We start from the raw sequence: 43,374 nt of genomic DNA, 5'->3' as shown, positions 1-43,374 counted from the left end.
CCGCGCCGACGACTTCAGCCGCGCCTTCCGCACCGCCTACGGCCTCTCCCCCCGCGACCACCGCCGACAGGCCCTCACCACCGCCACGGAAACGGAGGCGCCGGGGTGAAGCACCGCCCCGGGAACGGAGCGTGACGTTCCGCCGACGGACGGTCAGCGGGCGGGATAGGCTCCGAAGCGGCCGGACGGACTCACGATCACGCGTGGAGGCGGGCATGACGTCGTTCGGGCGGACCCTGCGGCTGCTGCGCCGCCGTGCGGGAGTCTCCCAACCGGCTTTGGCCGCGCGGGTGTTCGTGTCCCAGTCGACGATCAGCCGGTTCGAGTCGGGCGGCCGGACGCCCGATCCCACGCTGGCCCGCCTGCTCGACGAGGCGCTCGCGGCGGGCGGGGCGTTGGCCGCCCTGCTGCCGGCGGACCCGGAGCGGGCCGCCTTCGAGGCCCGCCGACCGGGCCTGGTGGACCGGACGACGATCGCCGAGGCGGAGTCGGGCCTCGTCGAGCTGCGCAAGCGCGAGGACGCCTCCTCCTCCGCGGACGTCACGCCGATGGTGGCCGCGCGGGCCGAACTGGCGGTCCGGATGGCGAAGGACGCGCCGTACGCCCTGCGCGGTGCGGCGATCGCCGCGGCCGCGATGGGGGCCGCGTACCTGGGCTGGTGCCACTTCGTCGCGGGACGCTACGAGGCCGCGGAGCAGACCCTGGACCGCGCGGTGGCCTACGCCTACGAGTCGCAGGCCCCCGACCGCCTGGAGCGCACCATGAGCTACCGGGGCGTGCTGGAACTGGTGTGGGGCAGCCCGACCGCCGCGGCGTCCATGCTCGGCGCCGCCCGCCGCGACAGCCGGGCCCACCCGGCGCTGCGGGCCTACGACGCCGGGCAGCAGGCCCGGGCGCTCGCACACGCCGGGGAGACCCGCGAGGCTGACCGGCTGCTGCTGGACGCCGACCGGCTGGCCGACCGGATCGACTACTCCGATCTGCCGGTCGGCGCCTACTGGTACACCCCGGGGTGGCTGGCCCTGCGCCGGGGCGTGGCGATGCTGGCCCAGGGCCGCCTGTCCTCCGCGCAGCACGAGATCGAACAGGGCTACTCCGCCATGCCGCCGGAGCACCAGCAGGCCCACTGGGCGCGGCAGTGGGTGGACGCCCTGGCCGTCGAGCGGGCGCCCGCCGATCTGATCCTCCCGGCGCACCAGCGCGGCCGGAGCGACGCGCCCCCCTCCCGCGCGGCGCGTTCGCGCCGGCCCTGACCGGCCCGGGGGATCAGCCCAGGTCGATCACGGCGGCCCGGCCGTCGTGGTCGCCGGTGGTGACGGAACCCCGGTCGTACGCGTTCCCCAGGTCGACGGCTGCGCCGCACCGGCCGGCCCCGGTGACCACCACGGCCGTGCACAGCTTGTCCCGCGCGGAGTCGAACGACACGTAGTCGTGGGTGAACGACCAGGAGCCGTCGGGTTCGTGGTACAGGCCGGGCCGTTCGGCGCTGAGCGCGGCGGTCCAGACGAAGCCGCCGGCGAACCGGGCCGGGCCGAAGACCCGGCCGTGGTCGATGAGCGGCGCGAAGAACGGGGCGTCGGCGAAGGCGTGGTCCGAGGCGTGGGGCTGCTGGCGGTGCGGCGTGGGGGTGCCGTGGGCATCGGGGAGCAGCGCGTGGTAGCCGCTGGAATGTCCGGCACGCGACGGGAATCCGGCGCGTTCCATGGCGGCGGTGAGCTTTTCGACGGCCTGATGCGGGGTGGGGGAGGACCTGTCGACGAGAATGACATTGATCGGTTCGTCGAGCGTCTTCCCGTCGTACGGGTGGCCGAGCCAGTCGGAGATCGGGCAGTCGTCGGGGAATGCGCAGTGCTCCTTCAGCATCCACTTTCCGAGCGGGCCGAATTCCGAGGTCGGTGCGGTGTCCGTGGGCCGGGGCGGCGTGCTGGTCGGGCCGGCCGCCGACGCCGGTGCCGCGGTGAGCAGTGCCGCACAGAAGGCGGCGGCCAGTGCCATTGACCGGGTGCGTGTTCCCATGCCCTCTCCCTGGAGAAGTCGTCGGAGATCGCGGCGCGGAGGGTGTTCCGGTCGCGGATCCCCACCGTAGGGGCGGCGCCGGCCGGGCGGTGGACCGCGGAGCGGATCGGCATACTATTCCGCTTCGGCACAGTGGCCCGGCGGCGATTGACGGCGGCTCGACAAACGGCTGGGATGAGGGAAGTCCGCCGCAGCCGTGGAATTGCCGGAGTGCGCGGACGATCCACCCATCGATCACCTGGAAGGGGAGTTCCATGCGTTCCACGGGTTCCGTCCCGACCACCCGCCGGACGTCCGTGCGGGTCGGCGCGGCACTGCTCGGACTGGCCGCCGCGACGGCGCAGTTCGCGATCGCCGCGCCCTCCGCGTCCGCCGCCCCGGCCACCTCCGCCGCAGCCCCCGCGGCCGCCGGCGCGCCGTTCCGGGCCGGCGGCGTCGTCGAGGCGAGCGGGCAACTGGACGTCTTCAGCCGGGCCGCCAACGGCGACCTGGTGCGCAGCTACCTCTCGCCGTCCGGAACCTGGGCGGAGTACGACCTGACCGTCAACGGCGCGGCCCCCGCGCTCGGCGGCAACCCGGTGGCGGACGTCCGCCCCGACGGCACCCTCGACGTCTTCTACCGCGACGTCAACGGCCATCTGTCCCAGTCCTGGCTGTCCCCGGGCACCACCGCCTGGCAGACCGTCGACTTCTCGGCCACCGGTCGTGCCCCGCAGTCGATCACCGGCGATCCGGCCGTCCTGGTGCACCCCGACACCGTCAGCGTCTACACCGCGGACTCCGCCGGCGACCTGAACGAGTCCTACCTGAAGACCGGACAGCCGTGGGTCACCTGGGACATGACCAAGGCCGGGGTGGCCGGGAGCGTCACCGGTCAGGTGGCGACCGCCGTCCGCCCGGACGGCACGCTCGACCTGTTCTACCGCGGTGGCGGCGGCAACCTGGAGGAGACGTACGGCCCTTCGAACGGGAGCAGCTGGCAGCACTGGACGTTCCTCTCCCGCAACACCGGCAGCTGGCAGCCCAGTGCCGTCACGGGCACCCCGTCGATCGTCATCGACCCGGCCACCGGGAGCGAGCACCTCTTCGTCGCGGCGGCCGGCAGCGGCGACCTGTTGCACGCGGAGCTGCCCACGAGCGGGGGATGGCTCCTGAGCGACCTGACGGCGGCGGGTGCCGCGACCACCCTGGCGGGCAGTCCGTCCGCCGACATCCGGCCGACCGGCACCATCGACGTGTTCTACCGGGCGGCCCCGACCGACCACCTCTACCAGACGTACTACGGGTGGAACGGCGGCTCCAGCTGGGCGGGTTACGACCTGAGCGCCGGCTACGGACCGGCCGCGATCGCCGGGGACCCGTCGGCGGTGCTGGAGCCGCGGAGCAAGGCGCTCCACGTGTTCGCCCGGGCGGCCGCCGTGCCGCACCTGATCGGGGACGCCCTGCCGGCCAACAGCGTGTGGCGCAGCACCGACCTGACCGCGGGCGGCTTCGCGCCGGTGCTCGGCGGGAACTGACCCCGGCCCGGGACGCCCGGCCCCGGCGGGGGTGACGCGCGGACCGGCGATCCCGTACCCGGGGTCGCCGGTCCGTCTCCGTCGGGTCGCCGAGGGCCCGACCGTCAGGTCGGCCGGCTGGCGGTGAGCAGGTCGTGCAGCAGCGGCAGCAACTCCTCGGGGTCGGCCGCCGCGAGCTCGGCGAACGCCCCGCTGGAGCGGGCCAGGATCACCCCGGCGAAGGCGGCGGCCGCCAACTCGGCCCGCAGCTGGGGCCGGTCGACCTGCTCGGCGGTGAAGCGGTCGCGCAGCGGGTGCACCATCCGCTCGTAGAGGTAGCTGCGGGAGGCCTGCTGGACCTCGGTGTTGTCACCGGGCAGCACGGCGGCCTGGAAGGAGGGGCCGGGGCCGCGCTGGGTGAGCCGGACCAGCAGGGTGCGCAGCCGCTCCTCCTCCAGCAGGTCGGCCGGCGGCTCGGCGCCCAGTTCGAGCCGGACGGTGGCCAGGTAGAGCTGGGTCTTGCCGCCGAAGTAGCGGGCGATCAACGCCGGGTCCACGCCGGCCCGTTCACCGATCTCCCGGGTGGTGGTGCGGTCGAAGCCGCGCTCGGCGAAGAGTTCCAGGGCCGCCTGGATCAGCAGCTCGCGGCTGCGGGCGGCGTCCCGTCGCCGGGGCGGCGCGGGCTCGGTCCGGCCCTCGGTCCCGCCGGAGGAGCCGTCGGACGGGTCTTCGGAGGGCCCGGTGGCGGCCCCGGCGGCGGTCACCGGTCGGCCCCGGCCCGGAGCACGGGCACCTCGGCCTCGCCGGTCACGGCATCGGCGATGCTCTCTTCCACCATCAGCTCCTCGTCCACTCGCGCACCGCCGCGGGCGGTGGCCGCCGCGCTGAGCCGCGGCAGGACGATGGTAATCAGCCCGATCACCACCCACACCACGCAGCCGATCAGCGCCGCGTCGCGGTAGCCGCCGTCGGTGGGCAGCAGCTGCCCGGGCGCGGTGTGGGCCTGGAGCACGGCGCCGCACAGCGCGCTGCCGGTGGAGTAGCCGATGGTGCGCAGCAGTTGGTTGAAGCTGACCGCACTGCCGACCTCGCCGGCGGGCACCGCGGCGACGATCAGCCCCGGCATCACGGCGAAGGTGCAGCCGACCCCGAGCCCGGCGAGCGCCATCACCAGCAGGTGGCCCCAGAGCTGGTCGCGGGCGACCAGGAAGACCAGGACCGAGACCAGCGAGACGGCGCAGCCGATCGGCAGGACCAGGGCGGAGGAGGTGCGCCGGGTGAGGGCCGGCACCATCTTGCTGGACGCCAGGCTGGCGCCGGAGAAGGGCAGCAGCACCAGCCCGGCGACCACCACCGAGGCGCCCAGCCCGTAGCCCGTGGCGGTCGGGGTCTGGACGTAGCGGATCACCAGGGAGATCAGCAGGTACATCCCGACGCCGCCGACCAGCCCGGCCACGTCGGCGGTGAGCACGATCGGGTTGGTGAGGCTGCGCAGGTCGACCAGCGGGTGGGCGGTGCGCAGCTCGTGCCGGATCCAGGCGGCGAGCAGCAGCACCGAGACCGCCGCGACCGTCCAGAGCCGACCGCTGCCCCAGCCCCAGCTCTCGCCCTCGCTGAGCACCAGCAGGAGCCCGACCAGGGCCAGGCCGAGCAGCACCGTACCGGGCACGTCCAGTGGCCGCCGCTCGCGCGGCGCGGGCCGGGGCAGCACCAGGGCGGCGAGCACCAGGGCCAGGCCGCTGATCACGGCGCCGAACCAGAACCCGGCGTGGATGCCGAAGGACTGGGCGATCAGGCCGGTGATCGGGTAGCCGAGGCCGACGCCGGCGACGGTGGTGATGGACAGCAGCGCGACCGCCGAGCGGGACTTCTCGCCCGGCAGGGCGTCGCGTGCGGTGGCAATGGCGAGCGGGGTCAGGCCGACGCCGACGCCCTGCAGGGCCCGTCCGGCGATCAGCCACCAGAACCCGAGCGGCAGCGCGGCCAGCACGCTGCCGAGCACCACCACGGCGGCGGCCACCAGGGTGACCGTACGGCGGTCCGGCCCGTCGCCGAGCCGGCCCAGCACCGGGGTGGCGACCGCCCCGACCAGCATGGTGATGGTCAGCGACCACTGGGCCTCGGCGAGCGAGACGTGGTCGACGGCGGCGATGGTCGGGATCATCGGGGCGCCGAGGCTGCTGATCACCGCCACCACGGCGCTGAGGAACACCAGGACGGGCACCAGGGCCCGCTCGCGTCGCGTCGACAGGCCCGTTCGGGTCTCCATGGACGCGCCCTCCCTTGTCACAGATCGAGAATCCGAACCGGGGAGCGGGACGCCGTCCCCGGCCACCCCGGGGGCGCAGGTGGCCGAGGGATGTCATCAACCGATGTCATCGGATGATGTCTTCAGATGATGACATGCTGCGGAGGGCAGGTAGAAGCCGGGGCGGCCGTGGCATGCCTCACAGGCCGCCGGGGCCGCGGGGCCGGCTGTGCGACTGCGAGCCGGCCGGCCGAGCCGGCCCCGGATGGCGGAACACCCCGCCCGTCCGGCAGATTGGTCCAGACCAGATGCGGCCGCCTCGTACCGGCCTCCCGTACCGCCCGCCCGCTGTACCGCCCGCTGTACCGCCCGCCCTCCGTACCGCCCGCCGAGAACGAAGAGTTGACGAGTGATGGACGAACTCCCGGTCGACCTCCCCGTCGGGGCCCCGCCGCTCCCGCCCGTCCCACCGCTCCCGCCGGGTCCCCGGCCGGGCCGGGCCGGGGAACCGGCGATCTGGTCCCGCAACTTCCGGTACTACTTCACCGCCCGCAGCGCCGGCCTGCTCAGCTGGGCGATGCTGCCGGTCGCGGTCACGGCCGGGCTGCTCCGTGACGGGTACGGCCTGGACACCGCGGGCTACGCGATGGCCTTCCTGGTCGGCCCGTTCGCCGGGCTGGTGCTGTTCGGCGGGGTGCTCGCCGACCGCTTCACCGCCCGCCGGATGATGATCGCCGCCGACCTGGCCAACCTGGCCGCCCACGTGCTGCTCGCGCTCCTGTTCCTGCACGGCATCGACCACCTCTGGCAGCTGTACGCGCTGCTGGCGGTGACCGGCACCGCGAACGCCATGTTCCAGCCGGGTGCCGCCTCGACCGTCCCGCTGGTGTCCCGGGACGTGCAGGGCGCCAACGGGGTGCTGCGCACCTCCGAGGCGCTCACCGGGCTGGGCGGCCCGGCGCTGGCCGGTGTCCTGGTCGGGTTCGGCGACACCGGCTGGGTGATGGTGCTCTCCGGCGTCGCCTACGGCACCAGTGCGGCGTGCCTGGGGGCCCTGCGGCTCGGCGCGGTGCCCGCGCCGCCCGCCGCCCGGGGGCTGTGGCGCAACCTGGCGGTCGGCTGGCGGGAGTTCCGGTCCCGCAGCTGGCTCTGGGGCGTGATCGTGATCTGGATGGTCTTCGCGGTGCTCTCCTGGGGGCCGCAGCTGTCGGTGGCCGCCGGCGTGATCGTGCCCGCGCACGGGCCGGCCGCCTTCGGGCTGCTCAACTGCGCCCTCGGCGCGGGCACGGTGGCCGGGGGCCTGCTGGCGATCCGTTACAAGCCCGAACGGCCGTTGGCGGCCGGGGCGGTGGCGATGCTGACCTACCCGCTCTACCCGCTGGGCATCGTGCTCGGCTGGCCGGTCTGGCTGCTCGCTGCGGCCCAGGTCGCGGTCGGGGCCGGGGTCGGGGTGTGGGGCGTCATGTGGGCCACCAGCGTGCAGACCCAGGTGCCGGGCGAGGTGCTCAACCGGGTCCACGCGTACGAGGTCGCGGGTTCGGTCGGGATGTACCCGATCGGCAGCGCGGCGGCGGGCCCGGCCGTCCGGGCGTTCGGCACCGACCGGGTCCTGCTGGTGGGCGTGGCGGTCGCCGTGCTCACCGCCGTCGCCCTGCTGGCCGTCCGCCCGATCCGGACCCTGCGCCGGGTGCCGGACCGGGTCTGACCGCGGCGGTGCGCCGGGCTCACCCGCGGGGCAGCAGGGACTCCCACACGTCGCGCTCGGCGGTGGCCGACCAGACCACGTCGCCGTGGCCGTAGCCCGGCACCACCCGGTAGTCGACCCGGGCGCCGCCGGCCCGGACCAGCCGGGCGCCGAGGTCGTGGTCCCCGCGCCCCGACTCGGCGTTCACCCACACCACATCGGCCCGGATCGCCGCCCAGTCGATCCGGTAGGCATCGGTCCGGCCGGCCCAGAGCGCCGCCAGGTCGCGCAGCAGCGCCGTCGGTTGCAGGCCGCTGCCGAGCCGGGCGATCGCCTGCTGCCAGACCGGCAGCGGGGTGTGGGTGAGCGCGAAGCGGTCCTCGGCCGGGGTGGCGCCGAAGGTGTAGTGGCCGCCGCTGTGGCCGAGGTGGTGGATCCAGTTGGCGGGCCCGGGGAGCTCCCGGGTGCGGACCAGGGCGTAGTGCAGCAGCCCGAGGTTGCTGAACTGCCCTGCCCCGTCCGTGGGTCGGGGTAGGCCGCTGGGGCCGTCCGGGTCGGCGGCGGCGCGGGCGAACAGGCCCTTCAGGCCGGGGTCGACGGTGTGCCCGCCCGCCGCCAGCTGCTGCTGGAGCAGGTCGGTCAGGGCCTCGGCCCGGGCGGCCGGTTCCGGTTCCGTCCGCGGGTCGTAGGGGCCGGTGGTGTCGAGCACGAGGACCCGGCGCGGGGCGTCGTCACCGCCGCGGGCGGCGGCGGTGGCCAGCGCGAGGGCGGCCCCGGCGGAGTGGCCGAGCAGTTCGTACGGCAGCCCGGTGACGGACCCGACCGCGGTGACCACCCGGTCGAGGTCCGCCCGGTGGCCGTCCAGACCCCAGTCGGCGCACCGCGGGCCGATCCGGTCGGCGGTCAGCGCGTCCTCGCGTGGGGTGGTGCCGACGACCAGGTAGCCGTGGTCGGCGAGGAAGCGGGCGAGGCTGCGGCCCTGGGCGGTGCAGTAGTTGGCGGCGACGTTGAGTCCACCGCCCGGGAGCAGGTGGACCACCCGGTGCGCCGGACCGTCGTCGCCGAGGACGTCGACGGTGAGGGCGTCCCCCGCGCCGACCGGGACGACCAGTCGGCGGTGGCCGGGGCCGACCCGCAGCACCGTCGGGTCGCCGCACCCGAGTGCCGTGCCCAACGCCTCGACGACGTCCGTGCCCACCGCTGTTCCTCCCCTGCCCCGGTCGTTCGCGCCGCCGGACGGCGCTGAGCGGCGTCGACCGGCGTCGAACAGTGTGGCGCATGACCGCGGTCGGCGGCGAGGTAGCGTTGAGTAGAGATGGCATGTACGCTGCGTGTCGCTGGTTGAACAGTATGCGGGCCTGGCCGCTGCTCCGTGGGGGGAGTCACGCCCAGGCCCGGTCGCCGGCCTGGGCCCGGTCGCACTCGTGGGGGAGTTGCGGCCGGGCCCGTCGCCGGTTGAGTTCCGTATGCCCGCTCAAGAGCCCGCCCAGACATGACAATTGTCCAGCGGGACGGCGATTCCGGGCGCGTCCGTCCAGAACCGCAGGTGGCGGTCCGGTGCTCCGCCCCGCTCAGGCCGACCGCGCCGTGGTCGGGGTGTCGGCGCCCCGGAGCCGGGCGTCGCGCCGGGCGCGCCCGGGGGTGGGGCCGGTGCCGAGGACCCGGCCGTCCGCTCCGAGGGCGAGCCAACTGCCCGTCGGCGTCCCCTCGGGGGCCGGGGCGGCGAGGGCGGCGTCGAGTCCGGCGCCGGAGGGCGCCGGCAGCGGGAGCGGCAGGCCCTCGCGCCACTGGGCGGTGCTGCGTTCGCCGCCGGACCGGCGCCGCCAGTGGAGGTGCTGGACGACGATCAGCGGCCCCAGCGCGGTGAGCAGCGGGAAGCCGGTGGAGAGCAGGCCGAGGGCGAAGCAGGCGCTCACCGCGCTGGTCACCAGCAGCCCGGTGAGCGCGGCGCACCAGGCGGCCGTCCGGCCGTACGCCTTCGCGGCGACCAGCGGGAAGAGCACCAGCAGCAGCAGGTCGCCGAGGCCGACGGCGACCGGGTGCGGCCCGCCGGTGAGCGCCAGCATCGGGGCGAACGGCCGGTCGTGGACCTGCTCGAAGAAGCGCGTGGTGGTGTCGGTCAGCGTGCTGGCGACCAGGTCGTACCCGGTGAGCACGCCCGCCAGGGCGGCGGCGTGGGCGGCCCGCAGACCGCTCTGGGTCCAGAGGTTGGCGACACCGACCACGGCGACGGCGATCAGCAGGTCGCTGCCGGCCCGGGCGCCGCCGGGGTGGCCGGTGAGCGCGGCGAGCGCGGTGGCGGCGGTGCCGGCCAGCGCGGCCGCCCAGGACCAGCGCGCGGCCCGCGGCCCGGTGGCGGCGAGCAGCGGGGCGAGGGTGAACTGCACGGCCAGGCAGAGGACCAGGCCGAACACGGCGGAGACGGCCGCGCCGGGCAGCGCGGTGTACAGCAGCGGGGCGGCCACCACGCCGACGCACAGCACGGCGATGTCGCCGCCGGTGTACACCCCGACCGGCGGCCGGGGCATCCGGACCCGGGCGAGGTACCGGGCCGCGACGGCGGTCTCGACGGCGACGGCGGCGCTCAGCGCGGTGAGCGCGAGGGGGCTGACGTCCATTCAGTGCCTCCTGGGGCCGGGGTCGCCCACGCTCTCGAAGCTGTGTTCGCGCAGGTCGGCGCGGACGGGGGTGGTCGGCGGCAGGGCGGCCCGGTCCTCGTGCAGCACGATGTCGGACAGCCGCAGGCCGGCCGCCGCGGCCCGCTCCTCCAGCCGGCCGAGCAGGCCGGTCGCGGGCAGTCGGGGCACCAGCAGGTGCAGCCGGGCGGGGCCGTCCGGGCCCTCCGGCCCCTCGGTGAGGGCGTACCGGGCGGGCAGCGGGACCTCCGGCTCGGCCTCCACCAGGTCGAGCACCTCCCGGGCGGTGACGACGGTGCTCAGCGGGCCGGTCCAGCGCCCGAGGATCTCGGAGGTGGCCGGGAGGTGGGCGAGTTCGCAGTCCGGCGGCCCGGCCGGGAGGCGGACCAGGTCGCCGGTGGCGTAGCGCAGCAGCAGGGTGCACTCCCGGTAGGGCACGTACGGGGTGTGCACCACCGTGCCGGTCCCGCCGGGCGCGGTCGGCTCCAGGGTGACCGGGTCGAGCACCTCCAGGTGCCCGAACTCGGTGGTGTGGTGCAGATGGCCACGGGTGCACGGGGTGGCGCCCGAGGGCAGGATCTCGGTCATCAGGTACCCGGAGGAGACGTCGGCGCCGAACGCCTCGGTGGCCCGGCGGCGCAGCGGCGCGGACAGCACCTCGCCGCCGACGCTGATCGACTCCAGGCCGAAGTCGCCGCCGTGCCACTTCCGTTGCTCGGCCTCCTGGACGAGTGCGGCCAGGTAGGAGGCCGAGGTGGTGAGGTGGGTGACCTGCGGGGACCGGCCGGGCAGGCCGAGCGGGGCGGCGAGCCGGTCGAGCGCCAACGCCGGTTCGATGGTGCCCAGTTGGACGAAGGCGGCACCGGCGCGGGTGGTCGACTCCTCGGCGTAGAGCAGCGGCAGGGTGGCGCGGGAGCAGCCCGCGTAGGCCACGGTGTGGCGGGGGCGCAGGCCGAGGCCGAGCACGGCGGAGATGGTGCTGAACGCGATCGCGCCCTCCATCTCGGCGCGGGAGAACCAGACCGCGGTGGGGGTGCCGCTGGTGCCGGTGGTGAGGGCCATCAGCGCGGGCGCCGACGCGTCCGAGACGAAGGCGGCGGGCAGGGCCCGCAGCGCCTGTTTGGGGGTGACCGGGACGCGCGCCCAGTCCTCGGGCTCCAGCGTCGCCGGGTCGAGGTCCAGGGCGGCGAACAGGCGGCGGTAGTAGGCGGTGTGCCGGGCGGCGGTGCGGGTGGTGGCGCGCAGGCTGCGCCGGGTCACCTCGCGGCGCAGCTGGGGGTCGACCTGCCCGGCCCGGCCGGGCAGCAGTGCGGAGTCCTCGCCGGGTTCGCCGAACTCGGCGATGGTGGCGACCAGGTCGCGGGCGAGCCGCTCCAGGTCTCGCGGGCGGATCCGGCGGTTCGTCAGGATGGCTGCGCCGTAGCGTAGTTGGCTCAGTGCGGTCGCGAACACGGGCTGCTCCCCGGGCCAGGGTCGGACGGTCTGTCACCCGGCCCTGGCCGGGGTCGGCCGGGTCAGGCCATGTGCAGGAACATCGCGGCGGTGAGGGTGCTGACGGCGTACTTGAGGTAGTGCTTGACCATGCTCGGTTCCTCCTTCGGGCGGGCGTACGGCCGGGGCGGCCGGGCGCGCGGCGGTGTCGTCCGCGGCCGTGGAGCGGCCGGCGGGCAGCGGCAGTCTAGGGGCGGTTCGGGCCCGTCGAACAGCCCATGTGCATGAGTAATTCTCCGATGATTCATCTCAGTTGTCCGCGCGGGGGCTGTGGAGCGCGGACGCTAGAAGTCCCAGGCCGGGAAGGAGTAGTCGTCCCACAGGGCGCGCTCGTCCTCGTGCGGCGCGTACCGGACGCTCGGTTCGAGGTCCCAGATCCGGGTCGCCCGGTCGTCCGCGGTGTACTCCGGCCAGCCCGGCTCGCCCCGGCGGGCGAAGTCCGTCCAGGCGCCCATCATCCGGTCGGACAGCCGGGCCAGCGCGGGCCGCTGCTCGGCGACGGTCTGCGCGCCGCGCGGGAACGCGCTCAGGTCCAGGCCGCCGAAGACGAACGGCAGTTCCAGGGTGTGGGCGGCCCCGAGGTTCTGCGCGGCCGGCAGTCCGTCCTGGTAGGGCACGTGCCAGTCGAACTGGTACACGAAGGTGGGCCGCCAGTGGGACTGCGCCTCGGCGAGCCGCAGGGTGGGCACCCGCTCGGTCTGGTCGGTGAGCATGGCGTTGACCACCCGGCCCTCCGCGAGCCCCGGCCGGTTCGCCGCGTAGTGGTCGTACATCTGCTGCTTGCGGTCGGCGAGCACGGCGGGCAGGGTCCGGTAGGCGCTCAGCGGCAGGTTCAGCACCGCGGGGTTGAACAGCGCCCAGTAGTCGGTCTCGTTCTCGTTGGTGCCGGTCATCACGTCGACGTGGCGGGCGCTGCCGGCCGCGATCCGGTCCACCACCGGGCCGGGCACCAGTGCGCCGTCGATGTACGGCCCGAAGAACACGGCCGCGGCCGGCCCGGACAGCCCGCCCTGGGCCTGTTCCTGGAGGTCCAGGACCTGGCGGGTGGTCAGCCGGTCGAGGTCGGCGACCGCGTGGATGCCGCCGGTCGCGAGGACGTGCGCGGCGGCGCGCTGGGCGGAGCCCGCGGTGTGCACCAGGTAGCCCGGCCCGCTCTCGATGATCGCCCGCCGGAACAGCCGCTCCGGGTGGTCCCCGGCCAGCAGCGCGCTGATCGAGATGGCGCCCGCCGACTGCCCGAAGACGGTGACGTCCGCCGGGTCCCCGCCGAAGGCGGCGATGTGCCGGCCGACCCACTCCAGGGCCGCCTGCTCGTCGCGCAGGCCGTTGTTGCCCGACCCCGCGTAGGCCGGGTCCAGCCCGCCGAGTTCGGTCCAGCCCAGGATGCCGAGCCGGTAGTCCAGGTTCACCACCACCGCGTCACCGCGCACGGCCAGCCGGCCGCCGTCGAACACCGCCTCCTCGGCGCTGCCCAGTTGGTCCGCCCCGCCGTGCAGGAACACCATCACCGGCCGGTGCCCGCCGCCGGTGCGCGGTGCCCACACGTTCAGGTGGAGGCAGTCCTCCACGCCCTCGCCGCCGGCGCTCAGGTCCTCCGGGCAGCCCGGCTTGGCCTCGGTGGCGGCCAGGGTGCCCCGCCAGGGCGCGGCCGGCTGCGGCGGCCGGAACCGGTTCGCGCCGGTCGGCGCCGCCGCGTACGGGATCCCGAGGAAGGCGCAGCGGCCGTCCTGCGCCACCCCCGCCACCCGGCCCAGCGAGGTCACGGCGCGGCAGCCGCGCCCGTCCGGGCCGGGGCCCTGGGCCCCCTGGGCCTGCGCCGTGCCGATCGTCGGGGCCAGCGCCAGCAGCGTGGCCGCGGCCGTCGCCGCCCATCTCTTCACCGTGTGCACGCGCACCTTCCGGCACTCCTCCGCGTCCGCACGCGTAGCCCCCGGGCGGGGCCGCGCCGTGCTCTGCGGCCAAGCCTGGCGCCCGGCCTGACACCGTGTCATAGGCGCGCGGGTGGAGCTTCCCGGTCTCCACCCGGGGATGGAGGCGGGTGGAGACGGCGGCCGGGTGCCCGGCCACCGTCTGCTCTCCACCCGGACGTGGCGCCGGGTCAGGCGGTCGGGCTGAGGGTGGTGTCCAGCCAGTCGAAGGTGACCTGCTGGAACCGCGCCATCGCCCCCATGTGGCAGTGCTCGCCCGCGCCCTCGGCCTCGGGGAGGGTGACCAGGGTGTTCGGGCAGGTCAGTGCGGCCCGGACGCGCTGGGGCTCGCCCCGGAAGAACTGGTCGTCCTCGGCGTCCAGGATCAGGGTGGGGCAGTCGATGAGCTGGGCGATCCCGGTGAGGGTGTACTCGGCGGTGCGGCGGATGTAGTCCGGGGCGGAGGTGGCCCCGAAGGTCCACACCCCGTTGCGCAGCGCCCAGCGGAGCTGGGTGCTGACCTGCTTCAGCAGCTCCAGGACGGGGACGGCGAGGTCGTCGCGCCCGCTCTCGACCCAGTCCCGCAGGAACGGCGGCATCATCCGGGTGTGGGCGTCGTGGTAGTCGAACAGGCCGTCGTTCAGGACCAGGGCCGCCAGCCGGTGCTCGTGGGCGGCGGCGCGGGCGGTGAGGTAGCCGCCGAGGCTGTAGCCGAGCAGGGCGATCCGGCCGGGGTCGATCTCGCTGCGGGTGAGCGCGTAGTCGATCACCGGGGTGACCACGGCCTCCCAGTCGGGGCGGAAGGTGAGTCCCTGCTCGCGCAGCGCGGCACCCTGGCCGGGCCCGTCGTAGGCCAGCACGTTGTAGCCGCGGCGGATCGCGGCCGCGCCGACCACGAACCAGGCCTCCTCCAGGGTGGAGTCGAAGCCGCTGGTGAAGACCACGGTGGGGCGGGGGAGCCCGGAGTCGTCGACCAGGAAGAGGTAGCCGGGCAGGGTGGTGTCCTGGTACGGGATCCGGACCGCCTCGACGGGGGTGTCCAGCAGCGTCGAGGCGGTCGCGAAGGTTTCCCGGGAGGCGGTGGAGAGCGCCTTGACCTCGGGGTCGTGGGCCGGGTCGTCGCGGCGGTAGAACTCGGCGGTGCGGTAGTAGTTCGAGGCGCGCAGCAGGGCCTCGCGGGCGCTGACCCGGTGGCCGGCGGCCAGTGCGGCGGACCCGATGGCGTGGACGCGCTGGGCGGTCCGCTTCCACTCGCGCAGCCAGGCGTCCTCGTCACCCTCGGGGACGTTGCGGAGGGTGGTCAGGACCTCGCCCAGGTCGGAGCCGCCGTCGTTGGCGAAGCCGGCCGCGCGCAGCGCCTCGAAGGAGAAGGACTCGTCCTCGTACAGGAATCGCATGGTGCACCCCAGACCGTTTGTCGAGACGGAACCGTTCCGTCTCGCCTTCGGGTTCGACGATAGACCTCGCCCAGTCGAGACGCAACCGTTCCGTCTGAGGTAGGTTCGGGGCATGCCCAGAACCCCCGCACCCCAGCCGCCGACGCCCGCCGCCCCCGACCGCCCGTCCGGGCGCAGGCTCCCCGGCGGGCCCGTGCTCCAGGACTCGGTGACCGAGGCGATCGCCGCCGCGTTCTTCGAGGAACTGGCGGCGACCGGCTACGCCCGGCTCTCCCTGGAGGCGGTGGCCAAGCGGGCCGGGGCGGGCAAGGCGGCGATCTACCGCCGCTGGTCGTCCAAGCTGGAGATGACGGTCGACCTGGTCTCCGCCGTCGCCGTCGACGCCTCCGGGCCCGCCGACACCGGCACCCTGCGCGGCGACGTGCTCGCCTTCCTCACCGATGTCGCCGACGCCCTGCGCCGACCGCTGCCCGCCCGGATCATCCCCGACCTGATCGCCGAGGGGCACCGCACCCCGGAACTGGCCGAGGCGCTGTTCAGCGCCGTCCGCGACACCCGCCGGGGCAAGGCCGTCGAGCTCCTGGAGCGGGCCGTCGACCGCGGCGAACTCCCCGCCGACCTGGACCGCGGGACCGCCCTCGACCTGCTCGCCGGCCCGCTCTACTGGCGCCTCGCGGTCGTCCACACCCCGACCGCCCCCGACCACCTCGACCGCCTCGCCGACAAACTGATCGCGGCCTTCCGCGCGTAGGGCCCGCCTCCCGGATCCGGCGAGGATCCGGGAGACGGGCCCCGGGGCACGGAAGGCCGCGACAGGCGCCGCTCGGTCCGGTCAGGCGGCCGGCCCGGCGGTCATCAGGGCGGTGATCCCGGCGGCGAGCTCCGGGCCGAGCTCGCCCCAGCCCTCCTTGTAGCCGTACACGCCGGCCAGGGTGCGGGCCTCGTAGTCGCCGTTGAGGATCTCGACGTCGTCGGGCGTGATCAGGCCCGGGTGGGCGACGCCGACGGCCGCGGAGACCTTGAGCAGCTCCTTGCGCAGGGTGCGCAGGTAGACGGCGGCCCGGGTGGACTTGGAGGCCGGGTCCAGGCCGCGGGCCAGCCACGGGTTCTGGGTGGCGATGCCGGTGGGGCACTTGTCGGTGTGGCACTTCTGCGCCTGGATGCAGCCGATCGACAGCATCGCCTCGCGGGCCACGTTGATCATGTCGACGCCCAGGGCGAAGGCGACCGCGGCGTTCTCGGGCAGTCCGAGCTTGCCCGAGCCGATGAAGGTCAGCTCGTCGGTCAGGCCCAGCTCGGCGAAGGTGCCGTAGACCCGGGAGAAGCCCATCCGGAACGGCAGCGACACCGAGTCGGCGAACATCCGCGGCGCCGCGCCCGTGCCGCCCTCGCCGCCGTCGACGGTCACGAAGTCGACGCCCCGGTCGCCGCGCGCCATCCGGGCGGCCAGCTCCTGCCAGAAGCCCAGCTCGCCGACCGCGCTCTTGACTCCGACCGGCAGACCGGTCTCGGCGGCCAGCAGCTCGACGAAGTCCAGCATCGAGTCGACGTCCCCGAACGCGGAGTGCCGGGACGGCGAGGCGCAGTCCCGGCCGACCGGGATGCCGCGGATCGCGGCGATCTCCGGCGTCACCTTCGCGCCCGGCAGCATCCCGCCCAGCCCGGGCTTGGCGCCCTGGGAGAGCTTGATCTCGATCGCCTTGACGGGCGCCCCGGCGACGACCTCCTTCAGCTTGGCGAGGTCGAAGGAGCCGTCCTCGTTGCGGCAGCCGAAGTACGAGGTGCCGAGCTGGAGGACGAGGTCGCCGCCCTGGCGGTGGTGGGGGGAGAGGCCGCCCTCGCCGGTGTTGTGCATCGTGCCGGCCTCCGCCGCGCCCTTGTTCAGGGCGGTGATGGCGGCGCCGGAGAGCGAGCCGAAGCTCATCGCCGAGATGTTCACGACGCTCGCCGGCCGGAACGCCCCGGCCCGGCCGCGCGGCCCGCCCAGCACCTTGGCCGAGGGCAGCGGGGACTGCGGGTCGTGGAGGTCGGGCAGGGTGCCGGCGAAGGTGCGCTGCTTGACGTAGGCGTGCCCCTGGACGTGCTCGACGTCGAGCTCGGTGCCGAAGCCGAAGTAGTTGTTCTGCTCCTTGGCCGAGGCGTAGATCCAGGTGCGCTGGTCGCGGCTGAACGGGCGCTCCTCCTCGTTGGAGGTCACGATGTACTGCCGCAGCTCGGGGCCGATCGTCTCCAGGAGGTACCGGGCGTGCCCGAGCACCGGGAAGTTCCGCAGCAGCGCGTGCTTCTTCTGCAGGAGGTCGCGGGCGGCGAGCACCGCCACCGCGGTCGCGGCGGCCGCGCCGATCTTCCGGGCTTGCATGGAGGTTCCTCCTCGGTGCACGGCCCCATCGCCGTCGGTGGGGCCGTCGTGTCGTGCCGGGCGTGGGCCGGCGGGCACACGGGGTGCCGCGCGCCCGCCGGGGAATGCCAACCGATCGTAGGAGGCCCCCCTGAGCGCGCTGCGTCCAGGGGGGCCTCGGTGCTCGGCGACGGCGGGTCAGCCGGTGTACCGGGTCGTGTGGTAGCCGCCGGCTTCGGTGCGGTCCACCTCGGCGTCGCCCCAGGTGTGGGGCACCTTCAGGCCCCAGGCCTCCCGCAGCAGCGCGTGCTCCCGCTTGTCCCTGGTCACGTACCACTGGCCCATCCGGCACCAGGCCAGCGGCTCGTCCGACTCCGTGGCCACCGCGCGGATCAGCTGGGTCGCGTGCCGGGCCACCTCCGACTCCAGGTACTGGTTCATCCGGTAGGTGGCCTGGTCGCCGTGCTGGAACATGGCGTGGTCGGAGCCCTCCTGCTTGTGCACCCGGCCGTGCTCCAGCGCCACGCTGCCGGTGCGCGCCACCGGCTCCCGGTGGGCGTTCTTCCCGATCCCGGCGTTCAGCCGGTTCAGCAGGTCGACCTTCTCCCGGGTGGCCTCCGGGATCTGGCCGCCGCTCGTGCCGCCCTGGGCGGAGTACGCCTCGTGCAGGTCGTAGTCCCCGGTGTAGAGGTACTGCTTCCACCGGGGGTCGGCCTTCAGGAGCTCCAGCGCCTCGCCGCCGCCCTCCACGGTCATGTCGATCGGCACGTACGGTTCGCCCCCGGTGCCGGTGTGCACGATGTCGGGGTGCAGACCGCCGGGCGGGTTGTCGATCCGCACACCGAGCAGGCCGGCCGGGCCCCAGTGGCCGACGAAGCCGCTCAGGTCGTTGTCCTTCAGCCAGTTCAGGACGCGCTCCGCCTCGTCGGCCTGGTACTTCTTCTCGACCGAGCCGGGCTTGATCGACTTCTCCAGGATGGTGTGCGGCTTGGCCTTGGCCCCCTCCCCGATCCGCTTGATCGAGTACACGCCGGTCTCGCGCACGGCGATGGTGTACTTGTGCTTCCTGCACACCTCCGAGATGGCGGCCAGGTGGTCCTGCCACACGATCCTCCGGAGGATGCCGGCCCGGGGGCCGGGCGTGACCCGCTCCCCGTCGAAGGTGCCGGCCGTGCTGCGGGCCGCCACGTTGTGCACGGTCAACTCGGGCCGCACCTGCCTGGCGGCCGGAGGGTCCGGCACCCGCTGGACCGCCGCACCGGCGCGGCCCCGGCGGTCCGCGATCATCCGCCCCGTCGCCGCGTTGCCGACCGTGCGCTGCAGGTCGGTCGCGGTCCCCGGGGACCCGACTCCTGCCCCCGGCCCCACCCGGGTGGCGGCCCGCCGGGTCGCGCCCGCCTCCTGCCGGGGGCGGCCGGCCGTCTCCTGCGGCTTCCTCGCCTGCATCCTGATGCCTCCTCGGTTCCCTTCGCCCCCGTTATATCGGGAGTTCGCCCGGAGGAGGAGGGCACTTCCGGACGTGCGGTCGGGGCGCGGGCGCCTCGGCCCTCCCGGGGGAGGGTTGCCGCCGGTTTAGTTGTAGGGACACAATGATGACAGCAACACAATCAATCCTGGGAGCGCCCTCATGTCCGACGCCCGGCCACGGCCGTGGCTCGTGCTCGCCATCTGCTGTCTGAGCCTGCTGATGGTCAGCCTCGACGTCACCATCCTGAACGTGGCCCTGCCCGCCATCCGGAGCGACCTGCACACCTCGGTGTCCGGGCTGCAGTGGACGATCGACGCCTACACCCTGGTGCTGGCGAGCCTGCTGATGCTCTCCGGCTCGACCGCCGACCGGATCGGGCGGCGCCGGGTGTTCCGGATCGGGCTGGTGGTGTTCAGCGCGGCGTCCCTGCTGTGCAGCCTGGCCCCCGGGCTCGGCTGGCTGATCGCGGCGCGGATGCTCCAGGCGGTCGGCGGATCGATGCTCAACCCCGTCGCCATGTCGATCATCAGCAACACCTTCACCGACTCCCGCCAACGCGCCAAGGCGATAGGCGTCTGGGGCGGTGTCGTGGGCATCAGCATGGCGGCCGGGCCCCTCATCGGCGGGGCGCTGGTGGAGTCGGCCGGCTGGCGCGCGATCTTCTGGATCAACGTCCCGGTCGGGCTCGCCGCGCTCTTCCTGACCGGCCGGTACGTCCCGGAGTCGCGGGCGGCCCGCCCGCGCCGGGCGGACCCGGTCGGCCAGCTGCTGGTCGTGGTGCTGCTCGCCGGGCTCACCTACGCGATCATCGAGTCGCCGCAGCGCGGCTGGACCTCGCCCGTGGTGCTCGGCTGCGCGGCGCTGGCCGTGGTCGCGCTGCTGGGCCTGCTCAGGTACGAGCCCCGGCGCACGGACCCGCTGATCGACCTCCGGTTCTTCCGCTCCGCGCCCTTCGCGGGGGCCACCGTGATCGCGGTCGCCGCCTTCGCCGGACTCGGCGGCTTCCTGTTCGTCAGCTCCCTCTACCTCCAGGACGTCCGGCGGCTCGACCCGCTGCACGCGGGGCTGTTCATGCTGCCGATGGCCGTCATGGCGCTCGTGACGGGGCCGTTGTCCGGCCGGATGGTGGCCGCCCGGGGGCCGCGCACCCCGCTGCTGCTGGCCGGGACGGCCCTGAGCGCGAGCGCCGTGCTCCAGGCGGTCGGCTACTCCGAGCACCTGCCGACCGGCCTGCTCGTGCTCGCCTTCCTGCTCTTCGGCATCGGCTTCGGCCTGGTCAACGCGCCCATCACGAACACCGCCGTGTCGGGGATGCCGCGTGCGCAGGCGGGCGTGGCGGCGGCCGTCGCCTCCACCAGCCGGCAGGTCGGCCAGTCGCTGGGCGTGGCCGTGATCGGCGCCCTGATGGCCGGCGCGGCCGACGCCGGCCCGGCGGCCTTCGTCGGGGCGGCCCGGACGGCCTGGTGGATCATCGCCGGTTGCGGCGTCGCCGTGCTGGTCGCCGGTACGCTCACTTCCGGCCGCTGGGCCCGGGCGACGGCCGAGCGCACGGCGGCGCGGCTCGCCGCCGAGGAGGTCGGCGCCGGAACCAGGACGGCGAAGGAGAAGGTGGACGCCTGATGGACGCCCCCCACACCGGCGGACACCCGGAGGCGGGTGCGGCCGACCCCGAGCTGGCGGGCCGGGTCTGGCAGGGGATGAACGTGCTCGTGCTGGAGCGCCACAACCGCCGCAAGGCCGTCGCCGACGCCCTCGGCATGAGCTTCGGCCGGGTCCGGGCCCTGCGCCGCCTCGCCGCCGGCCCGATCACCCTGCGGGAACTGGCCGAACGCCTGACCGCCGACCCGCCGTACACCACCGTGATCGTGGACGACCTGGTGCGGCGCGGCCTGGCCGAGCGCATCACCAACCCCGCCGACCGGCGCTCCAAGCTGGTCCACCTCACCGAGGAGGGCGAGGCGAAGGCGGCGCTGGCCACCGGAATCCTCACCACCCCGCCGGACGCCCTGCTCGCGCTGCCGGCGGAGGACATCCGCGCGCTCGACCGGGTGCTGGCGAAGCTCCTGGGCTGATCCCCGCGGGGGCCCCGGCCGCGCCCGCGGGGCCCGGGCCCGTCAGCCGTAGGGGACGACGGCGACCGGGCAGTGCACGTGGTGGATCGCGGCGTGGGCGACCGGGCCCAGGTGGTGGTGGCGCAGCGGCAGGTGGCGCAGCCGGCGGCCGATGACGAGGAGGGAGGCGGCCGAGGCCGCGTCGACGAGGTCGACGGTGGGCTTGCCGCGCACCAGGTCGGCGCTCACCCCGACGTCCGGGTAGCGGGTCCGCCAGGGGTCCAGGGTCTCGGCGAGGCCGTTCCACTCGACGCCGGCCAGCTCGCCCTCCAGCCCGCCGATGGCGTCGAAGGCCATGTACTCGCTGCCGGCCGGCGGGGACCAGACGTGGACGACGCGCAGCGGGGCCGCGCGCAGGGCGGCGGCCCGGAAGGCGAAGCCCAGCACGTGGTCGGTGGGGTGGGCCAGGTCGATGCCGACGGTGACCGGGCCGGCCGGTTCGTCCTCCCGGGCGCGGACCAGCACCACCGGGCAGGCGGAGCGGCGCAGCACCTCCTGGCTGACCGACCCGACCAGGAAGCCGCGCAGGGCGCCCAGTCCGCGCGAGCCGAGCACCAGCAGGGCGGCGTGCTGCGAGGCGGCCTCCAGGGCCTCGACCGGGTCGGCGGACACCGGGGTGGAGGAGACCGGGACCTCGGGCGCCAGGACGCGCAGCGCGGACTCGCGCTCGGCGAGGTGGGCCAGGGCCCGCTGGTGGGCCTGGTCGCTGACGGCCGCGTCCCGCCCGTGCGCCGGCCGGGCCTCCAGCACTTCCAGCGGGACGCCGCGGCGCCGTGCCTCGTGGGCGGCCCACTCGGTGGCGGTCAGGCTCTCGGGGGAGCCGTCGAAGCCGACCACGACGGGGCCGGTGGCTGATTCGGGTACGGAGGGTCCGGTCACGGCACGCTCCTCGGGTTCGGCGGCGCCGGGCCGCGGCCGCTACCGGCCGCCGGGCTCGCCTCGGGTCGCCGCCCCAGTATCGGCGGTGGCCGGGGTCGGCGCCTCCCGGGGCGCCGGTGGCGGCCCGTCGTCGGCGGGGCCGGTCGGGCGTGCGGGCCCGGGCGTCCGGCCGGGGGCGGTTCAGCCCGCGGCGAGCAGGCCGGCGACCAGGGCGCGCAGCCCGTCGCGGTAGGTGTCCCGGGCGGTGAGGTCCTCCCAGTGGTCGGCGACCTGGGCGAGGCGGGGGTGCCGGGCCGGGTCGAGGCCGGTGAAGACCTGCTCCCGGTAGGTCGGGCGGTCGTCGTCGGCCCGGCGCCGGGCGGCGGTCGTGCGGACCACGATCTCCCCGGCGGTGTAGTACCAGATCGCCCGGTAGCCCTGGACGGCGCGCTCCGGGGTCAGGCCGCAGTCGACCAGCCCGTCGACGATCCGCTCGACGAACCAGAGCGCGTGGGTGGAGAACAGGTCGTCGGCGGCCAGCACTTCGACGATCCAGGGGCAGGCGGCGAGCGCGTCGTGGATCGCGGCGGCCGCGGCGAGGACCCGTTCGCGCGGGTCGGCGGGCAGCTCGACGGGCCGGAGGGTGCGGGCGGCGTAGTCGTCCAGCAGCAGGACGAGCAGCTCCTCCTTGTTGCGGACGTGGTGGTAGAGCGCCATCGGCGTACTGCCGATGTCGGTGGCCAGGCGGCGCATCGTCAGTTTCCCGACGCCCTCCTCGGCCACGATCCGCCGGGCCGTCCCGACGACCTCCTCCCGGGAGATGCGGGGAGGCCGGCCGGGGGCCCTGCGGGGGGCGGGGGAGGGCTGCTGCATGCGCTCATCATGCCCCGCCGGGTACGGGCGGCTCGACAGCGGTGAGCCTCCGGAGGTAGTTTCCTTACGCGTATAGAAACTGCCTCGGGGGACCCCGCACCGCATCCCGACCGGAAGGAACCCGCTCATGACCACCACCCCGATCGCCGCCGTCGACCTGTTCGCCGCGGCGCTGCACATCCGGACCGACGGCGGGGTCCGGGCCGCCGGGCGCCGGACGGTCGACGGCGACCCCGGCACCTGGCACCTGGCGACCTTCCACGTGGAGACCGACGCCGACGTCCACGCCGACCACTGGGAGATGCACCCGGAGGCGGACGAGGCGGTGTGCTGCCTGGCCGGCGGTGTCCGGGTGTTCTTCCGGCCGGTCGAGGACGGCGCCGAGGAGGAGACGGTCCGGCTGGGGGCGGGCAACGCCGTGGTCGTCCCGCGCGGCCGCTGGCACCGGCTGGAACTCGACGGCCCCAGCGACCTGATGTCGATCACCCTGCGCAGCGGGACCCGGCTGGAGCGGCGCTGACCGGGAACGCCGCGGGCCCGGCGGACAGGAAGTCCGCCGGGCCCGTTCGCCGTGCCTGCGCGTGGGTCAGTCCTGGGCGTCGACCCGGGCGGCCCAGCGCCGCTCGACGTTGCTGAAGCGCCAGTAGGCCAGGGCGCAGGCCCAGACCACCACGAACATGGCGACCAGCAGGTAGCCGACGTTGTCCAGGCTGATGTCGGAGATCCAGCCGGTGACCGGGTCGGTCAGGTCGAGCTTCTCGTGCAGCACGCTGACCAGCTCGATGGTGCCGATGACGAAGGCGACCGCGATGGAGAGGCCGGTGATGGTGAGGTTGTAGTAGACCTTGCGGACCGGGTTGGAGAACGCCCAGTGGTAGGCGAAGTTCATGAAGGTGCCGTCGAGGGTGTCGAACAGGCTCATGCCGCAGGCGAACAGCAGCGGCAGGCAGATGATGGCGTACCAGGGCAGGCCGGAGGCGGCGCCGGAACCGGCCATGGCCATCAGGGCGACCTCGGTGGCGGTGTCGAAGCCGAGGCCGAACAGCACTCCGACCGGGTACATCTGGCCGGGGCGGCGGATGGACTTGGTGAGCCTGCCGAGGATGCGGTTCATGAAGCCGCGCTCGTCGAGGTGCTTCTCCAACTGCTTCTCGTCGTACTGCCCGGCCCGCATGGCCTTGTACACCCGGTAGATGCCGGCCAGTGCGAACAGGTTGAGCGCGGCGATCAGGTAGAGGAAGGTGCCGGAGACGCTGGTGCCGATGACGCCCAGCCACTGGTGGGTGGCGGACTGGTCGTCCACCAGGGTGCCGACGATCTGGGCGCCGCCGGCGACCAGGGCGGCCATCGCCATGACGATGGTGGAGTGGCCGAGCGCGAACCAGAAGCCGACCGACACCGGCCGCTGGCCGTCGGCCATCAGCTTGCGGGTGGTGTTGTCGATCGCGGCGATGTGGTCGGCGTCGAAGGCGTGCCGCATGCCGAGGGTGTAGGCGGTGATGCCGAGCCCGACGCCGAAGGTCTGGGTGCCGATGGTGTAGTGGTTCGGCGCGACCAGCAGGAACAGCATGCCGAAGGCGACCACGTGCATGGCGACGATCACGCCGAGCAGGGCGGCGGTGCGGACGGTGTCCCCGCGCTGCCAACGGGGCGGCAGCGGCAGGGAGGACGACGGGGGTTCTTCGGTGAGGGTCATGCGTGCGGGCCTTTCCGGTTCCTCGATGGGGGCGCCCCCCGGGGAACGCGGGGAACACCGTAGGGGCTCGCTCGTTCGGTCGACAAGCGTTTGCAGCTGCGAAGAGGTTGCAATAAGGCAAAACCGGGACTTCGGGGGCGAAGCGCCGCCGCGCTGACGTCGTCTCACCATGCGGACGATCGAGTGATTCACTGGCCCGGCTCCAGGAGATTGCCTCTAGGCTTGCCCGTACAGCTGGTTCGCCCCGTCCGCCAGACGGGGCGTCGTAAGAGGGAACCCGGTGACGCCTTTCACACGGCCAGTCCGGGACTGCCCCGCAGCGGTGAGCGGGAACGACCGCCGTCATACGCACTGGACCCGGGACGGGTCTGGGAAGCGACGGCCACTAGGTGTCCGCCCTTCGTCTCCACGGAGGTCGGTCGTGCCCGCGAGTCCGAAGACCTGCCCGCTGTCCGTGCGCGACCGAGTTCGCGCGCGGCCATCCGGTGACCTCGAGGGCGGGTCGGCGTACATACCAGGCGGAGCCGTGCCCGTGCACGGTCGTCCGTGCGGTACGTCATCCCTTCGCGCCCCCGTGCCGTCCCCGGGACCATGAGGAATCAGGCTCGCGAAGGAGAGTCCCTTGACAGCGAAGTCCGCAGCCGCGGCGACCGTGGCCACCGCTTACGGTTACCCCCGCCAGGGTCGTAACCGGGAACTGAAGAAGGCGATCGAGGGCTACTGGAAGGGCGCGGTCACGGCCGAGTCGCTCCAGCAGACCGCCGCCGAACTGCGCAGGGAGAACTGGGCCGCGCTCGTCGAGGCGGGCATCGGCGAGGTACCGACCGGCGACTTCTCGTTCTACGACCACGTGTTGGACGCCTCGGTGGCCGTCGGGGCGATCCCGGCCCGGCACCGGGACGCCGTCGACGCCGACCCGCTGGACGGCTACTTCGCGATGGCCCGCGGCAACCAGGATGTCGCGCCGCTCGAGATGACCAAGTGGTTCGACACCAACTACCACTACCTCGTCCCGGAGTTGGGCCCGGACACCGCCTTCGCGGCGAACCCGGCCAAGCCGGTCGGCGAGCTGCGCGAGGCGCTCGCGCTCGGCCACACCGCCCGGCCGGTGCTGGTCGGCCCGGTCACCTACCTGCTGCTCGCCAAGCCCGCCCCCGGGGTGGCCGAGGACTTCCAGCCGATCACCCTGCTGGACCGGCTGCTGCCGGTCTACGCCGAGCTGCTGGCCGCGCTCAAGGCCGCCGGCGCCGAGTGGGTGCAGCTGGACGAACCCGCCCTGGTGCAGGACCGCACCCCGGCCGAACTGAACGCCGCCGCCCGCGTCTACCGCGAGCTCGGCGCCCTCACCGACCGGCCCAAGCTGCTGGTGGCGAGCTACTTCGACCGCCTGGGCGACGCCCTGCCGGTGCTCGCCAAGGCCCCCGTCGAGGGCCTGGCGCTGGACTTCACCGGCCCGGCCGCGGGCAACCTGGACGACCTGGCCGCGGCCGGGGGCCTGCCCGGCAAGCGACTGGTCGCGGGCGTGGTCGACGGCCGCAACATCTGGATCAACGACCTGGAGAAGTCGCTGGCCACCCTGGCGACCCTGCTCGGCCTGGCCGACCGGGTCGACGTCGCCCCGTCCTGCTCCCTGCTGCACGTGCCGATCGACGCCGCCGCCGAGCGCGACATCGACCCGCAGATCGCCCGCTGGCTCGCCTTCGCCCAGCAGAAGGCCGTCGAGACCGCCCTGCTGGCCCGCGGCCTGCGGGAGGGCACCGGCGCGGTCACCGCCGAACTCGCCGCCAACCGCGCCGACCTGGCCTCGCGCGCCAACTCGCCGATCACCCACGACCCGGCGGTGCGCGCCCGCACCGCCGCCGTCACCGAGGCCGACGCCCGCCGCGCCCAGGCCTACCCGCAGCGGGCCGAGGCCCAGCGCGCCCGGCTCGGCCTGCCGCTGCTGCCGACCACCACCATCGGGTCCTTCCCGCAGACCACCGAGCTGCGGGTCGCCCGCGCCGACCTGACGGCCGGCCGGATCGACCAGGCCGGCTACCGGGAGCGGATCGAGGCCGAGGTCCGCGAGGTGATCGCCTTCCAGGAGAAGGCCGGTCTGGACGTCCTGGTGCACGGCGAGCCCGAGCGCAACGACATGGTCCAGTACTTCGCCGAGCAGCTCACCGGCTACCTGGCCACCCGGCACGGCTGGGTGCAGTCCTACGGCACCCGCTACGTGCGGCCGCCGGTGCTCGCCGGGGACATCTCCCGCCCGCACCCGATGACCGTGGACTGGTTCCGCTACGCCCAGAGCCTCACCGACCGTCCGGTCAAGGGCATGCTCACCGGCCCGGTCACCATGCTCGCCTGGTCCTTCGTCCGCGACGACCAGCCGCTCGGCGAGACCGCCCGGCAGGTCGCCCTCGCCCTGCGCGACGAGGTCACCGACCTGGAGGAGGCCGGTGCCGCCGTCGTCCAGGTCGACGAGCCGGCCCTGCGCGAGACCCTGCCGCTGCGGGCCGACGCCCGCCCGGCCTACCTGGACTGGGCCACCGAGTCCTTCCGGCTCGCCACCTCCGGCGTCCGGGCGGACACCCAGATCCACACCCACATGTGCTACGCCGAGTTCGGCGCGATCATGACCGCGATCGACGAGCTCGACGCGGACGTCATCTCGCTGGAGGCGACCCGTTCGCACATGGAGGTCGCCGGTGAGCTCGCCGGGGCCGGCTACCCGCGCGAGGTCGGCCCGGGTGTGTGGGACATCCACTCCCCGCGCGTCCCGAGCACCGAGGAGGCCGTCACCCTGCTGCGCGCGGGCCTGGCGGCGATCCCGGCCGAGCGGCTCTGGGTCAACCCGGACTGCGGCCTGAAGACCCGCGGCTGGACCGAGACCCGCGCCTCGCTGGACAGCCTGGTCGGCGCGGCCCGTCACCTGCGGGCCGAACTGGCCGGCTGAGCGTGCGGACGGGGCGGGCGCGGGCCGTTCGGCCGCGCCCGCCCCGTCCGGTCCGCCGGTCGGCTACAGGCCGAGCTGCTGGTGGATCTCGGTGGTGACGGTGGAGAAGTTCATGGTCATGAAGTGCAGCCCGGGGGCGCCTTCGGCCAGCAGCCGACGGCACATTCCGGTGGCCTGCTCGATGCCGATCGCCCGGACCGCGGCCGGGTCGTCCTGGTGGGCGGACATGCGCGCGGAGAATTCCGCCGGAATGTTCGCGGTGCTCAGCGTGGGGATGCGCCGGAGCGACCGGATCGTGGTCACCGGCATGATTTCCGGAATTACCGGAATGTCACAGCCGGCGCTCGCCAGGCGGTCCCGGAATCGGAGGTAGCTGTCCACCTCGAAGAACATCTGGGTGATCGCGTAGTCGGCCCCGGCGCGCCACTTCGTGAGGAAGTGGCGGATTTCCGAATCCCAGTCCGCGGACCTCGGGTGCATTTCCGGGAACGCGGCCACGCCGACGCAGAAGTCCCCGGACTCCTTGATCAGCCGCACCAGGTCGGCGGCGTACTCCACCCCCTCCGGGTGGCGGGTCCACTCGCCCAGCGGGTCGCCCGGCGGGTCGCCGCGCAGCGCCAGGATGTTGCGCACGCCCTGGTCGGCGTAGTGGCCGAGGATGTTCCGGAGCTCGGCGACGCTGTGGTCGACGGCGGTCAGGTGGGCGGTCGGGGTGAGCGTCGTCTCCTGGGCGATGCGGCCGGTGATGTTCACCGTCCGCTCCCGGGTGGAGCCGCCGGCGCCGTAGGTCACCGAGACGAAGGTGGGGGAGAGGGCCTCCAGCCGGCGGATCGCATTCCACAGTCCGGCCTCCGCCGCGGCGCTCCGGGGTGGCATGAATTCGAACGAGTAGGACCGCTTTCCGGTGGCAAGGAGATCGCGGACGGTGGCCGCCCGGTCGGTGCGCGTGGAGGGTGTCCCGAGTGTCATGGCAGGACAGTAGCCGCTCGGCCGGAATGGTGTCGGCGGAAGTCCACAGTGTGATACGGGAATGTCCGGAAAGGATATCCGGGGCGGTTCGGGGAGTCGCTCGGAGGCCGCACAATAGGAGCATGGAAAGACATTCGTACGCGCTCCCCGGCCTGCCCGACTGGGGCCGGTGCGCGGTGCTGGGAATTCTCAACGTCACCCCGGACTCGTTCTCGGACGGGGGGTGCTGGCTCGATCCCGGCCGGGCCGTGGAGCACGGGCTCGGGCTGGTCGCCCAGGGCGCCGACCTGGTGGACGTGGGTGGGGAGTCGACCCGGCCCGGCGCGCGGCGGGTGCCGGTCGAGGAGGAGCTCGCCCGGGTGCTGCCGGTGGTGCGCGGACTGGCCCGGCAGGGGGTGGCGGTGAGCATCGACACGATGCGGGCCGAGGTGGCGGAGGCCGCGGTGGACGCCGGGGCCCGGATCGTCAACGACGTCAGCGGCGGGCGGGCCGACGACCGGATGGCCAAGGCGGTCGCCCGGGCCGGGGTGCCGTTCGTCGTGATGCACTGGCGGGGCCAGTCCGCGGAGATGGACCGGCTGGCCGGGTACCGGGACGTGGTGGCGGAGGTGGTCGCCGAGGTGGGGCGGCAGGTGGACGCCGTGGTGTCCGCCGGGGTCGACCCCTCCCAGCTGATCGTCGACCCCGGCCTCGGCTTCGCCAAGGGGCGCGGGGACGACCTGGCGCTGCTCGCCGCCCTGGACGCCTGGGCCGTGCTGGACCGCCCGCTGCTGGTCGCCCCGTCCCGCAAGCGCTTCCTCGGCGACCTGCTGGCCGACCCGGCCACCGGCGAGCCGCGACCGGCGCGGGAACGGGACGACGCCACCGCGGCGGCGGCCGTGCTGGCCGCCGCCCAGGGGGCGTGGGCGGTGCGGGTCCACGAGGTGCGGGCGACCGCGGACGCGGTACGGCTGGAGGCGGCCCTGCGCGCGTCCCGGTCGCCCGCCGGTCAGTCCTCGGTACGGCGCAGCAGGTAGGTGTCCATGATCCAGCCCTTGCGCTCGCGGGCCTCCCCGCGCAGCCGGGCGATCTCCGGGGCGGCCTCGGCGAGCGGGCCGGAGACCAGGATCTCGTCCGGGCCGCCCAGGTAGGCGCCGTAGTGCACGTGCACGCCCTCGGGGTCGAGGCCGGTGAGGGCCGCCTGCCCGTCCAGCATCACCACCGCGTCCTCGCTGCCCGGGCCGAAGCCCTCGGCGGCCAGCCGGCGGGCGGTGGTGATCCGCACCGGTCGGCCGACCCGGGTGAGGGTGGTGCGGTGCTGGGCGGCGAGCACCGAGACGCTGCTGATCCCGGGCACGACCCGGTACGCGAAGGCGTCCGGCTCGGTGGCCAGCACCTCGTCCAGGACGGCGGTCACGCTGTCGTAGAGGCTCGGGTCGCCCCAGACCAGCAGCGCGCCGGTCTCGTCCGGGCCCAGGTGCTCGGCGACCAGCCGGCCGACCAGCTCGGCCCGGCGGCGCCGCCAGTCGTGGACCGCCTCGGTGTAGGCGGGGGTGGTGCGGTCGCGCTCGGCGTCCGGCACCTCGACCACCCGGTGGCCGGGCCGGCCGTGCTCCTCGATCATCCGGCGGCGCAGGTGCATCAGGTCCTGGCGCTGCTGGTTCTTGTCGAGGAGGAGGAAGACGTCGGTGCGGGCGAAGGCCTTGACCGCTTGGAGGGTGAGGTGGTCCGGGTCGCCCGCACCGATGCCGATGACGATGATCTGCCGCATACCGCGATTCTGCCGGATGCCGCCGGGCGGATCGTCCGCGGACCGCCCTGACCTGCGGCGTCCGGGGCCCGCGCGCACGGCGTGGACCGGTCCGGCGACGGGGACGTGACCTTCCGCACGCTGGGCTCCCGGGCGGATCGGGGCGATTGACGGCCCCCCGGGGCGGGCCTAACCTACCGGACGTAGTGATGGCGTAAGGAAGCCGGTGGGACTCCGGCACGGTCGCGCCACTGTGAGCGGGCCCTCCTCCGGGCGGCCCGTGAGTCAGATACGACGCCATCACGTCCGCCCCAACGAGAACGGGACGCACGATCCCCGAAGGAGGCTCAACTGTGAGCACCAGTATGCCCGGGCCCTCCGCCCTGCCCGTCCCGGTCGTGGTGCCGGCGTCCAAGGCGGTCGCCTGGCTCGTCGTCACCGCTCTCATCGCGCTGGCCGTCTACTACTTCATCGGCGTCGACCAGGGCGCCTACTCCGTGTTCGGCAAGGACATGCACATCCACGAGTTCGTCCACGACTCGCGGCACTTCCTCGGCTTCCCCTGCCACTGACGACCGGAAGCAGCGAACCACCCGACATGGAGAAGAGACTCATCCTGCGCGGCGTCCTCGCCGGCGCAGTGGCCGGCCTGCTCGCCTTCGTCTTCGCCCGGATCTTCGCGGAGCCGCAGATCAACGCGGCGATCGAGTACGAGAGCGGACGCGACGACGCGCAGGGACTGCTGGACAAGGCCGCCGGACTGCCGATGGACATGGGCGGACCGGACATCTTCAGCCGCACCGTCCAGGCCAACGTCGGCATCGGCGTCGGCATGATCCTGTTCGGCACGGCGATGGGCGCGCTGTTCGCGATCGCCTACACCGTCTGCCTGGGCCGCACCGGCCGGCTCCGCCCGCGCACCCTGGCGATGCTGGTGGCGCTCGGCGGCTTCCTCGGCCTGTACTTCGTCCCGTTCATCAAGTACCCCGCCAACCCGCCGGCCATCGGGCACCCGGAGACCATCCGGGACCGCGGCAACCTGTACCTGGGCATGGTCGTCTGCTCGATCGTGTTCCTCGTCCTGGCGGTCTGGCTCGGCAAGCGCCTCCAGGCCCGGTTCGGGAACTGGAACGCCACCCTGCTGGCGGCCGGCGCCTTCGCCGTGGCGATCGGCATCGTCATGGCGGTGCTCCCCCCGCTCGGTGAACTCGCCGACAACGTCCAGCAGTTCGGTCACCACGCGACGGAGACCCCGCTGCCGTTGACCGACGACAAGGGCGCCATCGTCTACCCGGGCTTCCCGGCGGACACCCTGTTCGAGTTCCGCTTCTACTCGGTGGCCGCGCAGCTGCTGCTGTGGGGCACGCTGGGCCTGCTCTTCGGGCCGATGGCCGAGCGCCTGCTCAGGAGCCGCGCCGAGGCCACCGCCCCGGCCGAGGCCGGACCCGAGCCGGTCGGCGCGGCATGACGCCGACCTCCCCGACGCCCCCGAGGGCCGTGACGCCGCAGCGCGTCGCGGCCCTCGGGCCGTTCTTCGCGTTCGAGACCCACGGCACCGACGGACCGGTCGCGCCCTGGCGGTCGATGGCCGAACTGCTCGACCGGCCGGCGGCGTCGGCGGAGCGGGTGGCCGGCGCCCGGGGCCACCTCGCCGCCGCCGGAGGGCAGCCGCCCGAGGCGGTCGAACGGCGGGTGGCGGCCTCGGTGACCCACCTGGGCCTGGCCGCCCGGGTGCTCTCGCCCGCGTTCGGCGTCGCCGTGCTGGACGGGGCGCTGTTCGGCTACGGCCTGCGGGAGGCCCGGTGGCAGCCGACCCCCGGCGGGCTGTTCCCGCTGTCGCTGCCGGCCCGGGCGGCCGTCCCGCTCGCCGATCCGGCCGAACTCGCCGAGCGGTTCGCGGCGGAGGTGCTGGACGGCGCGGTCCGGGAACTGACCGAGGCCTTCGCCGCGTTCGGCGTCCCGCCCCGGATCGGCTGGGGCAACGTGGCCTCGGCGGTCAACGGCGCGGCCGCGGCCGTGGTCCGCAGCGCTCCGCAACTCGCCGGACGGGCGCGGCAGTTGGCTGCCCTCCTGCTGGACCGGCCGCCGCTGCGCGGGGCCGGCACGGTGGCCGCGGACGGCACCCGCTTCCGTCGGCGCAGCTGCTGCCTGATCTACCGGGCCGCCCCGGACCGGGCCGGCGGGCTGTGCGGGGACTGCGTCCTCAGCGCACCGCCGGGCGTCCGGGGCGCCGCGCCGCGGTCCTGACGGTGCCCGCAGGAGCCGGTGCCCGGCCCGGACGGCCCCGGCCCCCGGGTCACAGCGCGACCGCTCCCACCACGGCGGCCGCCGCGATGACCAGGACGCCCACGATGTTGACGGCCATGTCCCAGTGCCAGGAGCGGCGTCCGGCCTCGACGTCCGGGACGAAGACCGCCGGGTCGTCGGGGGCGTAGTGGACGGTGACGTCCCGGCCCCGCGACCGGGTCGGGTCCGCCAGCCCGGACTCGCAGTAGGCCGTGACGGACCTGCCGTCGAGGGTGGTGAAGGCGACCACCGGTACCACCTGGGTGGTGGTGTACCCGTCCTCGTCGACGGTGGCGCTCCGGAGCACGGCGATCACCCGGCCGGGCACGGCCGCCATGCCGGCCAGCCGGGCGAGACGGCCCTTCCGGTCGCGGATGTTCCCGGGCAGGTGGTACAGCCCGGAGAGCGCCCAGGGCCCGCAGAAGCCCAGCAGGGCCCACGGCCAGCCCCGGTCGATCGCGACGGCGACGACCGGACCGGCGTAGGCGAGGAAGAGCGCGAAGGTCGGCCAGCCGAGTCCGCGCTCGCCCTCGGTGGGGTGGTTGACGAACTGGAAGGCCTGGGGGCGGCCGGGCGGGTAGTGGACCCCGATCTCCCGGCCCGTCCAGGCCACGCTGATCCGCTCGCCGTGCTCACCGTCGTTGGTGACGGTGAACTCCTGCCCGGTGGACGGGTCCCGGAAGGAGACGACCACGGAGATCCCGTCGCTCGGGGAGCTCCCGTGCCGGGGCTCGTCCACCCGCTCGATCCGCCCCTGCGCCCGGACCGTCCGCTGCGCCCGGGTCGCCCCGGCGAGCGACCGCCCGTACCCGACCAGCGCCAGCGCGACGAACACACCGCACCACAGCACGAGGTATCCGTGCCATCCCATCCGACTCTCCTCCTGCTGCTCCGGGGGCGGCCACCGACCACACCCCCTGCCGTGCCCCCGTCGTGCCGAACCGTGCGCTCCCGGGGCGGTTCACCGTGCGGGCGAGCGCCGTACCACCCGGCCCTGTCGGTCCGCCTCCAGCGACGCCGTGCCGTCGGACCCGGTCACCACGACCCTGATGACGGGGGAGCCGGTGAGGCCTTCGGCGATGACCTGCCAGGTCCGCGGGGCCTGGACGCCGAGGGTGGTGGTGGCCTCCTCGACCAGGGCGGGGAACCGGGCGTAGGGCAGTTCGCGGGGGTCGAGCCCCGAAGCCGGCGTGCCGACGGGCGCGTAGAAGACCGACAACAGGCGCTCCTGCACGACGACGGTGAGCGCCCGGCGGGTGTCCCCGTCCTGGGTGAGCGTGCCGAGGGCCCGGTCCAGCTCGCCCTGGTCGAGGAACGACCGGCCCGGCCCCAGGGAGACCGATCCGAGCGCCGACGAGACGACCGCGGTCGACGACGTGACGGAGACGGACGGCTGCCCGGTCGACGACGGCTGCGCGGTGCCGTCCCCGTCGAAGAGCTCCGCGCGGAAGAGCAGGACCACCGCCGCAGCGCCCGCCAGCAGGCCGAGGAGCAGGAAGAGGCCGAAGGCACAGCCCTCCGGGGGCTCGACCACCTTGGGCGCCGCCGACTCCGGTACCGCGTCGGGGCGGGCCGACGCCGCCCGTTCCGCCCACTCCGGCGTCGGCCGCTTGACGATGCGCACCCGCCACGGCCGGTCCGGCGGGTACTGGACCACCACGACGCCGCGCGGCCGGTAGTCCGGCAGGTCCACGAGGTTGATGTCCTGGGTGATCCCCACCCGGTACGGCGACTCGTCGTCCGGGACGACGGTGAGCTCGAACCGCACCGGCACCTCGCTCGACTCGCCCCCGACGGCCTCCCGGCTGTCGATCGTCGCGAGCGCCGTGCGGAGCACGACCGCCGCCTCCCGGGCACGCCTCGGCGCACCGGCGAGGAACACCAGCAGGGCGTAGACGGGGGGCGCCACCACCCCGGTGACGAGCAGGGGCGGGTGGTCGAGGATCCCGCCCACGACGAGCGCGGCCAGCGACGTCCCGACCACGCCCCCGGTGAGGAGGCCCTTGGCACAGGCGAGGGGAGTGTTGTGCGTGGCGGGCGGCACACCCGTGGTGGTCGTCACACGAGCGATTCTGCTGGTTCCGGGGGGTCGACCGCCAGACCTCAGGAGCCTTCTCCTGTCCCGGACTTCGACGCGCGGCCGGCGGAGCCGCGCGGGCCCGCGACCCCGAGGGGGAACGCCGGTGCCCCGGCCCTCCGCGACGGAGGCCGGGGCACCGGCGGGCTCGGGTGGGTCAGGGCGTCCGGTGGGGGTGGAAGCCCTGACCGGTCTTGCGGCCCAGCAGGCCGGCCTCGACCATCCGGGAGAGCAGCGGCGGCGGGGCGTAGAGCGGCTCCTTGTACTCGTCGTACAGGGAGCGGGCGATGGCCTCCACGGTGTCCAGGCCGATCAGGTCGGCGAGTTGCAGCGGCCCCATCGGGTGGGCGCAGCCGTGCACCATGCCCGCGTCGATGTCCGCGGCGGTGGCGTGCCCGGCCTCGGCCATCCGGATCGCGGACAGCAGGTAGGGCACCAGCAGGGCGTTGACCACGAAGCCGGCCCGGTCCCGGGAGCGGACGACGTGCTTGCCCAGGGTGTTCCGGGCGAAGCCCTCCACCCGCTCCAGCACCGCCGGGTCGGTGTGCAGCGAGGACACCAGTTCCACCAGGGGCATCACCGGGGCCGGGTTGAAGAAGTGCAGCCCGAGCACGTGGGAGGCGCGGTCGGTCGCGATGCCCAGGCGGGTGACGGGGATCGCGGAGGTGTTGGTGGCGAGCACCGCGTCGTCGGCGACGAGCACCTTGTCCAGGGTGGAGAGCACGTCGTCCTTGACCGCCTCGTCCTCGACGACGGCCTCGACCACCAACTGGCGGTCGGCGAGCGCCTCCAGGTCGTCGGCGAACAGCAGGTGCGCCCAGGTGTCCTCGCGCTCGCCCGGGTCGATCCGGCCGCGGTCGACGGCACGGTGCAGGGAGCGGTCGATCCGGCCGCGGGCGGCCCGGAGCGCGCTCTGGTCCTTCTCGCACACGATGGTGTCCAGGCCGGCCCGGGCGAAGACCTCGGCGATGCCCGAGCCCATCTGTCCGGCGCCGACGACGGCGACCCGTCGGATCTCGTTCATGACTGCCTCCGTACTGGGCGGGTGGCCGCGGTGCGGGCGGCCACCCGCCGGGTGGTCACTGCGCGGTCGGTCGCCGCGCGGTCGGTCGCTGTGCGGGGGTTCAGGCCGCGGCGCGGATGCGGACCAGGTGGCGGGCGTACGCCTCGGTGGTGAGGAAGGCGGGCAGTTCCGCGCCGAGCGAGGTCTCCTGGAGGATCCGGACGGCGTTGTCGAGCAGGTCGGGCTCGACGCCCTCGGCGAGCAGGGTGGCCCGCTCCCGGTCGATCAGCCGCCGCACCAGGTCGGCGGTGGCGAGCGAACCGCCGGTCAGCCGGGTGCAGTGGTGCTGCCACTGCCAGATCTGGCAGCGGGCGATCTCGGCGGTGGCGACGTCCTCCATCAGGCCGAAGACGGCGACCGCGCCGGAGCCGCCGAGCCAGGCGGTGAGGTAGCGCAGCGCGACGGCGACGTTGGCGCGCAGCCCCTGGTCGGTGGGCAGGCCGACGGACAGCCGGTGCACGCCCAGCAGGTCGTCGGCGGTGACCTCGACGTCCTCGCGGGTGCGGTCGAGCTGGTTCGGGCGGTCGTCGAGGACCGCGTCGAAGGCGGTGCGGCAGGTCGCCACCAGGCCGGGGTGGGCGACCCAGGAGCCGTCGAAGCCGTCCCCGGCCTCCCGCTCCTTGTCGGCCCGGACCTTGGTGAGGGCGACCGCGTTGGCCTCCGCGTCCCGCTGCGGGATGGCCGCGGCCATCCCGCCGATGGCGTGGGCGCCGCGCCGGTGGCAGGTGCGCACCAGCAGCTCGGTGTAGGCGCGCATGAAGGGCTGGGTCATGGTGAGGGTGGCGCGGTCCGGCAGGACGTAGCGCGGGCCGTGCTGGGCGAAGTTCTTGATCAGGCTGAACAGGTAGTCCCACCGGCCCGCGTTCAACCCGGCGGCGTGGTCCCGGAGTTCGTAGAGGATCTCGTCCATCTCGAAGGCCGCGGTGATGGTCTCGATCAGCACGGTCGCCCGGATCGTGCCGTACGGGATGCCCAACTCGGCCTGGGCGAAGGTGAACACCTCGTTCCACAGCCGGGCCTCGAGGTGGTTCTCCAGCTTCGGGAGGTAGAAGTACGGGCCGCTGCCGAGCTCGATCTGGCGGCGGCCGCAGTGGAAGAGGTAGAGGCCGAAGTCGACCAGCGCGCCGACCGCGGGGCGGCCGTCGACCAGCAGGTGCGCCTCGTCGAGGTGCCAGCCGCGCGGGCGGACCACGATGGTGGCGGGGGTGCCGCCGACCCGGTAGCGCTTGCCCTCGGGGGTGGTGTCGTCGATCCGGCGCTCGATCGCGTCGACCAGGTTGAGCTGGCCGCCGATCAGGTTGTGCCAGGTGGGGGAGGTGGCGTCCTCGAAGTCCGCGAGCCACACCTTGGCGCCGGAGTTGAGCGCGTTGACGGCCATCCGGCGCTCGGGCGGGCCGGTGATCTCCACTCGGCGGTCGTGCAGGCCGGGCCCGGCGCCGGCCACCCGCCAGTCGGCGTCCTCCCGCACGGCGCGGGTGCCGGCGAGGAAGTCCAGGGTGCCGCCGGCCGCCAACTCGGCCCGGCGGCGGTCCCGTTCGGTGAGCAGCTCGGTGCGTCGGGCGGCGAACCCGTCGTGCAGCCGGGCGAGGAAGGCGAGGGCCTCGGGGGTCAGGATCTCCTCGAAGCGGTCCTCGGGTTCTCCGAGGACCTCGACGCGATGGGGCTGGCTCATCAGATACCTCCGTGGATGCCCCCGGCTTTAGCCGGGGGAGGAAACGGAACTCCTGCGGAGCAGGGCAAGCGGCTGCGATTCGCCGCAGGGCGGATTGCAGTGCTCTGAACCGCAGATTTGGTCTTTACATCGGGTCTCGCTACTTTGTGAGAATGGCGAGCACCCATGTGAGGCGGGCTTTCAAGTTCCGCTTCTACCCGACGGATGCGCAGGCGACTGAGCTGTCGCGCACGTTCGGGTGTGTGCGGCTCGTGTACAACAAGGCGCTGGCCGCCCGTTCCGAGGCGTGGACGATGCGTCAGGAGCGAGTGAACTACAACGCCACCTCGGCGATGCTGACCGAGTGGAAGAAGACCGAGGAACTGGCGTTCCTCTCGGAGGTCTCCTCTGTCCCGTTGCAGCAGGCCTTGCGGCATCTGCAAGGGGCGTTCTCCAACTTCTGGACCAGGAGGGCGAAGTACCCGACGTTCAAGTCGAAGAAGAAGTCCCGTAGGTCGGCCGAGTACACCACCAGCGCGTTTCGGTATCAGGACGGTCGGCTCACGCTGGCCAAGATGACGGAGCCGCTGGACATCGTGTGGTCGCGGCCACTCCCGGAGGGGCAGTCGCCGTCCACGGTGACCGTGTCGCAGGACGCGGCTGGACGGTGGTCCGTTTCCCTGTTGTGTGATGACCGCCCGTCGATGCTCGCGCCCGTCCCTGCGGCGGTGGGCATCGACGCCGGGATCACCAGCCTGGTGACGCTGTCCACCGGGGAGAAGGTCACCAACCCGAAGCACGAACGCCTCGACCGGGAACGACTGGCCAAGGCACAGCGGGATCTCGCCCGCAAGGCCAAGGGCTCGGCCAACCGGGAGAAGGCCCGGCGCAGGGTCGCCCGTGTCCACGCGAGGATCGCCGACCGGCGCAGGGACTTCCTGCACAAGCTCACCACTCGACTCGTCCGTGAAAACCAAACGGTCGTGATCGAGGACCTGACCGTCCGCAACATGCTCAAGAACAAGAAGCTGTCCCGGGCCATCTCGGACGCTTCGTGGACCGAGTTGCGGGCCATGCTGGGGTATAAGGCCCAGTGGTACGGCCGCGAGCTGATCACCGTTGACCGGTGGTTCCCCAGCTCCAAGCTGTGCTCGGCGTGCGGAACAATCCGCGACGAGATGCCCCTCAACGTCCGCGAGTGGACGTGTGGCTGCGGCGTGACCCATGACCGGGACGTGAACGCGGCACGCAACATCCTGGCCGCCGGGCTGGCGGCAGCAGCCTGTGGAGACGGTGTAAGACCTCAACGGAGCACTCCGGGCGGGCGGTCGTCGGTGAAGCAGGAAGTAGTCCCAACCGTTGCGTCACGCGCAGCGGCTCAGCCGTGAGGCTGAGGGGAATCCCCAGCGTTCACGCAGGGGAAGAAGTCAACCGGTTCTCCAGGAAGCATGGGGGGTTGGTGAAGGGCCCGGCGGCCACGTCCCTCAACGCGACCGCCGGGCGGGTGGGCGGGCCGGAGCCGGAGTCAGCTGCTCCGTGGGTGTCGGCCCGCCCGGGGTGGCGCGTTCCGGCGGGCCCGCTCGACCCGCCGGACGGCCTGGCTCAGTGGAACTGCTCGGCCTCGGTGGAGCCGGTCAGGGCGAGGGTCTCGGCCGCCGGGTTGAGCGCGGTGGAGACCTGGTCGAAGTAGCCGGTGCCGACCTCGCGCTGGTGCTTGACGGCGGTGTAGCCGTCCGGGGCGGCCGCGAACTCGGCCTCCTGGAGGTCGACGTAGGCCGTCATGCCGTGCTCGGCGTAGCCGCGGGCCAGCTGGAACATCGAGTGGTTGAGCGCGTGGAAGCCGGCCAGCGTGATGAACTGGAAGCGGTAGCCCATCGCGCCCAGCTCGCGCTGGAACTTGGCGATCTGGTCGTCGTCCAGCGCGGCCTTCCAGTTGAAGGACGGCGAGCAGTTGTAGGCGAGCATCTTGTCCGGGTGCTCGGCCTTGATCGCCTCGGCGAACTCGCGGGCCTGCGCGAGGTCCGGGGTGCCGGTCTCCACCCAGATCAGGTCGGCGTACGGGGCGAAGGCGAGGCCGCGGGAGATGACCGGCGCCATGCCGGGCTCGACCCGGTAGAAGCCCTCGGCGGTGCGCTCGCCGGTGCAGAACCGGGCGTCGCGCTCGTCCACGTCGGTGGTCAGCAGGTTGGCGGCGAGCGCGTCGGTGCGGGCGACGATCAGGGTCGGCACGTCGGCGATGTCGGCCGCGAGGCGGGCCGCGTTGAGGGTGCGGACGTGCTGGGCGGTGGGCACCAGCACCTTGCCGCCGAGGTGGCCGCACTTCTTCTCGGAGGCGAGCTGGTCCTCGTAGTGGATGCCCGCGGCGCCGGCCGCGATCATGCCCTTGGTGAGCTCGAAGGCGTTCAGCGGGCCGCCGAAACCGGCCTCGGCGTCGGCCACGATCGGCACCAGCCAGTCCGGGCCGTCGTTGCCCTCGACGGCGTCGATCTCGTCGGCGCGCAGCAGCGCGTTGTTGATCCGGCGCACCACCTGGGGGACCGAGTTGGCGGGGTAGAGGCTCTGGTCGGGGTAGGTCTGACCGGCCTGGTTGGCGTCGGCCGCGACCTGCCAGCCGGACAGGTAGATCGCCTGCAGCCCGGCCTTGACCATCTGGACGGCCTGGCCGCCGGTGAGCGCGCCGAGCGCGTGGATGTAGTCCTGCTCGTGCAGTTGGCGCCACAGCCGCTCCGCGCCGCGCCGGGCCAGGGTGTGCTCCTCGCGCACCGTGCCGGACAGGCGGACGACGTCGGCCGCGGTGTAGGTGCGCTCGATGCCGGCCCAGCGGGGGTCGGACGCCCACCGGGCGGCCAGCGCCGCCGCCTGCTGCTCCTGCTGCTGCCGAACGGACTGGGTCATGGTGATCCAACTCCCGGGGATGCTGTGCGAAGGGTGTGAGGCACCTCTCACCGGGGTGATGAGAGGGCGGCCGGACGGCGCCGGGCAGCGGTGGAACACCGCGGGACGTGGTCGCCCGGGCAGCAGCTCATGGCAGTTGACCTGCCGTTTCGGTGCTGTCCTGAGCGCCTTCCGGCCGCAGCAACGACTCTGGCACTCAGTGCCAGTCGGCGTCATCGATGGAGCGGTGCCAATTTCTGCGAAGCCTCTGCGGCGAATCGGCGAAGCTTGCGAAGGTCCGTCCGGGGCGGGCCCGGCTAGACTGCCCGCCACCGGGCAGGCGAAGGGAGAACGGGACGATGGGCAAGGCCTTCGCTGGTGCGCGACTGCGCCGCCTCCGGGAGGAACGCGGGCTGAGCCAGGCCGCGATGGCCCGACTGGTCGACCTCTCGCCCAGCTACCTCAACCAACTGGAGCACGACGCAAGGCCGTTGACCGTCGCCGTGCTGCTGCGCCTGACCGAGGCGTTCGGCGTCGAGGCCGGGTACTTCGCCCCGCCGGACAGCGCCCGGCTCACCGCCGAACTGCGCGACGCCCTCGGCGAGGAGCTGGCGGCCGGCCGGATCACCCCCGGGGACCTCGACGAGGTGGCCGCCCGACTGCCCGCCGTGGCCCGGCTGTTGACCGACCTGGGCCGCGGGCGCCGCGCCCAGGCCGAGCGGCTCGCCGTCCTCGCGGGGGAGCGCGGACCGGCCACCGCCGAGGTCCGGACCCCGCACGAGGAGGTCCGCGAGTTCTTCTACCGCCGCCAGAACTACGTGCATGAACTCGACACCGCGGCCGAGGAGTCGGCGGCCGACATCGGGCTCCGGCGGGGCGAGGTGCGGGCGGTGCTGGCCGAGCGGCTGGCCTCCGCGCACGGCGTCCGGCTCGCCTCCGGCGGGGAACAGCTGCACCGGTACGACCCGAAGGCCCGGATCCTGCGGCTGTCCGACCGGCTGCGCCCGGGCCAGCAGGCCTTCCGGCTGGCCACCCAGCTCGCCTACCTGGAGCACGACGCCCTGCTCTCCGAACTCGCCGCCCAGGACGCCGCGGACGGCACGGCGGCCCACTCGCTGACCCGGATCGGGCTGGCCAACTACTTCGCCGCCGCCCTCGTGCTGCCGTACGCCGCCTTCCACGCCGAGGCGGAGTCCGCCCGCTACGACATCGAGCACCTCGCCGACCACTTCGGCGTCGGCTACGAGACGGTCTGCCACCGGCTCAGCACCCTGCAGCGGGCCGGACTGCGCGGGGTACCGTTCTCCTTCGTCCGGGTCGACCGGGCCGGGAACGTCTCCAAGCGCCAGTCGGCCACGCCCTTCCACTTCTCCCGCACCGGCGGCACCTGCCCGCTGTGGAACGTCTACGACGCCTTCGCCGCCCCGGGCCGGGTGCACGTCCAGGTCGCCGCGATGCCGGACGGGCGCCGCTACCTCTGGACGGCCCGCGCGGTCACCCGCTCGCCCGGCGGGTGGGGGCGGCCCGGGAAGACCTTCGCCATCGGCCTGGGCTGCGAGATCCGGCACGCCCACCGACTGGTCTACTCCACCGGTCTGGACCTCGGCGACGAGGCCGCGGCCATCCCGATCGGCCTGGGCTGCAAGGTCTGCGAGCGCCCGGCCTGCGCCCAGCGCTCGGCCCCGGCGATCGGCCGTCCGCTGGCCGTGGACGAACACGCCAGCACCTTCGTCCCGTACGCGGTGCGGGCCGACCCGGATCGCCAGGGTTTCTGAGCCCCCGCTGAGAACGAGGTGTCGGAATGGCCAAGAAACCGGAGAGGCCGTCGGGGCGGTAGCGCCGGGGTGCCATGATGGCGCCGCCATGACCGACCTGGATGTTGAGCCCGCGCCGCCGGTGCGCGCCGCCGCCCTCGACCTTCGCCTGCTGCGGGCCCTGCCCTTCGCGACGGTCTGCGTCGCGCTGGCCGCCGCCGGGCACGGGCTCGCGGCCGGGGACCGGACGCCGCTCGGGGCGCTGCTGGCCGGCTGGGTGCTGGTCGGGGCGGCCGCGGTGCTCGGTGCGCGGCGGGAGCGTTCGGCCCGCGCGATCACCGGGGGACTGGCGGGCGGTCAGGCCGGTCTGCACCTGCTGTTCCACCTGGCCGGGGCCTCCCGGCCGGCTCCGGCGCGGGGCGGCATGGCCGGGATGCCGGGGATGACCGTTGGGGCGCCGGGGACGGCCGGGCACGCCGGTGCGGCGATGTCGCACGCCGCCGTCGCCTCGGTCCACCTCGGCTTCTGGTGCCGTGCCGGGTGGGGCGGGCTGAGCGCGCCGATGCTGCTGGCGCACGCGGCCGCGACCGTCGCCGCCGGGTGGTGGCTGCGCCGGGGCGAGGTGGCGGTGTGGGCGCTGGTCCGGCACGCGGCCCGGAGCGCCGCGGCCGCGGGACGGGCCCGCGCGGCGCGGCTGCGTGCGCTGCCGGCCCTGTTCGCGGCGCTGCGGGAGGGACCCGGCGCCCGGCCGGGCCCGGGCGGGGAGCCTCCGGCGGCCGGTGCCGACCGGTCGGGCCGGCCCCGGCCGGGGGTGCTGCGGTACGCGGTGGTCCGGCGGGGCCCGCCGTGCCGCGCGGCCGGCTGACCGGGATCCCCGGGGCACGGCCGACCGCTCCCGACCCCCGATCACCGCCGCGCGCGGTCCGTTCCGCGTGCGCCCTCCCCTGGAGAACAGCCGACCCATGAGGACCCCCTCCGCGCTCCGCCTCGCCGCCGCCTCCGCCGTCGCGGCCGCGACCGTGCTGGCCGCCGCCGCGACCGCCTCCGCGCACGTCATCGTGGACCCGTCCAGCGTCCCGAAGGACACCACCGACCAGACCTTCGCGTTCCGGGTGCCGAACGAGGACGACGACAACAGCACGGTCAAGGTGGAGATCGACTTCCCGACCGACCACCCGGTTCCGTCCGCCCTGGTCGCGCCGGTGCCGGGCTGGACCGACAAGATCACCACGACCAAGCTCACCACCCCGATCCACACCGACGACGGCGACGTCACGGAGGTGGTCTCGCAGATCGTCTGGACCGGCGGCCAGATCGCCCCCGGGCACTACCAGGACTTCACCGTGGAGTTCGGCGCCCTGCCCGAGGGCACCGACAAGGTCGTCTTCAAGGCGCTCCAGACGTACAGCAACGGCAACGTGGTGCGCTGGATCGACGAGCCCCAGGCCGGCCAGCCGGAGCCGAAGAACCCGGCCCCGGTGCTCACCCTGACCGCGGCGACCGGCGACGACGGGGACTCCCCGAGCGCGGCACCCGGTGCCACCGCGGGCGTGAAGCCGGCCCCGGCCGCCAAGGGCGGCAGCGCCACCACGACCACCACCACGACGACCACCGCGGCGGCGGGCGGCAGCGACTCGACCGCCCGGGGGCTGGGCATCGCGGGCATCGTGGTCGGCGTGCTCGGTACGGTGGCGGGCGTGCTGCTCGGCCGCCGCGGCCGCGGAGGTGACGCGGGCACCTCGGCCTAGCGGACGGCGGAAGGCCGGTACGGGAGGCGTGTCCTCCCGATCCGGGCGTCCCCCCTACCCACCCCC

General features: G+C 74.2%; 36 protein-coding genes and 2 riboswitches. Of the genes, 16 read left to right on the top strand and 20 right to left on the bottom strand.

All coding sequences use genetic code 11. The annotated features are described in order from the left end of the window. Positions 1–215 precede the first annotated feature (215 nt). On the top strand, positions 216–1,253 hold the full coding sequence (locus AB0O91_RS37520) for a helix-turn-helix transcriptional regulator (RefSeq protein ID WP_363442996.1): 1,038 nt from the start codon (positions 216–218) through the stop codon (positions 1,251–1,253). 13 nt (positions 1,254–1,266) lie between these two features. Here AB0O91_RS37520 and AB0O91_RS37515 read toward each other — a convergent pair whose 3' ends face one another. After that, positions 1,267–2,016 carry a hypothetical protein gene (locus AB0O91_RS37515; RefSeq protein WP_363442994.1) on the bottom strand — a complete coding sequence of 250 codons (750 nt, stop codon included), beginning with the start codon at positions 2,014–2,016 and terminating at the stop codon, positions 1,267–1,269. Positions 2,017–2,270: 254 nt separating this feature from the next. On the opposite strand from AB0O91_RS37515, the gene AB0O91_RS37510 reads away from it, so the two are divergent. Beyond that, complete coding sequence (locus AB0O91_RS37510) at positions 2,271–3,533, top strand: hypothetical protein (protein ID WP_363442992.1); 1,263 nt, start codon at positions 2,271–2,273, stop codon at positions 3,531–3,533. A gap of 104 nt (positions 3,534–3,637) precedes the next feature. Here AB0O91_RS37510 and AB0O91_RS37505 read toward each other — a convergent pair whose 3' ends face one another. After that, positions 3,638–4,276, bottom strand: coding sequence for a helix-turn-helix domain-containing protein (locus AB0O91_RS37505; protein ID WP_363442990.1), 639 nt, complete (start codon positions 4,274–4,276; stop codon positions 3,638–3,640). After that, positions 4,273–5,781, bottom strand: coding sequence for an MFS transporter (locus AB0O91_RS37500; RefSeq protein ID WP_363442988.1), 1,509 nt, complete (start codon positions 5,779–5,781; stop codon positions 4,273–4,275). Before AB0O91_RS37500 ends, AB0O91_RS37505 begins: the two co-directional genes overlap by 4 nt. A 391-nt stretch (positions 5,782–6,172) precedes the next feature. Between AB0O91_RS37500 and AB0O91_RS37495 the strand changes: the two genes are divergently transcribed. After that, positions 6,173–7,465: an MFS transporter gene (locus AB0O91_RS37495; protein ID WP_363442986.1), complete on the top strand. Its 1,293-nt coding sequence runs from the start codon at positions 6,173–6,175 to the stop codon at positions 7,463–7,465. A gap of 19 nt (positions 7,466–7,484) precedes the next feature. Here AB0O91_RS37495 and AB0O91_RS37490 read toward each other — a convergent pair whose 3' ends face one another. The 5 genes from AB0O91_RS37490 to AB0O91_RS37470 form a co-directional block, all read right to left on the bottom strand. After that, complete coding sequence (locus AB0O91_RS37490; RefSeq protein ID WP_363442984.1) at positions 7,485–8,642, bottom strand: hypothetical protein; 1,158 nt, start codon at positions 8,640–8,642, stop codon at positions 7,485–7,487. A gap of 373 nt (positions 8,643–9,015) precedes the next feature. After that, a complete protein-coding gene (locus AB0O91_RS37485) occupies positions 9,016–10,062 on the bottom strand; it encodes a hypothetical protein (RefSeq protein ID WP_363442982.1) in 1,047 nt (348 codons plus the stop codon). Continuing rightward, entirely contained in the window at positions 10,063–11,532 is a 1,470-nt protein-coding gene (locus AB0O91_RS37480) for a phenylacetate--CoA ligase family protein (RefSeq protein WP_363442980.1), read from the bottom strand. Positions 11,533–11,855: 323 nt separating this feature from the next. After that, positions 11,856–13,466 carry a carboxylesterase family protein gene (locus AB0O91_RS37475; protein WP_363442978.1) on the bottom strand — a complete coding sequence of 537 codons (1,611 nt, stop codon included), beginning with the start codon at positions 13,464–13,466 and terminating at the stop codon, positions 11,856–11,858. A 203-nt stretch (positions 13,467–13,669) separates the two neighbouring features. After that, positions 13,670–14,875: an alpha/beta fold hydrolase gene (locus tag AB0O91_RS37470; RefSeq protein ID WP_363442976.1), complete on the bottom strand. Its 1,206-nt coding sequence runs from the start codon at positions 14,873–14,875 to the stop codon at positions 13,670–13,672. Positions 14,876–14,987: 112 nt separating this feature from the next. Here AB0O91_RS37470 and AB0O91_RS37465 point away from each other — a divergent pair, with 112 nt between their 5' ends. After that, on the top strand, positions 14,988–15,626 hold the full coding sequence (locus tag AB0O91_RS37465; protein ID WP_363442974.1) for a TetR-like C-terminal domain-containing protein: 639 nt from the start codon (positions 14,988–14,990) through the stop codon (positions 15,624–15,626). A gap of 81 nt (positions 15,627–15,707) precedes the next feature. On the opposite strand, the gene AB0O91_RS37460 is transcribed toward AB0O91_RS37465, so the two are convergent. Together AB0O91_RS37460 and AB0O91_RS37455 are read right to left on the bottom strand one after the other, a co-directional pair. After that, a complete protein-coding gene (locus AB0O91_RS37460) occupies positions 15,708–17,234 on the bottom strand; it encodes an FMN-binding glutamate synthase family protein (protein WP_363442972.1) in 1,527 nt (508 codons plus the stop codon). A 177-nt stretch (positions 17,235–17,411) separates the two neighbouring features. Continuing rightward, positions 17,412–18,659 (bottom strand): hypothetical protein, encoded by a 1,248-nt coding sequence (locus AB0O91_RS37455; protein WP_363442970.1) that lies wholly within the window; start codon positions 18,657–18,659, stop codon positions 17,412–17,414. A 181-nt stretch (positions 18,660–18,840) separates the two neighbouring features. Between AB0O91_RS37455 and AB0O91_RS37450 the strand changes: the two genes are divergently transcribed. Continuing rightward, positions 18,841–20,301, top strand: a complete 1,461-nt coding sequence (locus AB0O91_RS37450; RefSeq protein ID WP_363442968.1) for an MFS transporter — start codon at positions 18,841–18,843, stop codon at positions 20,299–20,301. Next, the gene (locus AB0O91_RS37445) at positions 20,301–20,753 is read left to right on the top strand and encodes a MarR family transcriptional regulator (RefSeq protein WP_363442966.1); all 453 of its coding nucleotides are present in this window, start codon (positions 20,301–20,303) and stop codon (positions 20,751–20,753) included. The genes AB0O91_RS37450 and AB0O91_RS37445 overlap by 1 nt, the downstream gene beginning before the upstream one ends. Before the next feature lie 42 nt (positions 20,754–20,795). On the opposite strand, the gene AB0O91_RS37440 is transcribed toward AB0O91_RS37445, so the two are convergent. After that, positions 20,796–21,671 (bottom strand): universal stress protein, encoded by an 876-nt coding sequence (locus tag AB0O91_RS37440; protein WP_363442964.1) that lies wholly within the window; start codon positions 21,669–21,671, stop codon positions 20,796–20,798. 180 nt (positions 21,672–21,851) lie between these two features. Continuing rightward, positions 21,852–22,523, bottom strand: coding sequence for a TetR/AcrR family transcriptional regulator C-terminal domain-containing protein (locus tag AB0O91_RS37435; protein ID WP_363442962.1), 672 nt, complete (start codon positions 22,521–22,523; stop codon positions 21,852–21,854). 127 nt (positions 22,524–22,650) lie between these two features. Between AB0O91_RS37435 and AB0O91_RS37430 the strand changes: the two genes are divergently transcribed. Continuing rightward, on the top strand, positions 22,651–23,043 hold the full coding sequence (locus tag AB0O91_RS37430; RefSeq protein ID WP_363442960.1) for a cupin domain-containing protein: 393 nt from the start codon (positions 22,651–22,653) through the stop codon (positions 23,041–23,043). Positions 23,044–23,109: 66 nt separating this feature from the next. Here AB0O91_RS37430 and AB0O91_RS37425 read toward each other — a convergent pair whose 3' ends face one another. Further along, a complete protein-coding gene (locus AB0O91_RS37425; RefSeq protein WP_363442958.1) occupies positions 23,110–24,219 on the bottom strand; it encodes a HoxN/HupN/NixA family nickel/cobalt transporter in 1,110 nt (369 codons plus the stop codon). Positions 24,220–24,437: 218 nt separating this feature from the next. Then, a riboswitch (cobalamin riboswitch) is annotated at positions 24,438–24,683 on the top strand. A 158-nt stretch (positions 24,684–24,841) separates the two neighbouring features. Between AB0O91_RS37425 and metE the strand changes: the two genes are divergently transcribed. Further along, positions 24,842–27,157, top strand: a complete 2,316-nt coding sequence (gene metE / locus AB0O91_RS37420; RefSeq protein ID WP_363442956.1) for a 5-methyltetrahydropteroyltriglutamate--homocysteine S-methyltransferase — start codon at positions 24,842–24,844, stop codon at positions 27,155–27,157. A gap of 63 nt (positions 27,158–27,220) precedes the next feature. On the opposite strand, the gene metF is transcribed toward metE, so the two are convergent. Further along, positions 27,221–28,126, bottom strand: coding sequence for a methylenetetrahydrofolate reductase [NAD(P)H] (gene metF, locus AB0O91_RS37415; protein ID WP_363442954.1), 906 nt, complete (start codon positions 28,124–28,126; stop codon positions 27,221–27,223). Between the two features lie 122 nt (positions 28,127–28,248). On the opposite strand from metF, the gene folP reads away from it, so the two are divergent. Next, positions 28,249–29,142: a dihydropteroate synthase gene (gene folP / locus AB0O91_RS37410; protein ID WP_363442952.1), complete on the top strand. Its 894-nt coding sequence runs from the start codon at positions 28,249–28,251 to the stop codon at positions 29,140–29,142. Here the strand turns inward: folP and cobF are convergent. After that, positions 29,115–29,876 (bottom strand): precorrin-6A synthase (deacetylating), encoded by a 762-nt coding sequence (cobF, locus tag AB0O91_RS37405; protein ID WP_363442950.1) that lies wholly within the window; start codon positions 29,874–29,876, stop codon positions 29,115–29,117. The two genes, folP and cobF, sit on opposite strands and share 28 nt — an antisense overlap. A 172-nt stretch (positions 29,877–30,048) precedes the next feature. Beyond that, a riboswitch (cobalamin riboswitch) is annotated at positions 30,049–30,172 on the top strand. A gap of 66 nt (positions 30,173–30,238) precedes the next feature. Here cobF and AB0O91_RS37400 point away from each other — a divergent pair. Genes AB0O91_RS37400 through AB0O91_RS37390 form a run of 3 tightly spaced genes read left to right on the top strand, consistent with a single transcriptional unit; the run spans position 30,239 to position 32,102 of the window. Next, on the top strand, positions 30,239–30,427 hold the full coding sequence (locus AB0O91_RS37400) for a CbtB-domain containing protein (protein WP_350518412.1): 189 nt from the start codon (positions 30,239–30,241) through the stop codon (positions 30,425–30,427). Positions 30,428–30,453: 26 nt separating this feature from the next. Continuing rightward, positions 30,454–31,323, top strand: coding sequence for a CbtA family protein (locus AB0O91_RS37395; RefSeq protein WP_363442948.1), 870 nt, complete (start codon positions 30,454–30,456; stop codon positions 31,321–31,323). Positions 31,324–31,352: 29 nt separating this feature from the next. Next, positions 31,353–32,102: a (2Fe-2S)-binding protein gene (locus AB0O91_RS37390; RefSeq protein ID WP_363442946.1), complete on the top strand. Its 750-nt coding sequence runs from the start codon at positions 31,353–31,355 to the stop codon at positions 32,100–32,102. 49 nt (positions 32,103–32,151) lie between these two features. Here AB0O91_RS37390 and AB0O91_RS37385 read toward each other — a convergent pair whose 3' ends face one another. From AB0O91_RS37385 to aceB, 4 genes are all read right to left on the bottom strand, one after another. Beyond that, complete coding sequence (locus AB0O91_RS37385; protein WP_363442944.1) at positions 32,152–33,012, bottom strand: DUF3592 domain-containing protein; 861 nt, start codon at positions 33,010–33,012, stop codon at positions 32,152–32,154. Between the two features lie 90 nt (positions 33,013–33,102). Continuing rightward, positions 33,103–34,203, bottom strand: coding sequence for a hypothetical protein (locus AB0O91_RS37380; RefSeq protein WP_363442942.1), 1,101 nt, complete (start codon positions 34,201–34,203; stop codon positions 33,103–33,105). Positions 34,204–34,375: 172 nt separating this feature from the next. Beyond that, positions 34,376–35,242: a 3-hydroxybutyryl-CoA dehydrogenase gene (locus AB0O91_RS37375; protein WP_363442940.1), complete on the bottom strand. Its 867-nt coding sequence runs from the start codon at positions 35,240–35,242 to the stop codon at positions 34,376–34,378. Positions 35,243–35,342: 100 nt separating this feature from the next. Next, positions 35,343–36,953 (bottom strand): malate synthase A, encoded by a 1,611-nt coding sequence (gene aceB / locus AB0O91_RS37370; protein ID WP_363442938.1) that lies wholly within the window; start codon positions 36,951–36,953, stop codon positions 35,343–35,345. Between the two features lie 152 nt (positions 36,954–37,105). On the opposite strand from aceB, the gene AB0O91_RS37365 reads away from it, so the two are divergent. Continuing rightward, complete coding sequence (locus tag AB0O91_RS37365) at positions 37,106–38,320, top strand: transposase (RefSeq protein ID WP_363442936.1); 1,215 nt, start codon at positions 37,106–37,108, stop codon at positions 38,318–38,320. 214 nt (positions 38,321–38,534) lie between these two features. Here AB0O91_RS37365 and aceA read toward each other — a convergent pair whose 3' ends face one another. Continuing rightward, the gene (aceA, locus tag AB0O91_RS37360) at positions 38,535–39,827 is read right to left on the bottom strand and encodes an isocitrate lyase (protein ID WP_363442934.1); all 1,293 of its coding nucleotides are present in this window, start codon (positions 39,825–39,827) and stop codon (positions 38,535–38,537) included. A gap of 338 nt (positions 39,828–40,165) precedes the next feature. Between aceA and AB0O91_RS37355 the strand changes: the two genes are divergently transcribed. From AB0O91_RS37355 to AB0O91_RS37345, 3 genes are all read left to right on the top strand, one after another. Continuing rightward, positions 40,166–41,581 (top strand): short-chain fatty acyl-CoA regulator family protein, encoded by a 1,416-nt coding sequence (locus AB0O91_RS37355; protein ID WP_363442932.1) that lies wholly within the window; start codon positions 40,166–40,168, stop codon positions 41,579–41,581. An 88-nt stretch (positions 41,582–41,669) separates the two neighbouring features. Further along, the gene (locus tag AB0O91_RS37350) at positions 41,670–42,425 is read left to right on the top strand and encodes a hypothetical protein (RefSeq protein ID WP_363442930.1); all 756 of its coding nucleotides are present in this window, start codon (positions 41,670–41,672) and stop codon (positions 42,423–42,425) included. Between the two features lie 97 nt (positions 42,426–42,522). Then, complete coding sequence (locus tag AB0O91_RS37345) at positions 42,523–43,308, top strand: YcnI family protein (protein ID WP_363442928.1); 786 nt, start codon at positions 42,523–42,525, stop codon at positions 43,306–43,308. Positions 43,309–43,374 lie beyond the last annotated feature (66 nt).

Source organism: Kitasatospora sp. NPDC089797 (genome assembly GCF_040684795.1).
Lineage (GTDB): Bacteria > Actinomycetota > Actinomycetes > Streptomycetales > Streptomycetaceae > Kitasatospora.
Note: the sequence above shows the minus strand (reverse complement) of the source record. Positions and strands in the feature narration are given on the sequence as shown.

What these genes read in the sequence shown, in the direction of transcription:
- AB0O91_RS37520 (WP_363442996.1), top strand. Translation starts at nt 216, where the DNA reads ATGACGTCGTTCGGGCGGACCCTGCGGCTGCTGCGCCGCCGTGCGGGA.
- AB0O91_RS37515 (WP_363442994.1), bottom strand. Translation starts at nt 2,016, where the DNA reads ATGGGAACACGCACCCGGTCAATGGCACTGGCCGCCGCCTTCTGTGCG.
- AB0O91_RS37510 (WP_363442992.1), top strand. Translation starts at nt 2,271, where the DNA reads ATGCGTTCCACGGGTTCCGTCCCGACCACCCGCCGGACGTCCGTGCGG.
- AB0O91_RS37500 (WP_363442988.1), bottom strand. Translation starts at nt 5,781, where the DNA reads ATGGAGACCCGAACGGGCCTGTCGACGCGACGCGAGCGGGCCCTGGTG.
- AB0O91_RS37495 (WP_363442986.1), top strand. Translation starts at nt 6,173, where the DNA reads ATGGACGAACTCCCGGTCGACCTCCCCGTCGGGGCCCCGCCGCTCCCG.
- AB0O91_RS37485 (WP_363442982.1), bottom strand. Translation starts at nt 10,062, where the DNA reads ATGGACGTCAGCCCCCTCGCGCTCACCGCGCTGAGCGCCGCCGTCGCC.
- AB0O91_RS37470 (WP_363442976.1), bottom strand. Translation starts at nt 14,875, where the DNA reads ATGCGATTCCTGTACGAGGACGAGTCCTTCTCCTTCGAGGCGCTGCGC.
- AB0O91_RS37465 (WP_363442974.1), top strand. Translation starts at nt 14,988, where the DNA reads ATGCCCAGAACCCCCGCACCCCAGCCGCCGACGCCCGCCGCCCCCGAC.
- AB0O91_RS37460 (WP_363442972.1), bottom strand. Translation starts at nt 17,234, where the DNA reads ATGCAAGCCCGGAAGATCGGCGCGGCCGCCGCGACCGCGGTGGCGGTG.
- AB0O91_RS37455 (WP_363442970.1), bottom strand. Translation starts at nt 18,659, where the DNA reads ATGCAGGCGAGGAAGCCGCAGGAGACGGCCGGCCGCCCCCGGCAGGAG.
- AB0O91_RS37450 (WP_363442968.1), top strand. Translation starts at nt 18,841, where the DNA reads ATGTCCGACGCCCGGCCACGGCCGTGGCTCGTGCTCGCCATCTGCTGT.
- AB0O91_RS37445 (WP_363442966.1), top strand. Translation starts at nt 20,301, where the DNA reads ATGGACGCCCCCCACACCGGCGGACACCCGGAGGCGGGTGCGGCCGAC.
- AB0O91_RS37435 (WP_363442962.1), bottom strand. Translation starts at nt 22,523, where the DNA reads ATGCAGCAGCCCTCCCCCGCCCCCCGCAGGGCCCCCGGCCGGCCTCCC.
- AB0O91_RS37430 (WP_363442960.1), top strand. Translation starts at nt 22,651, where the DNA reads ATGACCACCACCCCGATCGCCGCCGTCGACCTGTTCGCCGCGGCGCTG.
- AB0O91_RS37425 (WP_363442958.1), bottom strand. Translation starts at nt 24,219, where the DNA reads ATGACCCTCACCGAAGAACCCCCGTCGTCCTCCCTGCCGCTGCCGCCC.
- metF (WP_363442954.1), bottom strand. Translation starts at nt 28,126, where the DNA reads ATGACACTCGGGACACCCTCCACGCGCACCGACCGGGCGGCCACCGTC.
- folP (WP_363442952.1), top strand. Translation starts at nt 28,249, where the DNA reads ATGGAAAGACATTCGTACGCGCTCCCCGGCCTGCCCGACTGGGGCCGG.
- cobF (WP_363442950.1), bottom strand. Translation starts at nt 29,876, where the DNA reads ATGCGGCAGATCATCGTCATCGGCATCGGTGCGGGCGACCCGGACCAC.
- AB0O91_RS37395 (WP_363442948.1), top strand. Translation starts at nt 30,454, where the DNA reads ATGGAGAAGAGACTCATCCTGCGCGGCGTCCTCGCCGGCGCAGTGGCC.
- AB0O91_RS37385 (WP_363442944.1), bottom strand. Translation starts at nt 33,012, where the DNA reads ATGGGATGGCACGGATACCTCGTGCTGTGGTGCGGTGTGTTCGTCGCG.
- AB0O91_RS37375 (WP_363442940.1), bottom strand. Translation starts at nt 35,242, where the DNA reads ATGAACGAGATCCGACGGGTCGCCGTCGTCGGCGCCGGACAGATGGGC.
- aceB (WP_363442938.1), bottom strand. Translation starts at nt 36,953, where the DNA reads ATGAGCCAGCCCCATCGCGTCGAGGTCCTCGGAGAACCCGAGGACCGC.
- AB0O91_RS37365 (WP_363442936.1), top strand. Translation starts at nt 37,106, where the DNA reads ATGGCGAGCACCCATGTGAGGCGGGCTTTCAAGTTCCGCTTCTACCCG.
- aceA (WP_363442934.1), bottom strand. Translation starts at nt 39,827, where the DNA reads ATGACCCAGTCCGTTCGGCAGCAGCAGGAGCAGCAGGCGGCGGCGCTG.
- AB0O91_RS37355 (WP_363442932.1), top strand. Translation starts at nt 40,166, where the DNA reads ATGGGCAAGGCCTTCGCTGGTGCGCGACTGCGCCGCCTCCGGGAGGAA.
- AB0O91_RS37350 (WP_363442930.1), top strand. Translation starts at nt 41,670, where the DNA reads ATGACCGACCTGGATGTTGAGCCCGCGCCGCCGGTGCGCGCCGCCGCC.
- AB0O91_RS37345 (WP_363442928.1), top strand. Translation starts at nt 42,523, where the DNA reads ATGAGGACCCCCTCCGCGCTCCGCCTCGCCGCCGCCTCCGCCGTCGCG.